This is a genomic window from Allofournierella massiliensis, from assembly GCF_964241245.1.
GTDB classification, from domain to species: domain Bacteria; phylum Bacillota; class Clostridia; order Oscillospirales; family Ruminococcaceae; genus Allofournierella; species Allofournierella massiliensis.
Genome location: NZ_CAXSWZ010000006.1, coordinates 1 through 57,671 on the forward strand (window position 1 = coordinate 1; position 57,671 = coordinate 57,671).

Consider the following 57,671-nt stretch of genomic DNA (forward strand, 5'->3'; position numbering starts at 1 on the left):
CTTGAAAAAGTCTCTTCCGATCCTGCTTTTCACAAAAAGTGGGGGCTGTTGCTCAACTTCCGTTTTGCAACAGCCCCTTTTATGTGTAATTCCCCAAAATCCAACAAAGACGAGGACAGAATAACTTATGAACACCCAAGCCAAAAAGCAGGGCCTGATGCGGCGCTTCTGGCCCTACCTGCGCAAGTACCGGCATATCCTTTTGCTGGATCTGTTCTGCGCGGCCCTTACCACTCTGTGCGACATGGTGCTGCCGCTGATCATGCGCTACCTGACCAACACCGCCACCACCGATCTGGCGGCGCTCACCGCTCAGGTGGTGCTGCAGCTGGGCGCCGTGTATCTGGTGCTGCGGCTCATCGACGGCGCGGCCAACTATTACATGGCGGACATGGGCCATGTGATGGGCGTGTATGTGGAAACCGACATGCGCCGGGATGCCTTTGCCCATCTGCAGAAGCTGGGCCATACCTATTATTCCAACACCAAGGTGGGCCAGATCATGGGCCGCATCACCAACGACCTGTTCGATGTGACCGAGTTCGCCCACCACTGCCCCGAGGAATTCTTCATCGCGGCCATCAAGATCACCGCCTCCTTCGTGATTCTGTGCCAGTCCAGCGTGGCGTTGACCCTGATCCTCTTTGCCTGCGTGCCCCTGATGGGGGTGGTGTCCACCTTCATCAACCTGAAGGTGCGGGCGGCCTTCCGCCGCCAGCGGGTGCAGATCGGTGAGCTGAACGCCCGCATTGAGGACAGCCTGCTGGGCGAGCGGGTGGTGAAGGCCTTCGCCAACGAGGAAGTGGAGAAGGAAAAATTTGAGAAGGACAACGCCGCCTTTCAGGCCATCAAGAAGCAGAGCTACCGCTACATGGCCGCCTTCCAGACCAGCACCCGCCTGTTCGACGGTCTGATGTATCTGGTGGTGATCGTGGCCGGCGGCCTGTTTCTGGTATACGGCAAGATCGATCCGGGCGACATGGTGGCCTATATGCTGTATGTGACCACCCTCATCGCCACCATCCGCCGCATTGTGGAATTTGCCGAGCAGTTCCAGCGGGGCATGACCGGCATCGAGCGCTTCTGCGAGATCATGGACGCGGACGTGGAAATCTTCGATGAACCGGACGCCAGACCCCTGACGGTGACCGAGGGCGCCATCCGGCTGGAGGATGTGAGCTTTGAATACCCGGACGACCACAATCAGGTGCTGCGGAATGTGAACCTGTCCATCCGGCCAGGCGAAAAGGTGGCGCTGGTGGGCCCCTCCGGCGGCGGCAAGACCACCCTGTGCAACCTGATTCCCCGGTTCTACGATGTGACCAGCGGCCGCATCCTGATCGACGATCAGGACGTGCGCAGCGTGACCCTGAAGAGCCTGCGCGGGGCCATCGGCGTGGTGCAGCAGGATGTGTATCTGTTCAGCGGCACCGTGTACGAGAACATTGCCTACGGCAAGGTGGGCGCCAGCCGGGAAGAGGTGATCGCCGCCGCAAAGCTGGCGGGCGCCCATGAGTTCATCACCCAGCTGAAAAACGGCTACGATACCTATGTGGGCGAGCGGGGCGTGAAGCTGTCCGGCGGGCAGAAGCAGCGCATCTCCATTGCCCGGGTATTTTTGAAGAACCCGCCCATCCTGATTCTGGACGAGGCCACCAGCGCGCTGGACAACGAGAGCGAGGTGCTGGTGGGCAAGAGCCTGGAGAAGCTGGCCAGGGGCCGTACCACCCTGACCATCGCCCACCGGCTGACCACCATCCAGCATGCGGACCGCATTCTGGTGCTGGGGGCCGAGGGCATCGAGGAAGAGGGCACCCACGAACAGCTGCTGGCAAAGCAGGGCGTGTACTACCGGCTGTGGAACGGCATGGTAGGCGCGGAATAAATAACGTTTTGAGCAGAGCCCCCGGGCGGCAGTTCGCCGCCCGGGGGCTTTTTTCGCTTGCGGGTGCATAAACTGGAAATTCTGGCAGATACTACGAATTACAATACCAATCCAAAAAGGAGTCTGCCATGAAAGCAACAGGAATCGTGAGACGCATCGACGATCTTGGCCGGGTGGTGATCCCCAAGGAGATCCGCCGCACCCAGCGCATCCGGGAGGGCGACCCGCTGGAGATCTTCACCACCGGCGCCGGGGAGGTCATCTTTAAAAAGTATTCCCCCATGGGCGAGCTGGCGGGCTTTGCCGCCCAGTACGCCGAGGCCCTGCACAAAATACTGGGCCTGACCGCGCTGGTCTGCGACCGGGACAGCATCATCGCCGCCGCCGGCGCAGCAAAGCGGGAGTATCAGGAGCGGGGCGTGAGCATCCCGCTGGAGCGCATCATGGACCGGCGCAAGCCCTTCTGGCACAGCGGCAAGGCCGAGGAGTGCGTGTTCCCCTGCGAGGGGGCCGACCGGCACATTCTTGCCGCCTGCCCGCTGCTGGCCGGGGGCGATGTGGCCGGCGCGGTGCTGCTGCTCTCGGCTGACAAGAGCGCCCGCCCCGGCGAGCCGGAGCAGGCCGCATTGCAGATTGCGGCGGCCTTTCTGGCAAAGCAGGTGGAGGCCTGAAGCGCCAGTTTTTCGGCTCCCACGCCCCTGCGGGGCGGCGGGAGCCTTTGTTTTGCCCTGCCCAAGCAGGGGAATTATGGCAGATTGTGAACAAAGCATGAAACTTTTAAAATTTTTGCGCACCCCCTTGACAGCCGTATAAAATGGAGTAAAATAGACTTAGCACTCGGGAACATAGAGTGCTAAACAAAGAACAAAAAGAGGTGAGGACCTGTGCCGATGGATGATCGAAAGCAGCGCGTGCTGGAAGCGATTGTTGCCCTGTATACCCAGGGCGGCGAACCGGTAGGCTCGGGTCTTTTGAGCCAGTATCTGGACATGGCGGTCTCCAGCGCAACGCTGCGCAACGAGATGGCCGCCCTCACCAAGCTGGGCCTGCTGGAGCAGCCCCACACCAGCGCGGGCCGGGTGCCCAGCGCCAAGGGCTACCGGTATTATCTGGATCATCTGATGCAGCCCAAGGCGGGGCTGAGCGCCCGCCAGAAGGCCCAGATCGATCAGGTGTTCGCCCGGCTGGACTACGAGCCGGATAAGCTGGCGGAGGGCGCGGCCAAGGCGCTGGCGGAGCAGACCGGTTACACGGTGGCCGCCACCACCCCCCGGTCGGACGATCTGCGCATCGCCCATTTCGAGGTGGTGCAGGTGGGCCGGTATTCCGCCGCGGTGCTGGGCGTGACCAGTGCTGGCGGGGTACGCACCCGGGTGGCCCGGCTGGAAACCGGTTTTTCCCGGCAGGACGCCCAGCTGGTTGCCATGGCCCTGAACCGGGGGCTGGCCTTTGTGGCCCCGGCGGATCTGAGCGCCCAGCGGCTGGCGGCTGTGACCGCCAGCATGGGCGAAAAGGGCCCGGCGCTGTATCCGGTGGTGCAGGCCGCCGCGGCGCTGCTGTGTGAGGCCGCCAAGGCCCGCACCTATCTGGAGGGCCAGCAGTATCTGCTGCGCTGGCCCCAGCTGGAGGGCTGTTTGCCCGGTGTGCTGGAGCTGTTCGCCGATCAGGAAAAGGCGGGCCGGTTCATCACCCCGCCCACCGGCCGCACCTCGGTGCTGCTGGGGGAGGACATGGAAAACCCCATGCCCGGCCTCTGTGTGATGGGCAAGCGGTATCTGGCAGGCGGCGGGCTCACGGGAGCCATCGCGCTGCTGGGCCCGGTACGGATGCCCTTTGAACAGCTGATCCCCATTCTGGAATATTATGCCTTGAAGCTCGGCGAATGTATGGCCGGCAAGGCGCAGGAGGACAATACATGAGCGAAGAGATGAAAAACCCCGCGCAGCAGCCCGAAGAGCAGCCCGCGGAGGAAACCAAAGCCGCTGAAACCGGCACCCCGGAAGAAAACGCCGGGCAGGAGCCGAAAAAGCACGGCAAGGAAAAGAAAAAGGATCTGGCCGCCGAGCTGGAGGCCGCAAAGGCAGCAGCCGCTGCCGCCGAGGCCGCGCTGAGCGCCGCCAAGGATCAGCTGCTGCGCACCGCCGCCGAGTACGAAAACTTCCGCAAGCGGTCCGCCCGCGAGCAGGACGCCGCCTTCAACAACGGCGTGGGCTTCGCGGTGAGCCAGATTCTGGCCATTCTGGATACGCTGGACATGGCGGCCAACGCCCCCACCACCGACGAGAACTACAAAAAAGGCGTGATGATGACGCTGGACAAAGCGGCCGCTGCCTTCAAGGTGCTCAAGGTGGAGGAGATCCCCGCACTGGGCCTTCCCTTTGACCCGGAGGTGCACAGCGCCGTGATGCAGCAGCCCGCTGCCGAAGGGCAGGAGAGCGGCACCGTGGTGCAGGTGTTCCAGAAGGGCTATAAACTGGGCGACAAGGTCGTCCGCCATGCTACCGTTGTGGTGGCTGAATAAGCAGAAAAGCCAACCGGCTTTTTGATAAAAACAATCAACTTCATTCTGATACGATTCGAGAAGGAGAGGAATAGATTATGAGCAAGATTATTGGTATTGACCTGGGTACTACCAACAGCTGTGTATCCGTTATCGAGGGCGGCGAGCCCGTTGTGATCGCCAACGCCGAGGGTGCCCGCACCACCCCCAGTGTGGTGGGCTTCACCAAGACCGGCGAGCGTCTGGTCGGCCAGGTGGCCAAGCGCCAGGCCATCACCAACCCCGAGCGCACCGTGAGCTCCATCAAGCGTCACATGGGCACCGACTACAAGGTTTCCATCGACGGCAAGGACTACAACCCCCAGCAGATCAGCGCCATGATTCTGGCCAAGCTGAAGGCGGACGCCGAGGCCTACCTGGGCGAGACCGTTTCCGAGGCCGTGATCACCGTGCCCGCTTACTTTAACGACAGCCAGCGTCAGGCCACCAAGGACGCCGGCACCATCGCCGGCCTGAACGTGCGCCGTATCATCAACGAGCCCACCGCTGCGGCTCTGGCTTACGGCGCCGACAAGGACAACGACCAGAAGATCATGGTTTACGACCTGGGCGGCGGCACCTTCGATGTGTCCATCATCGAGATGGGCGACGGCGTGACCGAGGTTCTGGCCACCAACGGTGATACCCACCTGGGCGGCGACGACTTCGACCAGCGCATCATCGACTGGATGGCCGACGAGTTCCAGAAGGAGAACGGCATCGACCTGCGGGGCGACAAGATGGCTGCTCAGCGCCTGAAGGAAGCCGCCGAGAAGGCCAAGATCGAGCTGTCCGGCGTGCCCAGCACCGCCATCAACCTGCCCTTCATCACCGCCGACGCTACCGGCCCCAAGCATCTGGATATGACCCTGACCCGCGCCCAGTTCGACAAGATGACCGCCGATCTGGTGGAGCGCACCATGGTTCCCGTACGCAAGGCTCTGCAGGACGCCGGCCTGCGCCCCAGCGATCTGGGCAAGGTTCTGCTGGTGGGCGGTTCCACCCGTATCCCCGCCGTGCAGGAAGCCGTTAAGAAGGAGATGGGCTGCGAGCCCTTCAAGGGCATCAACCCCGACGAGTGCGTTGCCATCGGCGCTGCCATTCAGGGCGGCGTGCTGAACAAGGAGGTCGGCGGCATCCTGCTGCTGGACGTTACTCCTCTGAGCCTGGGCATCGAGACCCTGGGCGGCGTCTGCACCAAGATCATCGAGCGCAACACCACCATCCCCACCAAGAAGAGCCAGATCTTCTCCACCGCCGCCGACAACCAGCCCAGCGTTGAAGTCAACGTGCTGCAGGGCGAGCGTGAGATGGCTGCCGACAACAAGAGCCTGGGCATGTTCAAGCTGGACGGCATCCCCGCCGCTCCCCGTGGCGTGCCTCAGATCGAGGTTACCTTCGACATCGACGCCAACGGCATCGTGCATGTAAGCGCCAAGGATCTGGGCAGCGGCAAGGAGCAGAGCATCACCATCACCGCTTCCACCAACATGAGCAAGGACGACATCGACAAGGCCGTTCGTGAGGCCGAGCAGTTTGCCGCCGAGGACAAGAAGAAGCGCGAGGAGATCGACACCCGCAACGGCGCCGATCAGCTGGTGTTCCAGACCGAAAAGACCCTGAACGAGCTGGGCGACAAGGTGGACGCCTCCAAGAAGGCCGAAGTGGAAAGCAAGCTGGCTGAGCTGAAGGAAGCTCTGAAGGGCACCGACATCGAGGCCATCAAGGCAAAGCAGGAGGCTGTGCAGAAGGCCTTCTACGCCATCAGCGAGGAGCTGTACAAGAACGCGCAGGCTGCTCAGGGCGCACAGCCCGGTGCGGACGCGGGCGCTGCCAACGGCGGCAAGCCCGACGACGGCGTGGTTGACGCGGACTTCAAAGAGGTATAAAATAATACTCTCAGCCGCCCCGGCCCAGGCTGGGGCGGCAATTTCTGGTTGTGCGATTCAGGCAACACCACACCATTCACGGCGAACGCCTCATACGGCGTATCGCCCCGGTGATTTTACATGAGGGGCCCGCCCGGCGGGCTTTTAGGTGAGAAATTTATGGCAGACAAACGCGATTATTACGAGGTCCTTGGCGTTGCGAAGAACGCCAGCGACGATGAATTGAAAAAAGCGTACCGCAAGCAGGCCAAAAAGTATCACCCGGACCTGAACCCGGGCGACAAGGAGGCCGAGGCCAGGTTCAAGGAAGTGAACGAGGCCTACGAGGTTCTGGGCGACAAGGAAAAGCGCGCCCGGTACGACCAGTTCGGCTTTGCGGGCGTGGATCCCAGCTACGGCGCAGGCGCCGGCGGCGCGGGCGGCTTTGGTGGCGGCTTCGGCGGCTTTGGCGGCGGCTTCGGCGGCGTGGATCTGGGCGACATCTTCGGTGATATCTTCGGCGGCGGCTTTGGCGGCGGCTTCGGCGGCGCCCGGGCCAACCCCAACGCCCCCCGCAAGGGCGCGGATGTGCGGGTGAGCCTGGTGCTCAGCTTCATGGAGGCCGTGCACGGCTGCACCAAGACCATCACCATCAACAAGCAGGATACCTGCCCCGAATGCGGCGGCAGCGGCGCGGCCAAGGGCACCAGCCCCGAGACCTGCCCGGACTGCCACGGCACCGGCTATGTGAACCGGAACATCCGCATGGGCGGTATGGTCATGCAGCAGCGCCAGCCCTGCTCCCGCTGCGGCGGCAAGGGCAAGATCGTGAGCACCCCCTGCGGCCACTGCCACGGCACCGGCAAGGTGGGCGCGAAAAAGACGCTGGAGGTCAAGATCCCGGCCGGCATCAACGACGACCAGAGCATCGCGCTGCGCGGCCAGGGCGACGCCGGTGTGAACGGCGGCCCCGCCGGTGACGTGATCGTGATCGTGACCGTGCGGCCCGACCCCATGTTCGAGCGGGACGGCTACGACGTATGGGTCAACGTGCCCATCACCTTCAGTCAGGCGGTGCTGGGCGCCTCCGTGGTGGTTCCCACCGTGGACGGCAAGGTGGAATACACCGTGCCCGAAGGCACCCAGAGCGGCACCACCTTCCGGCTGCGCGGCAAGGGCATCCAGTATCTGGGCGGCCGCGGCCGTGGCGACCAGTATGTGAAGGTGAACGTGGAGATTCCCAAAAAGCTGAACAAGGCCCAGCGCGAGGCGCTGAAAGCCTTTGAGGAGACCCTCAGGGACGAAAACTACGAGCAGCGCAAGGGCTTCTTCAAGAACCTGAAGGATCTGTTCGACAAGAACAAGTAAACAAATGCAAAGCACCCGTTCCGGAAATGCTCCGGAACGGGTGCTTTTTTGTTGGGAAAAGGGGATTTTATCCGTTTTGTTGCTCTTTGGAACGAGCGTTCGTTCTTTGGCTTCTGTATGCGGGCAGGCTGTCAATTTATACTATCTTTAGAACAAAATTCCGTTCTGAAGGAGGGGGCAAAGCGTGGACGCAAAGGCAGTGGGCCAGCGGATCCGGGCCGCGAGAGAACGAAAGCATCTGACGCAGGAAGAGCTTGCCGCCCTTGTGGATATCAGCCCCACCCATGTGAGCGTGATCGAGCGGGGAACGAAAATTCCCAGGATGGACACCTTTGTGGCCATTGCCAATGTGCTGCAGGTCTCGGCGGACAGCCTGCTGGTGGATGTGGTGGATCGGGCGGCCAGCGGGGTGGCCTGTGAGCTTTCGGATGCCATTGATACCCTGCCGCGGGAGGAAAAGCAGAGGGTGCTGAATGCGGTGAGTGCGTTGTTTTTTTCCTTTCGTCGACAGGGTAATCGAAATTCTGATGTCTGAAAAATATATACTTATTCCAGAGAACCGGTCGAAATTGAAAAAAGCGGAGGAAGAAACGATGGCAAATTTTCAGAAAATGCTGAAAGAGATCGCACGGCGCAACGGCACCACCCCGGAGCATGTAAGGCAGGAGATGCAGCGGGCCATTGACCGGGCATGGGAACAGAACGGCGGAATGCCCGGCTCGGTGTGGGCGGGCATGACCTTCCGGGGCGAGCGCCCCACCCCGGAGGAGCTGATCCCCCAGCTGGCCGCGCTGATGCAGAAAAACGGCACCCTTGCCGGATGAACAGAAAAATGCCCCCCGTACCCGGAAACCCCGGGCGCGGGGGGCATTTTGCGTCAGTGGGTCAGGAAAAACAGGGAAGGGGCCGTCAGCCCTGATCCTTTGCCTCGAACCAGAAGCAGGAGCCCTCGCCCAGCGTGCTGTTCACGCCGAAGCGGAAGCCGTGGCTTTGCAGAATCGCCTTGGTGATGGAAAGCCCCAGACCGGTGCCCACCTTGCCCGCGTCGCTGCGGCTGCGGTAGTAGCGGTCGAAGATATAGGGCAGATCCTCCTTGGCGATGCCCGCGCCGTGGTCGGCCACCTCCACCCGCACGGTGCCCTTTTCCGGGGCGTTCACCCGCAGGATGAAGATGTTGTCCGGCCCGATGTGGTGCATGGCGTTGCCCAGCAGATTGTGCAGCACCCGCTCCATCATGGCCGGGCCCGCCGAGATGGTGCAGTCGGTTTCCGGATCCGGCAGCTCCAGCTTCAGGGTGTAGCCGTTCTGGGCGCACACCGCCTCGTACCGCTGGGCCACCTCTTCGCACAGCTGGGAAAGGTCGAACCGCACCTTTTCCGGCTTGTCGGTGCCGCTGCTCATCTTGGAAAGCTCCATCACGCTGTTCACCAGCCCGCTCAGCCGGTCGGTCTCGTCCACAATCACGTCCAGCTGGGCGGTGCGCTTCTCCGGATTGTCGCCGGTCAGGTCACGCACCGTCTCCGCATAGCCCTTGATCAGGGTGAGCGGAGTGCGCAGATCGTGGCTCACGTTGGCCAGCAGATCCCGCTGCAGCTGTGCGGCGCGGGATACCTCGCCCGCCATGTGGTTGAAGTCCGCCGCCAGCAGGCCGATCTCATCGGTTTCGGGCACGTTCACCCGCACCGAGTAGTCGCCCTCCGCCAGCTGCCGTGTGGCGTGGGAGAGCTTGGTCAGCGGTTTGGTGAACCAGCGGCTGAACAGCCAGGACGCCACAATGGAGAAGGCCATCAGGCACAAAAAAATCCAGGGCATCAGCTGGCCCAGCACCACGCCCGCCTCGTCGATGCGGGCCAGGCTGGTGCAGAAGATCACCGAGTAGGTTTCGTCGCCGTTTTTGGCCACGCGGCCCACCGCCATCTGCCGGGTGGAGGCGTTCTTGTCCACCACCAGCTCCTTTTTCACAAAGCCCTGGCTGAGCACCGTGGCCCGCAGGCTTTCCACCACGCTGCCGTTCCACACCGAGGTCTTGCCGTTGATGGAGGTGGTGAAGGAGGCCTCGTGCAAAAGGCAGGGATACAGGTTTTCAAAGCCGGTCACATGCTGGAGGGTGGAGTCCGCCAGATCGAAGCAGGTGTTGGAGGCGTCCAGCTTGCGGCTCTGGATGGCCGAAAGCAGCGAGGCCTCGAAGCTGCTGCTCACCTGCGCGTCCAGAATGGGCAGGCTGCGGGTGCTGATGGGCTCGGTGGAGGACTCGATGATGGACACCACCGTGTTCACCTGATTCAGAAGATGCTTGTAGATGTAGTGGTTGTACAGCGGCTGCATGAAGTGGGTCACAAAGACCCATACCAGAATCAGCACAAAGGCGCTGGCCAGGCACAGAAACATCATCAGCCGGTAGCGCAGGCTGAAAAAATGGGGTTTGGTTTTTGCCATAAACGGCGCTCCTTACTTGACCGCTTCCGGGTCGAATTTGTAGCCGATGCCCCAGACGGTGACGATGGCGTCCCGATAGCGGCCCAGATGGCTGCGCAGCATCTTGATGTGGGTGTCCACGGTGCGATCCTCGCCGTAGTAGTCGTAGTTCCACACCTTCTGCAGAATCTTCTCGCGGGAGAGGGCGATGCCCCGGTTGGTGGCCAGGAACACCAGCAGATCGAACTCCTTCGGAGTGAGGGACGCCTCCTGCCCGTCGATCTTCACGCTGTGGCTCACCGAGTCCACCGTGAGGCCACCGAAGGTGTAAACGCCGCCCTCGGCCTCGGTCTTGGGCAGGGTGCGGTTCAGCACCACCTTCACCCGGGCCACCAGCTCCCGGGGGCTGAAGGGCTTGACCACATAATCGTCCGCGCCGCCCTCCAGACCGGCCAGCTTGTCGTATTCCTCGCCCCGGGCGGTGAGCATGATGACGGGTGTGTCGATCTTGCGGCTGCGCATCTGGCGCAGGCAGGTCATGCCGTCCACAAAGGGCATCATCACGTCCAGAATCACCAGGTCGATGCCGCCCAGCGAAAGAGCGGCCAGCGCCGCGCCGCCGTCGCTGGCTTCCTCACAGGTGAAGTTCTCGTGCTCCAGATGGGCGCGGATCAGGTCCCGGATGCGGGGTTCGTCGTCTACGATCAGGATTTTCGGCATAAAAGATTACCTCCTGTTAATTTCTGCAAAAGCGGCCGGGGAAGCCCGGAGCCGCAGTTCTGTCTCCCGGTAACACCGCACAATTCACGCCTGCCGGCTCAGGCGGCGTATCGCGCCAAAATTTTCCGTGCTGTTTTCCAAAAATGCTCGCCAGGCCACAAAGGATTGGCTGTGCTTTTTGGTTCACATCACAAAAAATTTTCCGGCGCGCTCCACCATCTGGAATTGCGCGGTATTACCTTTATATTACCATAATAGGGGAGCGGTGTGGACAAAATGTGAAAGCCGAGCAAAAAATTCGTGGCGCTTGATTGACGGAGCCTTTCAGGGGGCGTACAATGTGGGGGAATGAACGCCCCACCCACCGAAAAGAGGTGGCCGGAGCGGGAAGAAAAAGGAAAAAAGATCCAGATGGTTCGCCCGGTGAACAGGGCGGAGGAGGGACGAGGAATGAGTCAGGATATGACGCGGGGCAACCCGGCACGGCTGATCCTTTTGTTTGCGCTGCCGCTGTTTGTGGGCAACCTGTTTCAGCAGCTTTACAACATGGCGGATACCCTGATCGTGGGGCGGGCGCTGGGAGCCCAGGCACTGGCGGCGGTGGGCTGCACCGGCAGCCTGAGCTTTCTGATTCTGGGCTTTGCCCAGGGGCTGACCAGCGGCTTTTCGGTGGTGCTGGCCCAGCGCACCGGCGCACGGGATGCCGAGGGCGTGCGCCGCAGCTACGGGTGCGCCATTCTGCTCACCGGGCTGGCCACCCTGCTGATCACCCCGGCGGCGGTGGCGCTGTGCGGCCCGCTGCTGGAGCTGCTGCGCACCCCAGCGGATATTCTGCCCCAGGCGCAGGCGTATATCTCCATCATCTTCGGGGGCATGTTCGCCTCGCTGCTGTTCAACCTGCTGGGCAACACCCTGCGGGCCCTGGGCGACAGCCGCACCCCGCTTTATTTTCTGGTGGCGGCCAGCGTGGTGAACATCGTGCTGGACATTCTGCTCATCACCCGGTTTTCCATGGGGGTGCAGGGGGCGGCGCTGGCCACGGTGGCGGCCCAGCTGGTGAGCGGCGGGCTGTGCCTGTGGTACATCGGCCGCCGGTTCCCCCAGCTGAAGCTGAGCCCCCGGCATTTCCTGCCCGGCCCGGCGGAGGTGTGGGCGCATCTGCGCATCGGCCTGCCCATGGCCTTTCAGACCTGCCTGATCTCCATCGGCACCCTGATTCTGCAGGCGGCGGTGAACGGCCTTGGAGCGGATGCGGTGGCCGCTTTCACCGCAGGCAACCGGCTGGAGGGTGTGTTCACCATGCCGCTGGTGTCCTTCGGCACCACCATGGCCACCTACACCGCCCAGAACTACGGCGCACAGGATTACCGGCGCATTGCACTGGGCCTGCGCCAGTGCCTGACCATGGCGCTGGGATACAGCGTGGCCGCGGCCGCGGTGAGCATCGGTCTGGGGCGGCAGCTGGCCGGCCTGTTCCTGCCCGGGCAGGCCGAGGTGGCCCGGCTGGCCCATATCTACCTGATCATGGTGGGCATCGGCTACTGCTCGCTGGCGGTGCTGTATATCTGCCGGTTCAGCCTGCAGGGCCTTGGCCGGGGCGCGGTGCCCACCGCCGCGGGCGTGGTGGAAATGGCCATGCGCATGGTGGCGGCGCTGCTGCTCACCGCCCCGTTCGGCATGGCCGGTGCCTGCTCGGCCGCACCCCTTGCCTGGACGGCCAGCGCCATTCCGCTGGCGGTGGCGCTGTGGCGGGAGGTGCGCATCCTGCTGGGGCGGGCGCAAACCCGGCCGCAGACTGCCGCCCGTTGAACCGGTCGCCCCGTGGGCACATATTTTAAGGATCCGGCACATATCTATGAACCAGTGCTTCGCATGACCGAAGAGCAGTTCATGGAGGAGGGATCCAGACAATGTTTGTGTTGACGTTGGGCAAAAAGAGCCTGCGCAGGCTGGGCGCCGCCGCGGTGTGCGGCATTGCGCTGGCGGGGGCGGTGCTGGCGGTGAGCGGCTTCATCCACGCGGGGGACGGCGCGCTGGAGGCCAGCGCTTCGGCCGCGGTGAGCGGGGCCGCCGTGCCCGGGCAGATCACCGGCTCGGAGGACATCGCCGCCTTTTTCAAGTGCTTCGGGCTGGAGGTGGATCTGACCACCGCCACGGTGGATAAGGTGAAGATCCCCAAAAAGTGGGACGAAAGCTTTTCCGCCTTCAACACGGTGGTGAAGGAGAGCGGCTTCGATCTGGCGGACAGCAAGGGAAAAACGGTGGAAAAATGGCTGGTGGAGTGCCCGGCCCGGTCGGGCGGCGACACCACCTGCCAGTGTGTGCTGCTGGTGTATAAGGAAAAGCCGGTGGGAGCCTACCTGCTGAACGAGCCCTCCGGCGAGGTGCTGGGGCTGGCAAACGCCGCGGCCACCCCCGCGCCCCTGACCGATGAACAGGCGGCCCAGACCGCCGCGGGCTTCGGGGAAGGAGCCGCCCAGGCCTCGGCGGACGGCGAGGTGCAGACCCAGCCCCCGACGGATAGCGCCGCCCAGCAGGCCAGCGGCGACGAAATTGTGGAGTTTGATCTGGCGCAGGTGGGGGCGGAGCCGGTGGAATGAGAACTGCCCGGCCCCATGCGGCAGAAAAGAGCGGATTAAAAAAAATAAAAAAACAGGCTTGACAACCCCGATTCCGTATGCTATTATATATAAGCACTCAGCAAGAGGGCAAACAAAATAGCGCGGAGTGGAGCAGCCTGGTAGCTCGTCGGGCTCATAACCCGAAGGTCGTTGGTTCAAATCCAGCCTCCGCAACCACATTGTGCGACCAAAAAAGATATCGCACCGAAAAAGCCCGGAACCATGCGGTTTCCGGGCTTTTTTCGTGTCCAAATTTTACTGCACAAGAAAAAGATATCATCCGGCCTTTCCCCTATGGGGTGAGGACTTGAACTAAATCCCGGCGCTTTTCAGCCCGCTTTCGAGGTGAAAATACGGAAATAATTCGTGTTCTCCAAAAAATATTTTGTTAATTTTTTGTGAACGAAGTGGATTGTACCAAAATGTAGTACAATCCACTTCGTTCTGAAGTTCTGTGGCCGTCACCTATATTCAGGTGGCGGCTTTTTTTATTTGCGCGGGCGTATAAATTGAAATGACTGGAGGTCTTTCTGATGGAGCATCACAACAAGATGGATAGAGAACAATTTTACCGAGAACTTTGCACGGTGCTTGGCCGGGAAGGCTTCACCACGCAGCCGGAGCAGGATGATCTTCTCCCGGTGGAATGGGATGGTCTCCCCCTCTGCCGGATCACAGAGGGCGGAGGGGTTCGCTACTGGCAGGAGGATGTGGCAACGGCGGAACGGGAACGAGCCTGTGAGCGAGTCACTGATCTGGCCTGCACAGTGCGGGAGTACATGACGCTGCTGGAACAGGCTCCGCCCCTGCAGGCCCAAAGCCTGACCGGCGACTACCGCCTGCTGGCCGACTTCAACGGCACAGTGCTGGCTGCCCACCCCACCCGGCTTGGCGTCCATTTCGTCACATGGGACTGGAGCTGTGACCGCACAGGTCTCAACCAAGGCCATTACTTTCAGGATAACTATACGGGAGCCAAGCAGGACTTCGCCATCCGTGCCGGTCTCGTCTCCAAACAGCTGATTTTTAACGAAGCACAGCTCACCGAAATCTATCGATGCTGCACCGACACACTGGATGCCGGAGTTGATTTGACTGTCGACCAGGAACAATGCATTAAAAGTGTTCAGGAACAGATCCTACGTGGAATGCCCAACATCCTGGAGCGCATGCGAGAGCAGGAGCAGCACTCCTTGGATTCTCAAAGCCAGGAACTGACCATGTAATACACCGAGCGCCGGAGTTTTAGAAATAAGACTCCGGCGCTTTTTTATTTCACCGAAAGGAGCACACCACCCATGACGCGCTACTTCATGAGAGATACCCCCTTATACCAGATGGAGCAGATGATGATGACCCCGCCCCATTTCAAGCCCAGAGGTCACGGCCTACGCCGACCTACATTTCACTATCAGTCTGAAGATGTCGATTGCCAGTACTGCACAAACTACTCAAAGGAAAATCCCTGCCCGCTGTGTGAATGCACTTGCCTGGGGGAACGAATCGAGACCGGGTCGCTCAGCCTTGCGAAAGTAATTGAGGACTGCCTCCGTGGCAAGCTGAGAATGAGGCTTTGGAAACGGTTGGCACAGGAGATCTACCCATATCCTCTGCAAGCCTTCCATTCTGACGAACACCGTAGCCGTTGGATGCACTGGCGAACACGTTGCCGCCGATTGTCGCAGCGCAACCAGGCCGCACTGTTTCTCCTGACAGCCTACGACGATATCTGGCGCAGGATGATCTGGAAGTTTGATGCCTGCGGATTTGATTTCCAGTCCCTCCGGCTGGCCGGCATCCAGCCGGAGCTTTACAGCGTTTATCAGGCGGCCAAAGCCATTTCCACCGGCAGCCAAAACATTACCATTGCCGATCTCGCATCCCCCGAATTGGTCACAGATGAGGCGTTCCACCTGATTATCTGCGCTCTGCTTCTGGCCAAGTACGGTGATGCGATTTTGAATTTTGAGAAAAAGAAAGGTGATGCAAATTGATCATGAAAGCAGTTCTGAGCAACGCCGACCACCCGGAATATGGTGTTGCGACGATCCCCCTGCCCATTCCCAGAAATCAATACGACCACTGCGTTGCGCTGTTGGAGTCACTGGAAATCGGCCATGTATCGGATGCCGACTGCCATGTGGACGCACTCGACAGCGCCTGGCCTGTGCTGTATCGGCTGGAAGGTGCCAGGGTCAATCTGGACGAGCTGGACTATCTGGCTAAGCGGCTGGACAGCTTTGATGTGGGCGAGTTTTCGCAATTTCAGGCCATGGCCGAAAAACTGCAGCTCACCAGCATGAAGGATCTCATCAACCTGACCTTTTGCTGCCAGCAGGCAACGGTGATCACGGACTTCACAAATTTGAAAGAGGTTGGCCGTGATCACTACATGAACATCCATGGCGGGTGTGCCAGCATGGAGGAACTGGAGCAGTTGGACGGAGAGGAAACCGCCATCTTGCTGATTGAGGGCAACGAGGGAACCATCACCCGCTACGGTGTGGTCTATGACAACGGTATGCAGCTCTCGCAGCTCTACGATGGAAAGCACCTGCCCTGCTATCACTATGAGGCCGATCTGACCGCTATCGGAATATCTTCCCGACAGGAACCGGAGAACACCCAAAATGTCACCTGGATATACCTCCCTGCCTCCAAAGGCCAGATTGAACGCGCCATGCAGCGCAGCGGCATTGCGCCTGAGAATAGGTGTCTTTGGATGAGTGAAAGCTCATTTCCCGAGGAAGTGGATGTGGTACTGGACTTCCGGTGCGAAAACATACACGAGCTCAATGAGCTGGCGCTGGTCATGGACAAGCTTTCATATGACGCCCGTGAGAAGCTGGGGGCCGCAGTCAGCATGGCCAAGCCGGAGTGCGCCGGTCAGATCCGGCATCTGGCGGAAAACCTGGATCTCTTTGCATTTGCCCCCGGCGCACATACCCCTGCGGAATACGGAAAATACATGATCCAGAAATCCGGTCATTTTGAGTATGACCCCAATCTGGACGAGTTCTATGACTACGAGCGGTATGGCCTGCAGCACATGGATCAGGAGTCCGGCGTGTTTACTGACCGCGGCTATATCGCCTACCAGGGTGCGCTGAGTCTGGAGGAACTGATGGCGGATGACCCGGCAGAAGCCTATCAGCGGGAACAGGACTTTCAGATAGGGGGAATGGCATGATCCAACTCTTCATGAAACGAAGCGGCAGTCCGGCCATTGTCCCGCTCCATTTTCCCGCATCGCATGACGCTATGACAGAAGCGGTCAGCCGGCTTGATGAGGCCAGCAGAACGGGCAAAACAGAGATCGTCGAGATCAAAAGCGTGATCGCTAATCTGCCGTCGTACCTCAGCGGGCTTGACCCCGATTCCAGAACGCAGCTTGCACAGCTGAATCAGCTTTCCAGCATCATTGCCAAAATGGACTCCCGTGAACGGAACATCTATGCCGGCGCATTGGATGGCAGCAGCATCAATGACCTGAGTGATATGATTCGTGTGGCGGAACAGGTGCCGGACTACATCCTCATTCCCAATGTCAATTCAGATGTGACACTTGGCCGTTATGTCGCTGTTGCAGGCCAGATTCAGGGCGATCCCAGATTCCCTGAAGCCGCCTGGCCCTACCTGGACTTTGCGAAGATCGGCGCAGAATACTATGCCGACCATGGCGGCGCCTATACCCATGCAGGCTATGTGCTCCGCAAGCAGGATGATGCGCTTGTCAGAGAGAAAAAGTCGAAGGTCCAGCTCGACCTCTCCTCCGCTAAGGCGCAAGCGATCGTCTGCCTTCCGGCAACGAAAGAGGAATTGGAGCGAGTAAAAAGAACACTGGGCATCGATTGTTTTGCCGAGGCAGCAATCACCAGAGTGTCGTTTTCTGTTCCCTATATGGACGAGCATATTCCCACTACAGGGGTCTGCGTGGAAGACGCAAACGAATTGGCCTGGGCCATTGAGGGGATGCAGTGTGACGATGGTGAGCTGCTGAAATATCTGTCGGTTCTTTCTGTGGAACAGCCAGGGACCATGCAGGAGGCGCTCCGCTATGCCATGAATCTGGACGACTACGAGCGCATCCCGGAGGACGCCTATGAATACGGGCAAACGGTCCTTCGGCGCATCGGTGCCGATGATGAACTGATCGATACCATCGACGGGTATATGGATTTCGAGAAGCTGGGCGAGGACGCCATGGTGGAGGACGGAGTCCGGCGCACGGAATTTGGCCTGATTCGCCGGTGCAGCAGCCCCTTTGCTGAGGAAACGCAGGCGATGGAGATGGAAGGGCTTTCCTGATGCCCCACGAAACCGAACTGCTCTGCGTAAAGCTGGCGGCGTATTCTCTCCTCGATATGCAGGTGACCTGAACAACACGATCCAATGATTGGGAGGAATGTGAATGAAGAAGAAAATAATGATCACAATAGCATCTATGGCGGCACTGGGAGCCGCTGTCGCCGGGTATCTCCACTTTTCCGGCAAGATGCCTTTTGGCCATAGCCATTTCCGCTGAGCTGTGGTATGTTGTGTAGCTATACCAAGGGGAAAGAGGTGAAATAATGAGCGTCAATGCGATGACTGAGGAGTATGAGCATATCGAGCTGTTTGGGAAGCCTGCCCTGTTCACCAATGCGCGAGTAGACACCCACACTGTGCCGGACGGTTGGCATGTATATGATCTGCGAGGCAGTGACAATGATCCGGGCTCACCCTGTACGCTGGAAATTCTGGTTGTGGTTAATCACGCTGGTTCTATCGTTGTGCCGGAACCGATTTCCTTTCCGGATAATCAGGACTACCGTGAGATTGGTGATGCGCTGGATTTTCTCGGCGATGAGATCACACTCACGGAATTTTGCAAACAGTATGGGTTGAAGACTCCACCCAAATATAAACTCAGGCCCGCTTCCCGTGAGGAGGCGGGCCTGTTCTATTCTCAGGTGGAAGAAGAACGGGACCTTCAGGCCGGTACAGTGGGCCATGTGCGGATGGATTTCGGTTCTTCCGGAAAAGGATTTCACCATTCCTGGTGGCCCCATAACGAAGACCAATTCAACACCGGGGAATTTAAGGATGACCTTCAGGAAGTGGTGGACACCCTTCGTGCCGATGGCCCGTTGAAGGACCTGGCATCGATGAGAGCCTACTGCTATCGGAACGGCGGGGCCATCACCGAGGACGGCCGGAGTTATGGCTACATCGCAGAAACGGAGCATTACCGCTACTGCCTGCGCTGCACCCCGTTTCCCGGCGACTACCAGGGGTATCTCTACTGCTATGACCTGCGTCAGCAGCAGATGGCCCAGCAGAACAGGGCCGTGGGGCGTGCGACCTTTGCCAATGGGGAACAGCGGGAGTATCACGATCCCCAAACCTATCTGGCTGCCATCCGGCAGGAACTGCCGTATCGGGATGTGACGGGTTTCCGGTATGAGACTCTGACGGATGACCCGGCTGTCCGCAAACAGGTGGATGACATCCTCTTCGACCTTTATGGCGAAGAAAATCCCCATTCTCTTGCGGACTATGAAAACAATCCCGGCCAAAATATGAATATGGGAGGAATGTAAATGTCAGCACCAAAAGAATGGCTGGACTTCCTGCGGGAACAGTTCCCCGCAGGTTCGAGGATCAAGCTCAGAGAGATGAAAGACCCGTATGCCCCGCTGGAGCCGGGCAGCACAGGGACTCTGGACTACATCGACGATGCTGGGCAGTTCCACATGAAGTGGGACAACGGCAGAACCCTGGCGCTGATCATCGGTGAGGACAGCTTCACCGTTCTGCCGCCCGAGCCCACCACCCTGAAGCTGTATATGCCCCTGACCGCCGATCTCTACACCCGCAACGAGTATGGGGAGATGGAGGACGACAGCACCCCGCTGGACGGAAGGCTGCTGCGGTGCTATGAGGGCGAGATCCTCAGAGCCCTGATCAACAACCGGATGCCGGAAGAAGCCGAGAGCGGCATCATGCACTGGTATGGCAAGGATGACAGCGTCAACCAGAAGGTCAAATCCGCCGTGTTCACCGTCGAGGAGCGGAACGGCCGGCTATGGGGCGTGGCTGAGTGCCGGGTGGTCGGCGCCCTCACCCCGGAAGATCTGACCACCCTGAAGGAGTACGTCTCCGGCCAGGCCTCGGATGGCTGGGGCGAGGGTTTCGAACAGCGGGAGATCTGCGTCGGCGACGACGAGCTGTATGTCCACCTGTGGAGCATGGAGGACAATTGGGACATCCGAACCGAGGCGGAGCAGTTCGCGCCCAGAGTGGCAGACGGCCTGCCGGAGATGTGCTTCTCCACCCTCAGGTCCACCGGCGATCTCATCTGCATCCGCCGGGGCGAGACCGGCTACTACCCCTCCGATTGGGACACCGGCGACAAGGAGAAAAATGTGGAGCTGGCGGACGAGCTGAACGAAAAACTGGGAGTCAGCCCCATTCAGCGGCAGGCCATGGAGGTGGGCAGTATGTGCGGCTGGGATGCCCCCGGCGCTGACCCCGCCAAGTACCAGGAAGACTATGTACAAACCGGGGCCCCCGCCGAAGCCCGGCACAGCGGGTTCGGTGGGGAGAGGAGTTCCGGCAAAATGAGTGAGCCTTGTCCCCCGGACGAGGCGAATGATATGGAGCATGGAACGACGATGGGAGGGATGACCCTTGGATAAAGTGTTTCGTGTGGAGCTGTTCGGGGAGAAGACGAACCGGTGGTGCGAGCTGGAGCTTCCGGCTACCTACTACGGCCTTCTGGATGCGCTGGACAAGCTTCAGATGACGCTGGGCGAAAAGCCGAGATGGGAATTCCTCGAACACCATGGCTTTGTCTTCCTGCAAGACCATTTGGCCCATGAATGCGATCTCTATCAGCTTAACGCTTTGGCAACCTGTCTGGGACAGATGAACGGCAGAGAAAAGACTGCCTTTGAAGGGCTGTTCAACATGGAGGTGGCCAAAAAGTACGGCCCCATCAGTGTTGCCACCATGATCGATCTGGCCTACAGCACAGACTGCTGCCACGTGGTCAACGCCTCAACGGATGAGCAGCTGGGCAGATTCTACGCCGAGAATGATTTCATCCCCGCACTTGACAAAGTCCCCGACCCCATCTTCGAGTACCTGGACTTTGAGAAGCTCGGCAGAAACGCCCGATTTGAGGAGGGCGGCGTCTTTGCAAACGGTGGTTATGTCACGCAGCACAACGAGCTGAAGCAGGTATATGACAGCCTGGCCTTGATCCCCGAAGCGCCGGAATATGGCATCCGCCTGACGGTCGGCAAGTGTCCCTCCCACTCCGATGAGCAGCCGGACAACAGGATGTGCCTGGATCTGCCCGCTACGCAGGAACGGCTGGACGCTGTTCTGGAGGCTTACGGAGGCGCCTCATGGTCGGAAATGTCTGTCCAGGTGGAGGACAGCGCGATGCCCGCGCTTCTGGAAAGCATGGACTGCAATGATGTTCACGAACTGAACGAGTTGGCCAAATGCTTCAAGGAGATGGTCGCGCAAGGAGACCTCTCCACATACAAGGCGGTTATCCTTGCGGCGGATTGTCACGATATCGCTGCCGCTGTCCGAATTGCGGAAAATCTGGATGACTACCTGATCGAGCCGGATCAGCGGACCCCCGAGGAGGTGGCCGTAGAGGAGCTTCGCTTCATTGTGGATGAGCATTCCCGGTCTATTTTGCAAAAGCACATTGTCCTCTACAGCTACGGCAAGGATGTCATGGCGTCAAACAACGCACTGCTGACCCCCTATGGGCTGGTCCAGCGCAGGGATGGCGAGCCGATCCGCAGCGAAGAAATGCAGGCAGAGAAGGCCGGAATGGAGATGATGTGATGGCAAATCGGCAAACCAGGCGGCTCCTTGATCTCCTGGACGGCTTTGAAATGACCAAGTCCCAGCACGACTGGCTGGAGCGGCGGTTCGAGAACATGACGGTCAAAGAAAGTCTCCTGTTCCGAGGGGCCATGCAGATCGAGCAGCCGAGGATGACCTGCGATGTGATGCTGATTGCCAGTCAATTGGATCACTACGACCTGTTCTACGGCGCCGGGGACGATGCCCGACTTGGCAAATTTATCATGGAACAGATCCAGCGCCCTGCCTCCCAGGCACGTGCATTTCTTGACCCGGAGAAAGTGGGGGCAGCTTACCGCCAGAAAGGTGGGAACACCTTCTGCGACGGGCACTTCATCAGGGTCACCTCCCTGATCGATCCGTTTCTGGATGGCGCCCCGACGCTGAATCCCGACAAAGGCGACTACGGTATCCGAGTCAGGCTGGCAAGCCGCTTCAATACGGACGGCGTGTGGGTGGGATTCCCGGACACCGGCGAGTATATGGATGCCGCACACCCGGACGAGCTTCTCCTGGCGCTGGACGCACTGGAGGTGGAGTCTTTGAGCGAGTGCATTGCTGTGGATGTGGGCTGCTGCCTCCCGCAGCTGAAGGACATCCTCTCTCAGTACGGCTCCGCAGCGGAACTCGTCCGTCACGCCATCGACTTCGGCTATGTCTGGGCGGAACAGGGGCAGGGAGGACCCCAGTGGCTGGATAAATGGCAGGCTGTGATGGAGCTGGAGGATTGCCACCGTCTGGATTACGCCCTGGATCTGGCACAGAACCTCCACTGCTATCACTTCATGCCCCGTGACATGGAACTCGCCGATTTCGGAAAAGAGCTGGCGAAACGGGACGGCGTATACCCCAGGGACGAGCTGCTTGCCTCCTGCTTTGATGCGGAGGGGTATGCCAACCAGAGGATGAAGAACATGGGTCTGTCCGCCGCTGCGCATGGCTTCGTATCCTGGAACGGCACAGAGCTGGTCTATGAGTACAGTCAGCCGGATATGGAGCCGACCATGTCCATGTGAAAAGCCACCCACAGACCAGCCGCCGCAACGGAGGTGATGAAATAAGAAATGAAATAGCCTGAACACCACAGGGGCCGTTACCCGAAAGGGACAAACGGCCCCTGATTTTTTGCGCTCTTTTCGGGTGACAGCCCCGGAAAGGAGCCCGCATGACCACGACAAACCCCATCGCTGCGTACCTGAAGACCTATCACAAGGGAGCGGAAAGGGTCGTATCCAGCCGGGAGCTGGAGGCAGCTTTCCAGATCCGCGGCCCCGACCTGCGCCGGTTGATCAACAGCCTGCGTGGGGATGACGTCCCCATCTGCAGCTCGGCTTCCGGCTATTATTACGCCGGTACTGAGGAAGAACTGCGCAGAACGATCCGGCAGCTCCGGAGCCGGATCAAGAAGATCGCCCACGCGGAACGCGGTCTCACCAAGGCGCTGGAGCAATCCATCGACAGCGGACAGATATCCCTTCCGCTGGAGGGCGGTGATACCGCTTGAAAAGCTTCATCCCCTGGGTGGGCGGTAAAAGCAAGCTGCTGTGGCTGATCCGAAAGCTGTCTCCCTCGCGGTATTCCCGGTTTATTGATGTGTTCGGCGGCAGCGGCACAGTGACCCTGAGCCGCCCCATCCAGCCGGGATGTATGGAGGTCTACAACGACTTCAACAGTGACCTGACCAACCTGTTCTGCTGTGTCAAAAACAGGACCATGGCGCTTCTGCTGGAGTTGGGTTTTCTGCCGCTGAATACACGCGACGATTTCAATGTGCTGTATAAGTTCTTCTCCAAAGAGGAATTCACCGATGACTATCTGGACGAGGAGATGGAGCTGACGGAGCGGTATCTGGAGCCGCCGGATGCCGAGACCATCCGAAGGATGATGCTGGAACGGGCGCCTCGCGGCGATGTGCGGCGGGCCGCCGACTTTTTCAAGCTGATCCGATACAGCTTCAGCGGCGGTGCCAAGTCCTTTGCCGGAAAATCCTGCGACATCCGCCGTTTCTTCTACCTGATTTGGGAGTGCTCCCGCAGGCTGGCAAATGTCGTCATCGAAAACAAGGACTGTGTGGAGGTCGCCCGTCAGTACGACCGGCCAGACGCATTTCTGTATTTTGATCCGCCCTATTACGATGCGGAGGACTGTTATGCGGCGGTGTTTCCCAAGGAAGATCATCAGCGCCTCCACGACGCCCTTCTGGAGTGCCAGGGGTATGTGATGGTGTCCTACAACTACTGCCCCTTCATCGTGGAGCTGTACAAGGAGTTTTACATCTTCCACACCACTCGCCCCAACAGCATGTCGCAGAAGGCCGGAAGCGAGTATGAGGAGATCGTCATCACCAATTACGACCCCCGCCGCCACAATTCCGCAAGGCATTGGCAGCTCAACCTTTTCAACCTGTCTGCCGCGGATGAGGAGGAGGGAAAATACACCCTGATCCATGAACCCACAAAAGAACTCAAACAGGAGGAATGAACATGACATTTATCAAGTACACAAGCGACGGCAAGGCCGTCATCCAGCCCGCCGCCCTGACCTTAAGCGGGCTGGACAGGGAGGAAACGCTGGAGCTGCACACCCTGGAAAACGCCATCGTCCTGCTCAAGCAGGAGATGGAGCCTGCGGAGAAGGCTGCCGCCACGACAACTCTGCTGCGACTGGCCCACAGCCTGATGGAGGATATGCTGGCCGACTGGGAGGCCCAGGAGGACGATGGGGATATGTGCGACGGCTGCCACGGCTGCGATGAAGATATGCTCCCCATCCCCGCCGAAGCCTTTGCGGATGCCGGCATCCTGTACGATAACCTCTGTGTGTTCAGCGTGGACGGCGCTGTTCTGGTGGTATCCGATGACCACAAGACCACATGGAGCGATGCGCTGACCAAGGCGATCCTTGAAAGTGGGAAAGCCAATGACTAAAGACCACGCCTACCTCTATCTCAGTTCCTTCGCCGAGGCCAAACGGCAAAACGAGGTGGCCCTCTGGCGGGCAAGCCACTTGGAGAACATCGCCTGTAAGCAGGCCATCGAGGAGGCCATCCGCAGGGGCTTTGATGGGATGCATCTGAGTCACGACTGCGCCAGGGGCGTCATCGAGGACTTTGGCTTCAAGCGTGTGGGATGGGTGCTGGCCGCCACGCTTCAGCAAAAGCAGTACGATGGACGATTCAGCCCTCAAAATAAAACATGGGCGGCATCCACCTTCATCCCTCCCAGCGACCGCAATTACGAGTTTTCGGTGGAGAGTCACCCCGCTGTGCTGGACGGTTTTGTCAGCGCCTTCCGGGAAGCACAGGCAGAGTTGAACCTGTTTAACAGTTCTCACTGCGACGATATGACCGGGCAGGAGCTGGAGGGCAAGGTGCTGGTTATGAGTCCTATGACTTTGAGGGAGTCCTATTGGGCGCCAGAGAATCAGCTCTGGCTGGCGACCGGCGGCTTTGGCTGTGCCCCCAGCGCCGCGGGCAGAGCGGTATACGCCACCTGCCTCGGTGACGGGGAGCGAACCCGGTGGAACCGGAGTGATTTCATCGGCATTCTCAAGGAAGAACATCTGCCCGACTGGGCAAGAGAAAGCCTGGAACAGATCCGGCAGGAAGATCCTGCCGAATCTGCCGGCATGACAACCCCATCCATGTGAGTGAAAGGAGCTTGATAACCATGGCAGCGACCAAAAAGAAACAGCAGGAAACCACCACGCCCCAGGTGGAGGCGCGGATCGACCGTCTGGTGGACGGAGATTTCAAGACCAAAGCTTTCGCCAGCGCCACCATCGGTGGGGCCTTTGCCGTCCACGGCATCCGGGTCATCGAGTCCGACAAGGGCCGTTTCATCTCCATGCCCCAGGACTCCTACAAGAAAAATGGTGAAACCAAGTACAACGACACCTTCCATGCCATCACCGCCGAGGCCCGGAACGCCCTGGTGGACGCCGTCAATGACGCCTACGAGCAGAGGCTCCAGGAGCAGCAGGAGCAGAAAGGCGACGCTCCCGACCAGGCCATGAGCCAGCAGATGTGAGCCGCTGGCCCTGAAGGGAGGTGATGTGATTTTGGTCCGCTTCACAATTGATAATCGCAACCGCCTGATCTTCTACGGTAACACGGTGGGCTATGTGAAGGACGATGCCGCTGTTGTGGATGAGATGTTCCAGACGGATGAGCTGTCCCGCTACCTGGCCCGGTTGAATCTGACGCCTCAGTGGAAGGAAGGCGTATTTGACCGTCTTGCGGCCGGAGATGTGCCCGGCGAGGAGCTGGGGCAGCCGCAAAAAGGCTGCCGCATCTGGCAGCTCCGGAAAGGCGTGGATGTCACCATGCGCTTTATCGGATATGAGGATCTGATAAAGCGGTTCGGAGAACCGGACGCAGACAACTACACACAGGTATTCGAAGGCGACCTGGGAACCAATGATCTGGAGCAGATCTACGCCATCTGCCGGGACAGCCCGCCTCCCGAGTATCAGGGCTACCGGATGGCTCTGTCCGATGTGGTGGAGCTGTACGATGATTCCGGCAGCGAGTTCTTCTACTGCGACCGCGTGGGATTCCGTCCCATCCAGTTCAACCAGCATCAGGAGCAGAACGAATGCCACGAAATGACTATGTAGTCCGGGAGGATGGAAACCGCCCGGACTTTCCTTTGCCCAGCCGAGGCCGGGGGCCTCCTCCAAGCACGACTCATGATCTCTTTCCAGTCAACAAACTACCTAAAAAATATTTTTACTTACAGGAGGAATGTACCTTATGAAGAAGCTGTTCAAGAATATCGCCAAGACTGCCAAGACTGCCGCCATCAACTGCCAGACCTCCCTCGCCGCCTTCCACCGCCGCGCCGTCTGCGGCAATGCCGGCGAGGGCTATATCGATACCGCCGTCAAAGTGCTGATCGCCGTCGTTCTGGGCGCCCTGGTGCTGGCCGGCCTGTACGCTGTGCTGGACGACACCGTCATGCCCACCGTCACCCAGCGGATTCAGGAGATGTTCAACTACGCGGGCTGATGCTCTGGGTACAGGCACTGGTCTTCTGCGGCGGTCTCATCTATGCCGCCGTGGATGACCTGAAAACCAGAACGGTCTGCGACATCGTCTGTATCATCATTGCTGCGGCGGGGCTGATCACCATCAGCCCCGCCTCCCTTTTGGGGGCGCTGCTGGCAATGGCCCCATTTTACCTCTGTGCAGGTCTCGGCCTGATGGGGGGCGGCGATTGGCGGTTAGCCGCCGCCGTTGGATTTGTTCTGGGAGTTGACCGGGTAATCACCGGCTTGTGTCTTATGGCCGCTGCGCTCCTTTTCGTTTCCTTTGCCATGCGGGTGATCCCGGCACTGCGGGAGGGCGCATCGGCAAAGCAGCCGCTGGTTCCGTATTTCGCGGTGGCTTTCATCCCCGCATATTTCTTATAAGGAGGCTCATATGAAAATCTTTCGCAACCGCACCGTGGTCGGTGTGCTGTGTATCCTTCTTGCGCTCCTCATCTGCTTTGGGGTGACGCCCCTGTTCAGCCGCAGCGCCAGCGAGAAGACTGAAATCGTCCGCGTCACCGCCGACATCAAGGAGGGCGACGAGATCACCGCCGAGATGGTGCAGACCGTGGAGGTGGGCGCTTATAACCTGCCCTCCGGCATTATGACAGACAAGGATGACGTCATTGGCAAGTATGCCACCGCCGACCTGAAGATGGGCGACTACATTCTGGACAGCAAGCTCTCCTATGAGCCCGCCGCTGAGAACGCCTATCTGTACAGTCTGGACGGCACCAAACAGGCCATCTCTGTCACCATCAAGAGCTTTGCCACCGGCCTTTCCGGCAAACTGGAGAGCGGCGACATCGTCTCCGTCCTTGTGGCCGACTACAAGGGTATGGGCGAAACCGTGATCCCGCCTGAGCTGCAGTATGTAGAGGTCATCTCCGTCACCGCTTCCTCCGGTTACGACGCCAACACCGGCGAGGCTGTTGAGGATGAAAAAGAGCTTCCCTCTACCGTAACGCTTCTGGTGACCACCGAGCAGGCCAAGGTGCTGGCCGGACTGGAACAGGAAAGCGAGCTGCATCTGGCCCTGGTCTACCGCGGCGCACCTGAGAATGCCGATGAATTTATCGCGGCGCAGGACGCTCTGATCGAGGAACTGTACGCCGAGCCGGAGGCTGAGGCGGCGGAGGGCGCTGAAAATGCGGAAAGCGCTGAAACCGAGGAAAGCGAGGGCGCTGATCCTGCCGCAGAGAGCGAGGCGGCTGGAGAATGAACTTCATCAAAGGAAGCCTGTTTCGTCGAAACACGGAGCCGGAGGAACTGGAACCTGTTGTGGAGTCCGGCGGTGGCGTTCTCGCCGTGTGGGGAAGCCCCGGCTGCGGTAAAACGGTTACCGCGGTGAAGATCGCAAAGCATCTGGCCTCCCAGAAGAAAAATGTGGCGCTGCTGCTCTGTGACATGACCGCCCCCATGATGCCCTGCATCTGCCCGCCCTCCGAGCTGGAGTGCGATAAATCCCTGGGCAGCATCTTTGCGGCCCAGCGCATCTCCGTCAACCTCATCAAGCACAACCTGACCACCCACAAAAAGCTGTCCTATCTGACCATACTGGGGCTGCGAAAGGGCGAGAACGAGTATACCTACGCGGCCTGCACCAAGCAGCAGGCCGAGGAACTCATCCGCGGTCTGCGTGAGATCGCCCCCTATGTGGTCATCGACTGCTCCAGCTATATCGCCAATGACATCCTCTCCGCCGTGGCGCTCATGGAGGCCGACAGCGTCCTCCGGCTGGCCAACTGCGATCTGAAGTCCATCGGGTACCTGTCCAGCCAGCTCCCGCTCCTCCGGGAACTGCACTGGGACGAGGACAAGCAGTATAAAGCTGCGTCCAATATCAAGCCTCTGCAGGCTGCCGACCGTATCGGTCAAGTGCTGGGCAGCGTTGCTTTCAAGCTGCCGTACTCTCAGGAACTGGAGGAGCAGTATCTGGAGGGGACGCTCCTGAATGACCTCTCCATGAAGGACAGCAAGGCGTTTCGCCGGGAGATCGAGAAAATCTGCAAGGAGGTGTTCTGATGCTTGGCGACAAGAGAAGCAATTCCATATTTGCTGCGCACCCGGTCGCCGCCCCGGTGGAAGCCAGGCCAGAACCGGCCGAGGTGCATGATATCGCCTTTGAGGAGGATACCGGACGGTCCATCTTTGCGGAAGCCAAGGTCGCCCCCAAGGCAAGCGAAGTCTTCTTCGCTCCCCAGGCCGAGGGGATGCCCTTCGGGGAGGTACTCAGTCAGGTGCAGTCCTACCTCTCCGGCGCCTATGCCACCCTGATTACCGACAGCGGGGATGAGGCCAAGGAGCAGATGAAGCGCCGCATCGCCCGGTATCTGCAGGACAACCGAATGGCTGTGGACGGCATGACGCAGGGCGAGCTGGTGGACGCTCTGTACACGGAAATGGCCGAATACGGTTTCCTCACCAAGTACATCTTTGCAGACGGCATCGAGGAGATCGACATCAATTCCTGGCGGGACATCGAGATCCAATATTCCGACGGCCGCACCGTCAAGCTGGAGGAACACTTTGACTCGCCGGACCATGCGGCCAATGTCATCCGCCGTATGCTGCAGAACTCCGGCAAGGTGCTGGACAACGCCAGTCCCATCATCACCTCCCGTCTGGCCAAAAACATCCGTGTTTCGGTCATTAAGACCCCCGTGCTGGACGAGGACGCAGGTGTTGCGGCCTCCATCCGAATCGTCAATCCCAAGAATCTGACCAAGGAGGACTTTGTGGGCAGCGGAACCGCTACGGAGGAAATGCTGGACTTTCTGTCCGCCTGCCTGCGCTATGGCGTGTCCATCTGTGTGGCTGGCGCCACCAGCTCCGGCAAAACCACCGTGGCGGGCTGGCTCATGTCCACCATTCCCGACCGCAAGCGGATCTTCACCATTGAGGACGGCTCCCGTGAGCTTCAGCTCATCCGGGAGCAGAACGGCAGGGTGGTCAATTCCGTCGTCCATACCCAGACCCGTGACAGCGAGAATGAGCGGCAGCGCATCGACCAGATCGCACTGCTGGACATTGCCCTTCGTTTCAACCCCGACATCATCGCAGTTGGTGAGATGCGCGGCCCGGAGGCCAATGCTGCCCAGGAAGCCGCCCGTGTGGGTGTGGCCGTTCTCACCACCATCCACTCCAGCTCCAGTGAGGGTACCTATCGGCGCATGGTGTCCCTGTGCAAGCGGGCCGTGGACACCCCCGACGATACGCTCATGGGCTATGTCACCGAGGCTTATCCCATCGTGGTCTATTGCCGCCAGCTGGAGAACAAGCAGCGCCGCATCACCAACATCTCCGAGTGCGAGATCCTGCCAGACGGAAGCCGCAGGCTTCATAAGCTCTATGAGTACAACATCACGGAAAACCGTCTGGAGGGCGACCGTTTTATCATCGAGGGACATCACCAGAAGTGTGAGGAGATGTCCGGGAGCCTGCAGCGCCGGTTCATCGAAAACGGCATGCCCCACGGTGAGCTGGAGCAGTTTATCCAGAGGAAGGAGGAAACTGCATGACAACGATCCAACTGATCGCCTGCGTGGGCATGATCGCCGGGCTTTTTATGGTGCTGGGGATTTCCCCCGCAGAAATGAGCGACAGCATCTTTTCCCGGCTGACTGCCGCCCCCGGCAGCATCCGGGCGGACATCAATGAGACGACCAAGCGCAAAAAGGCCGGTTTCTTTCGCCGGGAGATCACAGAAGCCCAGGCGGTATTGGCCGCATCCGGGCGGGAGGGAAAATTCCCCATGGTGTGCATGGCATCTCTGGTGCTGTTTGCCCTGGGCGCCTGCATCGCCATTCTTGCCGGGAACGCCTTCCTCGTCCCCGTACTGGCCGTCGGCTTTATGCTGATGCCGTTCTGGTATGTCAAGCTGACGGCCGGAGGCTTCAAAAAGGATGTGGCCGCCGAGCTGGAAACGGCGCTGTCGGTCATCACCACCGCCTATCTGCGCACGGAAAACTTCCAGCAGGCGGTGGAGGAAAATGTCCGGTACCTGCACCACCCGGTGCAGGAGGTGTTCCAGCGGTTTCTCACCCGCATCAAGCACATTGACCCGGACATGGACGCCGCGCTTCATGACCTGAAATATGCCATCGACAACGAGGTATGGCAGGAGTGGTGCGAGGCGGTATCCGCCTGCCAGACAGACCGCAGCCTGAAAAGCACCCTGACTCCCATCGTCAGCAAGCTGTCGGATATGCGGGTAGTCAACGGAGAACTGGAAAATCTGGTCTTCGGCCCCCGCAAGGAATTCGTCACCATGGCGATCCTGGTGCTGATCAATATCCCGCTGGTGCGGTTTATCAACACGGACTGGTATCACACTCTGGTGGACACCATCCCCGGCCAGATGGTCATCGCCGTCTGCATCGCAGCTGTATTCGTGTCCTTTGCCTTTGTGGTGAAGCTGACGCAGCCCATCGAGTATCGGAGGTGAGGAAATGGGCGCACTTTTATTTCTGTTCGGCGCCGCACTGGCCGCCGGACTGTATTTTGTCCTTGCCGACCTGCTGAAAATTCCCCGGCTGGCTGCGGAACGGGCGCTCATCTCTGCTGGGCGGCGGGAACGCAGTCTGGTCAAATCTCTGGAGGCGCTGATCCTCGGCTGGGCATTGAAGCTGGCTCCGCTGATCCGAATGGACGAATACAAATACCGCCGTCTGGAGAGCAAGCTCACGGCGGCAGGGTTGGATATGACGCCCCAGGTCTACTCGGCTTATTCAATTCTGAAGCCCTGCCTCATCCTGCTCGGCATCATCCCGTGCCTGCTGATCCTGCCCATCCTGAGCCCCCTCATCGTGGTGCTGGCCGTTCTGACCTGGTTCAAGGAGAGCCGCCGTGCTGACGAGCTGGTCAAGGCCAGAATGGAACTGATCGAAGGCGAGCTGCCCCGGTTCGTCGCCACCATCCATCAGGAGCTGGCTGCCAGCCGGGATGTGCTGCGGATTCTGGAAAACTACAAGAAACACGCCGGGCCTGACTTTGGTCGTGAGCTGGATGTGCTGACTGCGGATATGCGGTCCTCCTCTTACGAGGCGGCGCTCATCCGCTTTGAGGCCAGAATGGGCTCAGCCATCATTTCAGACATCGTCCGCGGCCTCATCGGCATCCTCCGGGGCGACGATGGCAGGATGTATTTTCAGATGCTCTCCCATGATCTGAAAGCACAGGAGCTGCAGCGGCTCAAAGCCAAGGCCGCCAAGATCCCGCCCAAGATCCGGGTATTCAGCTTTATCATGCTCCTGTGCTTTATGATGACCTATATCGTCATCATCGTGTACCAGATCGTCAACTCCCTGGGGAGCCTGTTCTAAAGGAGGTCGCCATGAGAAAATTACTGAAACGGCGCTCCGGCGAAGGCTATATCGATGTTTGCGTCCTGGTGGTATGCGCCATGCTGGTGCTGGCGCTGGTGGTCCGTGTGCTGCCGGTCTATATCACCAAACAGCAGCTGGACACCTATGCCGTGGAGCTGGTGCGTGAGGCGGAAATTGCCGGCCGGGTCGGTACGGAAACCACTCGCCGTGCGGCGGCGCTTACCGACAGCACCGGGCTTGACCCTGACATCCGGTGGTCCGCCACCGGACGCATCCAACTCAACGATGAGGTCACTGTGACCCTGACGCTGGAAACGGATATCGGCCTCTTCGGGGGGCTGGGCTCATTCCCTATTACGCTGACTGCGGAGGCCACAGGAAAGTCGGAGGTGTACTGGAAGTGAGAAAGGCTATTTTTCGCCGTCGCTCCGGCGAGGGCGCCCCCATGATCCTGGCCATTGTGCTGGTCTTGCTGATGCTGTTCTGTGCCGTGGCGGAATTCTGCCGGTTATGGATCATCGCCCAGGGCGTGAAGGAAGCCGCACAGCAGGCAGTGATCTCCACCGTCAATGACAACTATGACGATGTGTACCACGCCGTGCGGGAGGGCTATGCCGCCGGATGGTATCCGGACGGCACAGGCCGCTGGGATGAGAGCATCGACACCGGCGATGTATACGGTCAGCTTTCCGAAACCCTGGGCCTGGAAAATACGGCACAGGGGTACCAGAAGCGTTCAGGCGGAGAGATCGAGTACATAATCTCCGGTTTGTCTGTGGAGTTGGAGAACAACGGCCTCAGTTCCGGTCAGAGCGAGGGTTACACCGCTGTGGTGGAGATTCACTTGGAGGTTCCGGTACGCTTTCTCGGAAACCTTCTGCCCTCTGCCAACATGACTTTGCACACGGAAGCGAAGTATATCCCGCTCTTCTAAAAAGGTTTCTCCTTTGCAATAGACTTCCGCGAAAAGATGTGGTATTGTCCACTTAACAAGAAAAATGTTCAAGGGAGGTATGCGCTATGACAGAAAAGACGAAGAAAATGATCCTCATCTCCATCGGCTGCCTGCTCTGTGCGGCCGTTGCGATTGGAATCGCCGCCCGGTTTGGCGGCAAAGCCGAGATTCCTTCCGGTGTGGTATCCGATGAGCCGGCGCAAAGTGGCGACCCGGATGTGAGTATCAACAGCGACGGGCAGACGGATGTGGACATCCAGGTGGAGGTGCCGGACGCATCCGAAACCGATCCCGCCCAGGGCGCCGACTCCAGCGGTTTGGAGCAGACCATCCAGGCCGACCCGGTCAAACCGGAGCAGCCTGAAAAGCCGGAAGCCCCAGATGGAACCTCGACACTGCCGGAGAACCACGACGCAGAAGATGTGCCGGAGGAGGAACGCAGGACCGAGGACGAGGAGCCGCCCACCTATGAGGAGCCGCCCACAGTCACCCCCACCGAAACAGAGCCTGCTGCCGGAAGCACCAACAGCGCCGGTCAGGTCTATGTGCCCGGCTTCGGTTATGTGGAGAACAGCGGCGAGAACACCGTCATCGAAGGAAATGATATATACGAAAACGGTAATAAAATCGGCACAATGGGTGGCGGAAACTAACCAATTATTGTAAAGAAGGCGCAGTCAATCCCGACTGCGCCTTCTCTTTTGCCCAAAAATCCGAAAGGAGGTCCTCTATGAAGCGAATTCTTGCGCTTATTCTTTCCGTCGTCCTGATGCTGGGAATCGCTGTGCCTGCTTACGCCATTGGCGATGAGAATATTGATAGCGGCGGAGGCAATCTGGGCAACGGAACATCCACCAGCTATTGGAACCCCGGCATGGACGGCGTCCGCATTTCTGTTGTTGAAACAAGTAGCCATGCGGTCATAGGAAACACGATAGATTGGAGCAACAAAATGCCGGGTACCAATGTGATCCACTTTGGAAAGATAAGCAAGCTATCTTATAACAGCGGTGCATCTCTACGGCCAATTGTAGGCGGATATACTTGCATACGTCCAGCCCAAAGCCTTCCCCGCATTATCTCCTCCGGCAGCTATCCGGCCAGCATTGATGCCATCCGCAGTTATTTTACGGATGAACAGGTCATTCGGGCCATTGCCGGGTATGTTGGGATGGATTTTGACACCCTGATTTGCGGTGATTATAAAATCGTCATTGAGCCGATTGCATACCTGGTTTACGGCGGCGCCAACTACGCTATGACCGCAACCGAAGCTGCCCTTTATGATAAGACAGTTGACGGTGATCTTCGATACTGGATGGGCTCGCTGACCCATCAGAACCTGCCGCTGGCCATCTTTCTGGAGGAAGCAGACCTGGGGTATCCCGCCTGGTCGGGCAGCACCACCAGCAAGGTGAGCAACGACCAGATCATCTCCTCTCTGGGCATTGGCATTGTCCGGTTCAACGACGAGCTGGAGCCGCCGGAGATCGACGAGTTTGACTACGAATACCGGGTGGACACAGATGTGATCACCTCCGTGGAGGTGTCCGGCGGTCAGTCTGACCCGGACAACCCGGTCACCGTGCAGTTTGTGATCGAAGGCAGCACCTATACGGTCAGCAATGTCTATTACCCGGAGGGAGACAGCCAGCTGGTCTGGGTGAAATGGCATACGCCGGAGGAACCCTGTGTCTGCACCATCCGGGTCCGAGTCCAGGGCGGCGGCACGGCCCAAAGCACCATCACTGCCAATATCGTTGATCTGGACGGGAACGATCCCCCCAATCCCGTGGCCGATGACCGAAACGATGACTTTACCCTGGTGAGCATCCCGGAGAAAGAGGAAGTGACCTCTGCCTCCTGGGGCATCTGGTCTCCCTGGTGGCAGGAGAATTGGGTGTGGGTTGAAAACTGGGAGAAGTGCTGGCACACGGACCGGTGGACGGACAGCGAGGGCAAATCCCACACGGACCGCTGGTACCACTGGGTGGACAACGGCTGGTGGGAGGATCAAGGCTGGTGGGAGTTTGATTATAGCGGCTACTCCGCCAGCCTGTCGGCTTCCATGGCCATTACGCCGGATAGCATGTCCCCCACAGCAAGCGCCACGACCGCCAAAAGCGGTTACGGCATCCAGCAGACTGTGACTGCCAATGTCAGCACGACCCAGAGCTCTGCCGTGACTGCGGCGCAAAATGCCGTGACCTATTTCCCGGAGTTCAACTACGAAGGATTCTGGCGGCTTCTGGATCGAAGCGTCAGCGGCAAACGCTCCGCCTTCGCCTTCAAGAATAATCCCTACAGCACATATAACAGGCCGACCCATTTCACCCCCATCTGGTATCCCGATGGAAGCTATACGCCGTACACCTGGCTCCTGGACTGCTGGACGCCGGCAGGCATGCTGTCCATGAACCTAACGGATTCCATTCGGATTTCGGGCGACCTATGGGAAGACTGGCATATCGCCCCCGCAAATTAACAAACTCACAATGGAGGTTCATCTATGCGTAAATATAACTGCAAACGCCTGATTGTTATGATGATCGTGGTGCTGGCTATGGTCTGCCTGACGGCAACCACGGCCTTTGCCGCAGGGACCGGGGATGTGGCCGGCGCCGTGGAGAGTACCTGGACCACCGCATCCGCTCAGATCAAGACTGTGGTCAACAACGTGGTGTTTCCCGCCATTGACCTGATCCTGGCGGTGTTCTTCTTTGCCAAGCTGGGTACCGCTTATTTCGAGTATCGGAAGTCCGGTCAGTTTGAGTGGGCGGCTCCGGCCATCCTCTTTGCCTGCCTGGTGTTTACTCTGACGGCTCCCATGTATCTCTGGGACATCGTGGGCATCTGAGGAGGGCATATGAACTTTTTTGAGCAAGAGCTTCACAGGATCGTTGCCCCGAAGTACCCTGATGCCACTTATGTAGGCCGGGCCTGCTATGTGCGTCTGAATGAGCTGAACCGGGCAAAGATCCAGTTCGTCACTGGAATTGTGGCAAATCAATACCATGCCCTTCGCATCTCCATTCTGAACCGGAACGAAGGCCAGGTGGATGCGCTGCTCCTGAACCTTTCCGACATCCTCGGGAAAAAGCAGACCAACAACCCGAACTTCAAAAACGGGATCACCCCCTACATCTGGGATGACTACGGGAAAGCGGACTGGTATGTCTACCATCCCAACAGCCGGGACTACCGGCAGCTCACGGAGGCGGTTTCCGACTACCTGGAGGTATTTCAGGAGCAGACCCAGACGGCTGACCCTCAGTGGCAGCAGACCATGTAAGTAAGTGACCCAGGGGCCGTACCAGCTGTGCGGCCCCCGGCCCTTTATCCCAGGCAGTTGGTGCGGCCTCGCCCCGAAAAGAGGTGAGCGAACCATTGTTTATTTGGGATTTTGTTGCCGACACCATCCTCGGACAGATCGTTGACTGGATCTATGGCCAGGTCATGGGCTTCCTCGGGAACTTCTTTGCCGAGATGGGGAACATGGGCGTTGAGCTGTTCGAGATGAGCTGGGTGCAGAGCGTGGTACTGTTTTTCTCCTATCTGGCCTGGGCGCTCTACGGCACCGGCCTGGTGGTGGCCTGCTTTGAATGCGGCATTGAATACTCCTCCGGCAGAGGAAATGTCAAGGAGATCGCCCTCAACGCCATCAAGGGCTTTATGGCGGTAAGCCTGTTTACCGTGGTGCCGGTTCGGCTCTATGAACTCTCTGTCACGCTGCAGGCCAGCCTCACCGCCGGAATTACCGGATATGGGACCTCCATTGGCGAGGTGGCGACCGAGATTGTCGATACGCTCAGCGGAGTGGATTCCCTGACAGGCATGACATCCGGCTCATACTTTGGGTTTGCATCCATCACCAGCCCGATCATGCTGCTGTTCTGTATTATCCTGATGGCCTATGCGGTGATCAAGGTATTCTTTGCAAACCTGAAGCGCGGCGGTATCCTTCTGATTCAAATTGCGGTAGGCAGTCTCTATATGTTCAGCGTGCCCCGCGGCTATACCGACGGCTTCATCCAGTGGTGCAAGCAGATCATCGGCCTGTGCCTGACCGCTTTCCTGCAATCCACCATATTGATAGCCGGATTGATGGTGTTTAAAGATAATGCGCTTCTGGGCCTTGGCCTGATGCTGTCCGCCGGTGAGATCCCCCGTATCGCCGGAGCCTTTGGCCTGGATACCACCACAAGAGCCAACATCATGTCTGCGGTCTACACCGCCCAGGCCGCAGTCTCCACCACAAGAACCATCGTTCAGGCGGTAGCCAAATGAGAACAAACAGCATGGGGCCCCCGCACAAGCCCGATACCGCGGCTTGTGTGGGGAGAGGAGGCGCAGCGGAGCGAGTGAATTTTCGTGTCCGCACGGAAATGAACGATGCGAAACTTGCGCCGACGATGGGCAGCCTGTTTGACGGGATCGGGGGATTCCCGCTGGCCGCCATTCACAACGGCATCGTTCCTGTGTGGGCCAGCGAGATCGAAGCATTCCCGATAGAGGTGACCCGGCTTCGATTTCCCGATATGGTCCATGTAGGCGATATCACAAAGCTTGACGGTGCGGAGCTGCCGCCGGTGGACATCATCTGCGGCGGCTCTCCCTGTCAGGACTTGTCTGTGGCCGGAAACCGCGCCGGTCTCTCCGGCGCGCGCTCCGGCTTGTTCATGGAACAGGTCAGACTTGTAAAGGAGATGAGAAATGCAGAACGATTACGAAACAGAACAGCTCTCTATATACGACCTCGATTTATGGTGTGGGAGAATGTTCCCGGAGCCTTCTCCAGCGGAACTCCCAAAGGAGAGGACTTCCGGATCGTCCTCGAGGAGATCGTCCGAATTAAAGTCGGTGGTGTTTCAGTCCCTCGACCTGACACCGGGCGCTGGGAATCTGCTGGGCGAATCGTATTGGGAACTGATTTCTCCCTGGCGTGGCGATGCCTTGACGCTCAATACTGGGGTGTCCCCCAGAGAAGAAAAAGAATCTTCCTTGTCGCAGATTTTGCAGGACGATCCGCCGGACAAATACTATTTGACCCCGAAAGCCTGCCTGGGTATCCTGCGCCGGGCCCTTGAGCGAGGAAAAGAGCTCCCCAAGAAGCTCAAACGGGCGCTGGAAATCCAATCTGGAGTCGCTCCACCGGACGGCGACGCCACCAAGTTGGAAGCGTACCATATCAACCAGAGGGATGAAGGTATCAACCTGCACGGAGTGTCCGGCGCCCTAATGGCCACTAACAATATGCAAATGCAGACCTTTGTCACACAGCCAGACAAGGATGATGTGGAAGGCTTTGATGGGTACAATGGCGATTTGACCGGCGATGTTGCGGCAACGCTTGGCGTAAACTGCGGGATGTCCACAGGCCGAAACGGTCTGCTCCAGCCGATTGCCTTTGCGGCAAATCAGAGAGATGAAGTCCGGGATCTGCACGATGTGGCCGGAGCCTTGGGCGCCCAACCGGGAATGAAGCAGCAAACCTTCATTGCGGAAGGTGTAGTGGCCAAGGGCAACGGCGATTGTTTCCTGACGCCGGAGCGCCATACATCCCTGAGTGCAGGGGGCGGTCAGGCCGGACAGGGCTACCCTTGCGTCCTGACTGCCGGTTTCTCTGCCGGTGCAGGAGCATCCGCCGGAGGCATCGGCTATGGCGAAGAACTCGCCCCCACGCTGAAGGGCAGCGCTGGCGGGAACTGCATGCCATCGGTTTTGTGCCTCAACGACCAGGGCGGCAGCGTCATGGAATGCAGTGAAAATGTGACAGGGACTCTCCGAGCCCAGGAACACGGACACCAGCCGCTGGTCTATGAGAACCACGGCATCGACTCCCGCTACACCGGTCCGCATCGGGTCGCTCCCACCATGTCCGCACGGTACGGTACCGGCGGCAACAATGTGCCGTTGGTAGAGCAGGAACCGGTATTCTGCATCACCGGCAACGCCATCGACAGGCAACCCAAAAACGGTGGGAACGGCATCGGCTATCAGCAGGACATCGCCTATACCTTGACCGCAACCGACCACCATGCGGTATTCAGCAGGCAGCGGGTGGATGTGTTCAAGGACGGCGAGGTGGTCAGCACCCAGAGTGCCCGTCAGCATAAGGATGCCACAGATCTTGTGCTGCAAGGGACAGGCCGGCCAAAGCTGATTCGCAGGCTGACCCCACTGGAGTGTGAGCGCCTTCAGGGCTTCCCGGACAATTGGACAGCCATCCCCGGCGCCTCGGACTCAGCCCGCTACAAAGCACTGGGCAATTCCGTTGCCATTCCGTGCGTGGACTATGTTCTCCATGGCATTTCGCTGGTGCTTCTGGCAAGCTGAATGTGCCTTGTTGCTTCTGCTTCGTTTACGCTTGCTTCTTTGTTGGGTTGTGTGAATAGCTATTTGTCCTTGGGTGCAGTATGCTTTGCCTGCAAAATACAGAAAGGAGAACGCTCCATGAATGCGAAAAAGAATCTCTGTGCAATGATTCCCGCAGACCTCCACGCCAAGGTCATTGCGGAGAAAGAGCAGCTGGCGCTGAGCACCTTGGGAGAATATGTGGAACTGGTACTCAAAGAACACTTCGAAGGAGGAAAAACGATCATGGCAGCAACCAAAACCTTGGCATTCCAAATCTCTGAGGAACTGGATCAGCGGCTGAAGAACTTCATCGCCGCCGAAAAGAAGCGCGGCCGGAAGATCAGCCAGAAGGAGTTCGTCATCGGACTCATCGAACAGGCGCTGGCCGAATATGAGGCGCAGAACCAGACCGAGGAAACGACCAACGAATGAGATACCGCATGGACGCCGGGGAATGAACCCCGGCGGCTTTTTTCTTGGAGGTGAACTATCCTGTACATCTATCCCGATAACCTGACCGCCAAAGCAATGCTGTGGCTTTGGGAACTCAAGGATGTGGGCGTCATCGGCGTAGGGCTTTTGCTCTCCGTCCTGGCGCTGACCCAGACCGGAATTTTTATTCCGCTGGTGCTGACGGCGGTCTACGCCTTCCTCAGCATCCGGTTTGACGGCACCAGCATTCTGGACTTTATCCGGTATGCGGTGGCCTTCCTGATCACCAGACAGCAATTTTATGAATGGAGAATGTGATATGAGCTATGACGAAACCATGTTCGGTACGGCGCCTCCTTTCTCTTTTGAGGAAACCGAAGGATACGAAGAAAAAGATCTGTCTGCTTCGCTGACCCTTCGGTGGAGCCGGAAACGCAGACGCTGGGAGTGTGACAATGCGTATTTCTGGCACGAGTCCCAAAACAAGTGGTGCTGCCGCAGTGAGGACGGCAGATATTATCACGGCTTCCGCAGTCTGCGGGCCCTTCTGAAAAGCTATGTGGGCGGACGCCTGTGTGAAAGCTCCCGCTGCGATGGTGCGAGAAATGTCCGGGCAAAATACTGGTTCCGCCAGCACCCCAAGACGGTGACCTGCCGCGTCACCATCCGCTGCACCGGCCTGTTTCCGGCGCTCTTTTCCAAAGGAGGGATCACAGTATGAGCAGAAAGAAAAAAGATAAGTCGGCCCAGTCTACCCGGCAGCTCATGGGGATCGACAGCGTCAAAGACTACTGCATCGCCACCCGCATGGGCGACCTGGTATTCTTCATCATCAAGCCCACCAACATCAGCGTCCTGCCGGACTCCAGCATCAGCGCCAGAATCTACGCTCTGCTGAATGTGGTCAAGGGACAGGCCGAGATCGAGATGCTGGCGCTCAACTCCAAGGAGTCCTTTGAACGGAACAAGACCTTCTATCAGGAACGGCAGACCTGCGAGGAGCTCCCTGCCATACGCAGGCTTCTGGAGCAGGACAGCACACACCTGGACCGCATTCAGGTGCTGATGGCCTCCAGCCGGGAGTTTTATATCATCATCCGGCTGCGGAAGGAAAAGGATACGGATGTGTTTCCGTACCTCAGCCGCATCGAGCAGAGCATCAATGACAACGGATTCACCACCCGCCGGGCCGCCGAGCAGGATCTCAAACGGATGCTGGGCGTCTACTTCGAGCAGAATGTGACCACCGAGCAGTACGAGGACTACGACGGTGACCGCTGGGTCATTGTGGGCGAATAAAGGGAGGAATTCCATGGCAAAGAAACGAGTAAACCCCGCACCTCAGGGCCGTGAGGAGGCGAACATCAAGTCCTTCCTGGACATGATCGCTCCCTCAGTGGTCAGCTTCATGCCGGACCACTTCATCTGCGGCAACACCTACCGCTGCGTCTGGGCCCTTCGGGAATACCCCACCAGCACGGACGAGCAGGCCATCCTCCGCCACCTGGGAGAAAAGGACGGCATCACCCTGCGGATCTACACCCGGCAGGTCACGCCCGCAGAGGAAAAGCGAATCATCCAGAACGCAGCCAACAAAAACCGCATGAACAGTTCCAACACCAATGACCTGCAGCAGACGGTCACCGCCGAGAGCAACCTGCAGGATGTGGCGACCCTGGTGGCCGCCATGCACCGCAACCGTGAGCCGCTGCTCCACTGTGCGGTCTATATCGAGCTGACCGCCTCGGACTACAACACCCTCAAGCTGCTCCAGACCGATGTGCTGACGGAGCTGGTACGGAGCAAGCTGAATGTCGACAAGCTCCTGCTCCGCCAGCAGCAGGGCTTCCGCTGTGTCAATCCCAGCGGTCACAATGCCTTCGGCGTCCAGTTTGAACGGGTGCTGCCCGCCTCCAGCGTGGCAAATCTCTATCCCTTCAACTACTCCGGCAAACTGGACCCCAAGGGCTTCTACATTGGCAAAGACAAATACGGCAGCAACATTCTGGTGGACTTCGACCAGCGGGACGAGGATAAGACCTCCGCCAACATCCTGATCCTGGGCAACTCCGGTCAGGGCAAATCCTACCTCATGAAGCTGCTTATCCTGAACCTGTTGGAGTCCGGCAAGTCCATCATTTCCCTGGACGCCGAACACGAACAGCAGGAGATGTGCGAGGCGGTGGGCGGCTGCTTCGCCGACCTCATGGCCGGACAGTACATCATCAATGTGCTGGAACCCAAGTGCTGGGATGACGGCGGCGATCCCAATGCCACCGACGCGCCGGAGGCCTTTCGCAAAAGCACCCTGCTGGCCCAGCACATCTCCTTCCTGAAGGACTTCTTCCGGGCCTATAAGGATTTCAGCGACGCGCATATCGATACCATTGAGATCATGCTGTCCAAGCTGTATCAGAAGTTTGGCATCACCGAGCGCACCAACTTCAGCCGGATGCGTCCGGAGGACTATCCCATTCTCTCCGATCTGTACGACCTCATCGAGCAGGAATTCAAAAACTACGATGCCGGTCAGCACCAGCTCTATACTGAAAAGCTCCTGCAGGAGGTGCTGCTTGGCCTGCACTCCATGTGCAAGGGGGCCGACGCCCAGTTCTTCAACGGACACACCATCATCACCTCCAGCCGCTTTCTGGTGTTCGGCGTGAAAAGGATGCTCAGTGCCGCCAAGAATGTCCGCAACGCCATGCTCTTCAATGTGCTGTCCTTCATGTCCGACAAGCTTCTGACCGTGGGCAATACCGTGGCGGCTCTGGACGAGCTGTATATCTGGCTGTCCAACCCCACTGCTATCGAGTACATCCGCAACTGCCTGAAGCGTGTGCGAAAGAAAGAATCCGCCATGCTTCTGGCCAGTCAGAATCTGGAGGACTTTGACCAGGAAGGCGTCCGTGAGATGACAAAGCCCCTGTTCAGCATCCCGCCCCACCAGTTCCTGTTCAACGCCGGCTCCATCGACAAGCGATCCTACATGGATATGCTTCAGCTGGAGGAGTCGGAATACAACCTCATCAAGTTTCCTCAGAGGGGCGTCTGCCTGTATAAGTGCGGCAATGAGCGATACCTGCTGGAGGTTCATGCTCCGTCCTACAAGGAGAAACTCTTCGGATCGGCAGGTGGTCGCTGATGGCTGTGCCTGCGGCAATCGCAAAAGCCGCCGCCATGCTCCTCACCAATGAAAAGACCCGAAAAGGTGTGGGCTGGATTCTGGTGGCAGTCTTTTCACCGGTCATTCTTTTGATCGCCCTGCTCTGCGCCATTGGTTCCGGCGGTTCAGAACACAACAACTATTCGGTGGAGGCGTGCTTCTATGGAGGCGAGTTCTCCGCCGAAGTCCCTGCGGAGTTCCGGTATCACATTGAGGAGATGCGCTCGGCCTTTTCTCTTCTGGACTCGGCGGTGTCCTCTGCCAATGGGCAGATGGACAGCGGCAACAGCCTTGACCCCATCCGTGTCAAGGCTGTTTTTTATGCCCTCTGCTTTGGGGAGGACGCCCCGTCCACACGGGCGGCGAACAGCTTCGTGGGGTGCTTCTACACCACCGAAACCCGAACCCGAACCGTGGAAGTGACTCTGGAGGACGGGACTACCAGTACAGAGGAAGAAGAATATACCGTCGCGGTGCCGATCTCGCTGTACCAGGCATACGCCAATCTGGAAGCCCATCTGGGCAGAGCAATCACGGAGGATGACAAAAGCAACATCGACCACATCTATACCATGATAGCCGGTGCCGTGGGTGGCGGCAGCTACAGCGGCGAGTATCTCCGAGGGGATGGGAGCAGCATTGAGCTGGACATCTCCACCTTCACCGATCCCACCACCAAGAATGCCGCTGACCTTGTGACCTACGCCATCCATGCCTGGGAGTCCGGCTGGGGTTATGTCTGGGGAACCTACGGCAGTGTCCTCACCGATTCGCTCTTCGCCTATAAGTTGGAGCAGTATCCGGATGGCGTTGGTACCTACGCAGACTTCATCCGGGCCAACTGGCTGGGAGGACGGACAACGGACTGCGTCGGTCTCATCAAAGGCTATGGCTGGCTGAATCCCGAAACCCTCACCATTGACTATGCCACCAACGGCATGCCCGACCTGGGAGCAAACCAGATGTACTACTCCGCATCGGTGTCCGGTCCCATTGATACCATGCCGGATACTCCCGGCCTTGCCGTCTGGCACGACGGACACATCGGCGTCTACATCGGAAACGGCGAGGTCATCGAGGCCATGGGCACCAAGTACGGTGTGGTCAAGACCAAGCTGGAAGGCCGCGGCTGGACCCACTGGCTGGAGATCGAATACATCAACTACAACTGAGAAAGGAAGTGCCAATGAAACAAGTGAACCTGACCATCACCTTCGATGAGGAGAAGCTCTCGGCGCTCAAACGCTACATGGGCAAGAAGGAGCTTGACCTGGACCGTGAGATGACGGATGCGCTGGTGAAACTCTATGAAAAATATGTGCCCGCTCCGGTGCGTGAATACATCGACGAGAGCGATGTAAACGCCGCTGCTCCGAACAAGTCCCGCCGCAGCCCGAAGCCTGTCACGCCCAAACCCGCAGAAGAAGTGGAGGCGTCGCAGTGAACAGCAAAGACATCACCCTCTGGATTGACGAGCGTTGGTACGACGCCCTCAGCAAGCATCTGAAAGATGAAACGCTGGAGGAGCATCTGGAGAATGTCCTTGATGAAATGTGCAACCAGCTTCCTCAGCGGGAGTACGAGCGCATCAGCCACGAGCTCTGGGCAGAGCAGCAGGCGGAGAAGGAGGCTCGGGAGGCCACACGGCGCTTCGCCGTTTTCCATGTCACGGAGGGCGGCAGTGCCGACTACTTCCTGACGGAAGAACATATGGAGTTCCTGCAAACTGCCCGACGCCTTCGCAGCTATATCCGCAAGGCAGACGGCGACGCCCCCGCACACTTCACTGAAATGTTTCCCCGTGGAGAGAAACTGTCCCGTGAGCAGTTCGAAACATATGTGTCGGAGCGGCTGGATAACACCGGCAGAGTGGTCGGTGCATTCGACATTGACCTGGACAGCGGCTACCTCGATGCCCTCAACATCATGGACGGCTGGAAGCGATTCCGCATTCAGGATGTCAGCACCGCCGTCTACTTCGCCACGAAGAAAAGCGCCGCGTCACCGGACGAACAGTGGCGCACCTTCCTGGATCGTCTGCAGGGAAAAGAGATCACATACGAAACGGAGCCCCAGTATCTCACCGGTATCCGGACGCTCCACGCAGAGGACATCTCCTTTGCGGAGGATATTATTCAGAACGACAACCTGCTGGAGTTCTACATGGAAGTATCGTTCCATGCGGACGAGGTGTTCGGAACCAACGTCTGTACCACCGAGAACGATGACTGGCTGAACATCTATGCCAACTACGATCTGGATGCCCGCCGTGTCTGTGACACGCTGGAGGTGTATCTGCAGCGGGGCAACGGCGATGAGGAGGCGTTCAAGTATCGCCTCAGCGCCGAGGAACAGGCCCTGCTCCTCCCCAGGATGAACACCTACTGTCAGGAGTACTGGGGCCAAAGTCTGGAGGAGTGCAGTGCGAACTATCTGTCGGAGCAGAGTCCGGCATCCCCGGAGATGCAGATGTAGCGCCGTGTTGCCCCCTGTGGGCCGCTGTGTGCGGCTTTCAGCGGCTGACCGACCGAGTACCCCGCCCTGGGGAAACAGGCGGGGTTTGTGCCGCTTTTCGAGGGAGGTGGAGGCCGACGAAAGGCAAGCAGGAGAAAGGCCCGACGCTCCTTGTGCGCCGAGCCATTCACAACTGCCCGCAGTGCGGGCAGTTTCAGGCTTTTGGATAGGCCGTTCCTTTTGAGCCTAAACAGCAGCAGGAACGCTCCATTTTACGAGAACGCCGCTGTACCAAGGGTTTTACAGCGGTTCCAACAAACAAGGAGGTACTATGGTAAAAGGAAAACAGAAGGTAACTGTATGGATGACCCCATCTGTGAAGGAGCAGATTGAGGACACCTATCGGTCAGATAACTGTAGAACCCAAAGTGAGTTCATCGAAAAAGCAGTGGAATTCTATCTTGGCTATCTGCATACCAAGAACGCCGGCGCCTTTCTGCCCGAAGCACTCTCTGCCATGATGACCGGCACACTGGATTACTATACCGGGCGCATGGGCTCGCTCCTGTTCAAGCAGGGCGTGGATCTCCATGTGCTGGGACAGATCATCGCTTACGACACCGACATCGACGAAGGCGAATACCAGCGCCTGCGCGGAAAAGCCATCCGGGATATGAAGCGCACCAACGGGCGCATCTCCTTCAAGGACGCACTGGACTTCCAGAAGTCGGTGTAACCCATGGCAAAGCTCGTACAGAAAAGCGGCTATATCCAATCGGACAAGGCCGGCGGGTACATGAAGTACATCGCCACCCGTGAAGGCGTGGAGAAGCTGTCCGGAAACGGTCCGGTTACCAAAGGCCAGCGGGAGCTGATCCAAAAGCTGCTCCATGACTTTCCCGATGCTGCGGAGCTGTTCGAGTACGAGGACTACTGCAAGACCCCAACGCTTGGAACTGCCTCCGCATTCATCACCATGGCGCTGGATGCAAACCTTCATGAGATGAACTCAGAGAGCGGATACATGTCCTACATTGCCACCCGTCCTCGTGTGGAGCGTCACGGCGCACACGGCCTGTTCAGCTCCGCTCCGGCAGTTGACCTGAATGCAGCCATGTCCGAGCTGGAGGCCCATGAAGGAAATGTGTGGACCATCATCTACTCCCTGCGCCGGGAAGATGCCGCCCGCCTGGAATACGACAACGCGGATGCGTGGCGCACTCTGCTCATGATGCACACACAGGATCTGGCCAGGGCTATGCGGATACCGGTGGATCACTTCCGCTGGTACGCAGCCTTCCACAATGAGGGACATCACCCCCATATCCACATGATGGTCTGGTCGGACAATCCCAAGGAGGGCTTCCTGACCAGAGAAGGCATTGCGGCCATGCGCTCCAAGCTGACCAACACTATCTTCCGGGATGAGATGAATCAGATCTACGAGCGGAAGGATGTAGCCTACAAAGATCTGGTCGAGACAGCCCAGGACACCATGCGGGAGCTGATCCACAGGATGAATCACCAGCTCTGCGACAACCCCGTCATCGAGGAGCAGATGCGCCAGCTGGTGCAGGCTCTGGAAACCACCACCGGGAAAAAGCAGTATGGCTATTTGAAAAAGCCACTGAAAGCGTTGGTGGACACCATCGTGGATGAGCTGTCCCGACAGCCGGAAGTAGCGCAGTGCTACGAAATCTGGAATCAGATCCGGGACGAGCTGAACGAGTGCTACGGCAGCCGCACACCACGGGAGCATCTCCCGCTCTCCCAGCAGAGGGAGTTTCGCAGAATCAAGAACGACATCATCCGGGAGGCCGAGAACATCCGTCTCGGCCTCCCAACTTTTGAAGATGAAGCACTGCAGGACGAGCCTGAGCCGGAGGAAGCACAGGAGGAACATCGATCCACCAGCGTATACGATCAGGCACAGCGCTACCGTGCCGCCAAATCCGTGCTGCAGGATGTCTATGCGCTGGATGAGGAACACGCGGAAGCGGTTCGGGAGCTGGAGCAGCTCTGGGCAGAGGGATATACGGTGGCAGCCCACCAGCTGGGTAAGTTCTACCGGGACGACCTCTCCACCATGCGGGATCATGAAAAAGCCGAGCGGTGGTTTCGATTGTCCGCAGAGGCCGGAAATGACTTCTCGGAATACGCCCTTGGGAAACTGCTCCTTTCTCAGAAACGCACAGCGGAGGCATTGCGCTGGCTGGATAAGGCTGCCGGGCATGGAAACCAGTTTGCCCAATATCGTTTGGGAAAGCTCTACCTCGCCGGCGAGTCTGTAAAGAAGGATGTGAGAAAAGCTCTGGAGTACCTGACCGCTGCCGCCGAACAGGGAAATTCCTTTGCCCAATATACCCTGGGCAAGCTGTATCTCCTGGGCCGGGATGTGGAGCAGGATCGGGAGCAGGCCAGGGAGTGGTTCACACGCTCAGCCGCCCAGGGCAACCAGTACGCTCAATTCTTCCTCGACCGCTTCGACCAGTTCCGTGATCCGTCCGTGATGCTGGCGGCAACCAAGCTGCTCCATCACATGAGCCGGATCTTCCGGGATAATTCTGTACCGCCTCATAACCCGGCCGGAATCCGCATTGACTCCAAACGGCGCACACGCCTGATGGAGAAACGTATGGCCATAGGCCACAAGGCAGACGATCACGAGGAGCAGGTGTCGTATCAGCAGACCATGTAACAGGAGGGAACCATGTCAACCTATATTCACTTTACAGAAGAGCAAAGGCAGCGTGCCGCCGCTGTGGACTTGGAGGAGTTCCTCCGGTTCCGTGGCGAGAAGCTGATTCCGTCCGGCAGAGAGAAACGGCTGGCCAAGGACCACAGCGTCACCGTCCGCGGAAACGAGTGGTACGACCATGCCGAGGAGAGGGGCGGTCACGCCGTCAGCTTTGTGCAGCGCTTCTACAACCTCAGCTATCCCGAAGCGGTGACCATGCTGCTGGGCGGAGAAGTGGGTACCATCTACCCCTCTGCCGCAGAGCGGGTGGTGGAGCCGCCAAAGCCCTTTGTCCTGCCGCCGGTCCACTCCGATATGCGCAGGGTCTATGCCTATCTGGTGAAGCATCGGAACATTGACCGAAGTGTGGTAGCCCACTTCGCCAGGGAAAGGCTCCTGTACGAAGATGCGAAATACCACAATGCAGTATTTGTGGGCACAGATGAGGAAGGCGTCCCGCGTCACGCCCACAAACGGAGTACCAACAGCTACGGAAAAGCCTTCCGGCTCAATGTGGAGGGCTGCAATCCCCGCTACAGTTTTCACCATATGGGAACAGACGAAAGCCTCTATGTGTTCGAGGCGCCCATCGATATGCTCTCCTACATCACGCTCCATCCGGAGGACTGGCAGCGCCACAGCTATGTGGCCTGCTGCGGCACCTCCATCCAGCCGGTGGCGAAGATGCTGGAGCGGATGCCCCAGATTCACACCGTGCTGCTTTGTCTGGACAACGACGAGGCTGGCCACCTGGCCAACCAGCGCATGATGGCCCAGCTGGAAGCGGACTACACCGTGGAACGGCTCGTTCCGGAGAACAAGGACTGGAACGATGACTTGACTACAGTCAGAGAACAGAAATGCGAGGTGAACACATTATGCCAGAGTTTTGGATAACTCTGTTGGAGCAGCTCAAGGAGTCAAAGGTGGCTCTCCTGATTCTGGCCGGCGCCGGAATGTTTCTTGTCATCGGAGGACTTGCTGCGCTGTCCCACTGCTACACCCTGAGCGGCATCAAGTCCAGGACGGTGGGCGACGGACAGCACGGTACCGCGAGGTGGGCCACCGCAAAGGAGATCAAAAAGATCTATGCCCATGTCCCGTTCCGGGTCAGGGACTGGCGCAGCGGCCACAACCGCCCCGCGGAGCAGGGGCTGGTGCTGGGGTGCAAGGGCAAGAAGGGCGAGCTTACCGCTCTGGTGGACAGCGACGATATCCACTGCCTCATGATCGGCGCTTCCGGCATCGGCAAGACAGCCTATTTCCTCTATCCCAATCTGGAATATGCCTGTGCCAGCGGCATGAGCTGGCTGGCGCTGGACAGCAAGGGCGACCTTGCCCGGAATTACGGAACCATCGCCAAGGAGTGCTATGGGTACAATATCTCTGTTATCGACCTGCGTAATCCCACCCGCTCGGATGGCAACAATCTGCTGACGCTGGTCAACCGGTACATGGATATCGCCCGAAAGGAGCCGGGGAATCTGGCGGCCCGCGCAAAAGCAGAAAAATACGCCAAGATCCTGTCCAAGACCATTGTCAACCCGGACGGCGATGACAGCAACCGTGGGCAAAACGCCTTCTTCTACGATGCCGCCGAAGGTCTGCTCACCTCTGTCATCCTGATGCTGGCTGAGTTCCTGCCGCCCGACGAAGACCATCCCCAGGAGCGCCGACACATCGTCTCCGTGTTCAAGCTGGTGCAGGATCTTCTGGAACCCAGTGGCGTCAAGGGCAAGAGCCACTTCCAGCTTCTGATGGGCAAGCTGCCTCCGGACCACAAGGCGCGGTGGTTCGCCGGAGCCGCCCTCAACAGCGCCGAGCAGGCCATGGCCTCCGTCATGTCCACGGTCCTGTCCCGGCTGAATGCCTTCTTGGACAGCGAACTGGAGCAGATCCTGTGCTTTGACAGCGCCATCGACGCCGAGAAGTTTGCGTCGGAGAGGTCCGCCATCTTCCTGATCCTGCCGGAGGAGGACACCACCAAGAACTTTATGGCCGGTCTGATGATTCAGAATCTCAGCCGGGAGCTGTTTGCCGTGGCCGATGAGAACGGCGGCAAGCTGAAAAACCGGGTGGTGCTGTTCTGCGACGAGTTTGGAACCATGCCGCCCTTTGATATTCTGCCCCTGTTCTCCGCCGGTCGATCTCGCCGGCTGACGCTGGTACCCATCATCCAGTCGTTGGCGCAGCTGGAGAAAAACTACGGCAAGGAAGGCTGCGAAATCATTCAGGACAACTGCCAGGACACCATCTTCGGCGGTTTCGCCCCCAACAGCCAGACTGCGGAAGTCCTGTCCAAAGCCCTGGGCAGCCGCACCGTCCTCTCCGGCTCGGTGAGCCGAGGGAAGAACGATCCCAGCCAGAGCCTGCAGATGATGGAACGGGCACTACTCACCCCTGACGAGCTGAAATCCATCCCCAAGGGCAGCTTCATTGTCATGAAAACCGGTACCCATCCCATGCGGACCCGGCTCCAGCTCTTCCTGAACTGGGGCATCACCTTCGGGGAGCCGTACACTGTGCCGGAGCGGGCAAACCGAGCGGTGGCCTATGCCAATCGTGTGGATCTGGAACGGAATCTTCCGAAGTCTGCCAAGGCAGAGGAAGCAGCGGAACACCGGGGCTATGCGGTGTCCGGACACGGCGGTATGGCGCATGAACCAGTACAGGAGAGAACCCGAAAGCGGGGTAAAAGTATCAAATCCATGGAGGAAGAAAACACATGAGCTACTTTGGAACCATCTACGCCGACACCGAACTGCCCTCCAGAGCAAGGGCAGTTTATATGTACCTGCGGGATCGGTCAGACGCTGAGGGCAAGTGCTGGCCCGGCATCAAGACCATCGCCTCGGACATGAAGCTGTCCCGCTCCACGGTCAAGCGGGCTGTATCCGATTTGGAAAAAGCCGGATATCTGGTCAAAGCCCCCCGATACCGTCCCAACGGCAGCAGTACCTCCAATCTCTATACTGTAAAATAAAGAGAAAGTGGTTTGTACCAAAAAGTTGTACAAACCACTTTTGAAGGAATCGAATTTTTAAAACCTTCCACCAAGGGGAGGCTGCGCTCATGTGCTGGACCCAGGGGCGGTTCATTGTGAACCGCCCAGAAGGACTCACTCTAACTGAGATTTAATGCAGAGAAAGAAACTAACGGAAGAACGGCGGGGACTTGTCGGCAATGCGCTCCCGGCAAGTCCCTGCTTTTCTTCTGCCGGAGAGATTGTGCGTTCGCATAAAATTGCGATACGCTCTTGAAGATAATAGAGATTAGCGGTAAAATATAAGTCAAGTGTGCATTAAGGCCCGTTCTTTGAGAATCACCTTACAAAATATCTGTATTATCTGGAAGAAGGAGAGAGTACATGGCGCTTTCTTATAACCGTATGTGGAAGTTACTTGTAGATAAGAAAATGAGCAAAGCGGATTTGAGAAAAGCCGCAGATATTGCGCCGAATACAATGACAAAGCTACGGCGAGATGAAACGGTAAATCTCGCTATTTTGGGCCGTATATGTGAGACCCTCGACTGTGATTTCGGCGATATTATGGAATATGTAAAAGAATCAAAAAATAGTTCAAACACGCAAACATCTTCAAAGGAGTAGTTGTATATGGCAGAGAGGCAACCGTCCTGGGATAAATATGAAGCCGCTATCCTGTTAGAAGGGATCCTTGCCTCTATGAAAGGCGAGCTCACACGCTCAGACGCAGTTAAGGCAGTATCTCACGATTTAAGAGCAATGGCAGTTCATCGGGGCATAGAAATTGATGCGGTGTATCGTAATACAAACGGAATCTCATTTCAAATGAAAAGCATGGAGTCAGCATATTTGGGACGCACAGTTTTCAAACCGGCTACCAGACTTTTTACAGGGGTTGCAAGTTTGTATCATGACTCCCATGACGAGTATCAAAAATTACTGAAGGAGGCAAGAGCAATGATAATCGATGGAAAAACCGTTAAAGATGATTTCATGCGGTATCTTGCCGAACAAGTGTCTCCTGCCCAGCTTTCTGACTTTTATATTTGTTATTCTGAAATCGAAACCTTTTGCTTGAAAATAAAAGTCCTGCAAAAACCGTTGTTCCAGACAACAGACATCGAAACCATAAAGAAAGTTCAGCGCACAATTGAACAAAATAAATTCTTCAGAATAACCCGCAGAAAGCAGATCAATAAAATTGTTGCTGCAGGGCGATATTACTACAACTACATAAAAGAAGGGCTCTATTCTCGTATTGGCATTGAGGAAACAGCAGTTGAGGAATCCAACACCGCCACTCAGACATTTCAGCCACAACACACACATAATATCGCAAACGATACAATGTCAAAATCTGTTGCGAGTGAACAGTCGGATGAGATAAACAGCAGAAGTTTTTCTCGATACCTGTCGGAAACACTGAAAATGGCCGATGCTACCAGTCGGAGTTATTCTTCGGCAATAAATAATTGTGAGGTGTTTGCAAGAGAACACCAACTGCCTTCTTGGCAACTTTACACTTCTGATCGGCAAGCTGCGCAGGAAACGATTCGCTTACTCTTAAACGATGCGGATTTTTTGAGTTACAATGCGAGGCAGCATAATCGCTTCCGAGCGGCTTTGCAGAAGTTTCTTATGTTCATTGGGGCTGAGCCGCAACAGACTGTTCCTACAAAAGCGGACATAGATTCTGCGAGTCCTTACAGGAATGAAGGTTATGAGCAAGTGCTCAGAGAATATTTCATGAAGGGATTCCGTATGGATTCGCCTCTTGAGATACGCAAATTTAAGAGGTATTACACAGCAACCCATGCCACAGAGCTGACTGACTCTGATGATGACATCAGCAACAAAATCAAGCAACTATGCATTCTTTACGAGGGGAAAGCCTTTCTCCCAGATGTCATGTTGAGCGAAGATCGAAAGGAAGAACTGCTGGATTACATCGAGAGCGCCTTTGCAGACGGGAAAGCAGCTATTTATTATCAAGCGATTTTTGCCGAATTTTCTGATGTGTTCTTGGACTACCATATTCACGATGCCGATATGCTGAAAGCGTACTTGACCTCTATCGGAAACGGAAGATTTTTCATCAACAGAAGTTTTATATCGAAAACGCCCGATGTCAGCATGGACCCGCTATCGGAAGTTCGCTCTTGCTTGCAAAACTTTGGAAGACCGGCGACTTATGATGAGCTTTTTGCTGCACTGCCGCATCTTCCACAGAGTAAAATAAAGTTGATCCTTGCCAGCAATGTTGAATTCGTCAACAATGGCCGCAGCGAATACTTCCACGAAAGTATTGTCCATTTGTCTGATGAAGAATTGGATGGAATTGCTGAAATCATCCAGAGGACCATTGACGAAAGGGATTTCATTGGTGGTAATGAGCTTTATGATGCAATCCGGGCAAAATATCCCTATATCATAGAGGAAAATCACACCCTCTCCGTGTATGGGTTCCGGGATGCACTAAAGGCAAAATTAGGTGATAAATTTTCGTTCAAAGGAAATATCATCAGCCGCTCGGGTCAGGAAATCTCGATGGTGGATGTGTTTGCAAAATATGCAAGAAGTCATGATAGTTTCACGCTGTCTGAGCTTCAGGGATTGGCGGATAGCCTCGCTACGACCATATACTTTGATACCGTTTACGAAAACAGCCTGAGAATCAGCCGGGATCAATTTGTATCGAAAGCAGCGGCCCAGTTCCCCGTTGCTGACATAGATGAGGTGCTGGACCGAATCTGTACGGAAAAGTATATTCCCTTGCCGGAAGTAACGAACTTTGGCGCACTCCCCTATGTGGGATTTCCCTGGAACAGCTTCTTGTTGGAACATTATGTGGCAAGTTACAGTCAGAAATATCTGCTCCTACATAGCAGCTTTAATGGAACTGAATGCGCCGGTGCAATTGTGAAGCGTTCCGCAGGCATCGGCAGCTTTGATGACTTGATCATTGACCTGCTGGCCAACAACAATCAAATAGAGATGAAAAAAGCCCCCGTGCTTCAATATCTGAGTGACAATGGATATCTTGCCCGCCGTAGATACTCAGAAATAGAATCGCTCATTATCAGAGCAAAAGCACAGAGGCAAAGGAAGGACACCGACTAATATGTACTCATATACCTGGGATGCCGAGACGGGCGGACTGCTGCTGAACAGCTCACCGCTTTCCTTCAGTAAGGAACCTCGTCCGGTGTATTACAAAGAACTGGATATTCTTGGATTTGACCGGTATTGGAATTATGCAAAGAATGACTCCTACCCCTATATGTGGGCGGAAGCCAACAATTATTTCTACCGGGGACGGCAGGTTGCCAAGACCAAAGGCGGCAGTCTTTATACCCCACCTGAAATTGTGATTATGGACGAGCCAGAGCCCGATGGACAACCTCTCCGCTTTGTTGATATTCCCGCTATGGTCGAAAAGAACCGGGATTTGTTGGAGAAACTGGCCGCAGAAACAATAAAGAAAATATACAACATTTATGTTGAATACATGGATCGGGTCGATGTCTTCTATGTGGCGTTCAGTGGCGGCAAGGATAGTGTAGTAGCCCTCGATCTGGTGCAGCGTGCTTTGCCGCACAATAAATTCAAAGTGCTATTTGGCGATACGGGAATGGAATTCCCGGATACATATAAAATAGTCGAAGAGATTGAACAGCACTGTAAAGACGCAAAGATTGAATTTTTAAGAGCAAAGTCTGACTTCGACCCGAAAGTCACATGGAGGGAATTTGGACCGCCAGCGCAGACGATGCGATGGTGTTGTAGTGTGCATAAAACTGCGCCTCAAATCATCTTACTGAGAGAGTATACCAATAATCCTCATTTTAGGGGAATGGCCTTCACAGGAATCCGAGGAGATGAAAGTGCTTCTCGAAGTGAATACGAAGGTATTAGTCACGGAGAGAAAGTTCGTGGACAATATAGCTGCCACCCAATCCTTGAATGGAACTCCGCCGAATTGTTTTCCTATATCTATGAGAGACAACTCTTGATAAATGATGCCTATAAAAAAGGAAATAGCCGTGCAGGATGTCTTGTGTGCCCGTTAGCCACATCGAAAAATATGTATTTTAAGGAACAAGCATACAGCTTTAGTGATGAGGGATATCGGACAACCACAACATTCAATAACATTATTCTGGAAACAACCTCCAAAGAGTTGTCTAATCCGAGCGCCGTCAAGGAGTTTATGGACATTGGTGGATGGAAAGCACGAAGAAGTGGAAAAGAATTATCATTCGCCAAAAGTTATACAAATGAATCATTTGAACAAGGTGTACTTACAATTCAAGTATCCCGTATAGAAACTGATTGGAAGCAGTGGATTAAAACAATTGGCAATGTAACCTTTCTGGAGAATGGTAATGTCGAAGTGCTTTGCAGAGATAAGTTGTATCACATTGAGATTGCCGAAAATACCAACGGACTAACTGCTACAGTTGTGATAGGGAAAAATACCCAGAAAGACATTTATTTTATGTCAGAATTGAAGACTGTGTTCAGAAAAACCGCATATTGCATTGGCTGTAGAGTATGCGAGGCGAATTGTCCGCATGGGTTTATTTCTATGAAGGATGGCCATGTAACAATCGATGACCGATGCGTAAAATGCAAAAAATGTCACGATGTATTCCATGGTTGCTTAGTAGCCAACTCGTTGCGATTGCCGAAAGGAGAAAAGAAAATGGGGAGCATTGACAGGTATGGAAATATGGGCATTGAACTCGATTGGGTTAGATCGTATTTCAAATTAAAGGATGAATTTTGGACTTCTCCTCACAGCCTTGGAACCAACATGGTTAAAAATCTCAAGAGCTTCTTGAACGATGCCGAAGTTACTGCTAAATCTAAATTTGCACCCTTTGGTAAAGTTATTGATAATATTGGAATAGAGAATTCCGACGCTTGGGCATTGATTCTTTGCAATTTGACATACACATCGGAGTTTAATTGGTGGGTCAAAAACATTGATTTTTCCACAACGCACACCCCTGATACCATTTATGCAATGCTGGATGACTCAATGAGTAAAAATTCTCGTTCACACATTGTCTCCGCATATAAAAACATCCTGATTTCTATTCCTCAATTAAGCAATGAAATCGGCCTGGGTGTCTGTGACTACACGCTAAAAAACGGAAAGCGTTTTTGGAATAGCGTGGTTCGCATCCCCTGGGAAAATCCGAATCCGCTTGTCATTCTTTACAGCTTATATAAATTTGCAGAGGCTTGCGGGGATTACCACCAGTTTACATTGTCCCGCCTCTTAAACCATGACCTCGAAAGTGACGGTGTTAGTCCTACTGAGATTTTTGGTCTTGACCGCAATCAGATGGAAAAGATTTTGAATGGTTTGACTATCAACTATCCAGATTTCCTCAACGCCAGCTTTACACTGGACCTGGATAATATCACTCTCAACAGCGAAAAGACATCTCAGGATGTGCTGAATCTGTTCTAAGGAGGAAGATGCTATGCCGATGTTGGAAAAATACCGTCATTATTTCAATATTGATCCGGATTATTTCCCCGCCGTGAACGAGGCGGTCATCACGAAGAACCCGGAAGTGTGGAAAAAATTCTTCCCCCACGAGACCTTCGTGAAACTTCTGAAGAACACGGTCAGCGTCCTGGAGCGCAAGCAGAAGCTCTGTCTATGGGTGGAAGGTGCCTACGGAACCGGTAAATCCCATGCCGTTCACACGCTCAAAAAGCTGCTGGATTCCAGCGAAGAAGAAACCCGTGAATACTTCCAGAGACATAAAATGGACAACGACCTGTACAACCGCTTCCAGGCCGTGAAGTCCAGCGGTCGTATCTTGACCGTTCACCGCTATGGTTCCGCTTCTATCCGCAGCGACCATAATCTTGTCTTTGCCATCCAGGAAAGCATTGAAAAGGCGCTTGTTGATGCCGGAATTGAAAACAAGGGCGGGAATGCGCTGAAGGATGCTACCATTGCATGGCTCTCTGACAAGGATAACAAAAACTACTTCAACGGACTGATCACTGGCACTTACTCTGACCTCTTTGGCGGAGATGACGCCGATACGGTGATTGAGAAGTTGCGCACCTTCTCCGGCGAGGCGCTGGCAAGGATTATGGACAATATCTTCAAGGTAGCCGATGAGCGTCAGGTAAAAGCTCTGTCGCTGAGCGTGACCGATTTGGGCAACTGGATTCGTGAGGTCATCCGGGCAAACAGTTTGAAGGCGATTGTCTTTATGTGGGACGAGTTTACCGAATATTTCTACAACAACGCCCGCAATCTCACCGGATTTCAGGAGCTTTGTGAAATCAGCGAAACCGATCCCTTCTATTTTGTGCTGGTGACCCATGTGACCCAGGGCCTGTTCCATGAGCGCGACCAGGACTTCATCAAGCTGAACGGACGCTTTGTCAGTCCGCACAGTTTAATCAGCCTGCCTGAAAATATTGCATTCCAACTCATGGGTGCAGCCATGGAGAAGAATAAGGACGAAGTTGTTTTGGCAGATTGGGAGGTAGCCCTTGGCGACCTGACTGATAGAACACAGGCATCCCGTAAGCTGGTGAAGTCGGTGGCTCGGATCACCGACAAAGAGATGATCGATATTCTCCCGATACATCCCTATGCCGCCCTGCTTCTCAAGCATATTTCCTCTGCGTTTGATTCCAACCAGCGCAGTATGTTTGACTTTATTAAAAATGACCGTGGCGATGAAATCAAGGGGTTCCAGTGGTTTATTGACAATTTCGGGCCAGAGGACGACAACCCGCTGCTTTCCGTCGATATGCTTTGGGAATTCTTCTATGATAAGGGAAAAGAATATCTATCGCATGATATTCGCTCTATTCTGGACTATTACAATCGTGCTGGGAATCAGCGCCTTGATTCTGACCAAAAACGTGTACTCAAAACGGTTCTTCTGTTGCAG

The 57,671-nt window shown here is 57.1% G+C and carries 57 protein-coding genes, 1 tRNA gene and 1 pseudogene (1 of these 59 running past the window's edge); 57 read left to right on the forward strand and 2 right to left on the reverse strand.

Annotation, left to right across the window (positions count from 1 at the left end):
• Positions 1-127: 127 nt before the first annotated feature.
• From ACESYO_RS04520 to ACESYO_RS04555, 8 genes are all read left to right on the forward strand, one after another.
• Positions 128-1,885, forward strand: a complete 1,758-nt coding sequence (locus tag ACESYO_RS04520) for an ABC transporter ATP-binding protein (protein ID WP_058962772.1) — start codon at positions 128-130, stop codon at positions 1,883-1,885.
• Between the two features lie 128 nt (positions 1,886-2,013).
• Positions 2,014-2,556, forward strand: a complete 543-nt coding sequence (locus ACESYO_RS04525; RefSeq protein ID WP_058962771.1) for a stage V sporulation T C-terminal domain-containing protein — start codon at positions 2,014-2,016, stop codon at positions 2,554-2,556.
• A 219-nt stretch (positions 2,557-2,775) separates the two neighbouring features.
• Complete coding sequence (gene hrcA, locus ACESYO_RS04530) at positions 2,776-3,804, forward strand: heat-inducible transcriptional repressor HrcA (RefSeq protein WP_276870007.1); 1,029 nt, start codon at positions 2,776-2,778, stop codon at positions 3,802-3,804.
• On the forward strand, positions 3,801-4,406 hold the full coding sequence (locus ACESYO_RS04535) for a nucleotide exchange factor GrpE (RefSeq protein ID WP_283128458.1): 606 nt from the start codon (positions 3,801-3,803) through the stop codon (positions 4,404-4,406). Before hrcA ends, ACESYO_RS04535 begins: the two co-directional genes overlap by 4 nt.
• A gap of 77 nt (positions 4,407-4,483) precedes the next feature.
• The gene (gene dnaK / locus ACESYO_RS04540) at positions 4,484-6,313 is read left to right on the forward strand and encodes a molecular chaperone DnaK (protein WP_058962768.1); all 1,830 of its coding nucleotides are present in this window, start codon (positions 4,484-4,486) and stop codon (positions 6,311-6,313) included.
• Between the two features lie 159 nt (positions 6,314-6,472).
• On the forward strand, positions 6,473-7,660 hold the full coding sequence (dnaJ, locus tag ACESYO_RS04545) for a molecular chaperone DnaJ (protein WP_058962767.1): 1,188 nt from the start codon (positions 6,473-6,475) through the stop codon (positions 7,658-7,660).
• A gap of 184 nt (positions 7,661-7,844) precedes the next feature.
• Entirely contained in the window at positions 7,845-8,195 is a 351-nt protein-coding gene (locus ACESYO_RS04550; protein WP_058962766.1) for a helix-turn-helix domain-containing protein, read from the forward strand.
• A 58-nt stretch (positions 8,196-8,253) separates the two neighbouring features.
• A complete protein-coding gene (locus ACESYO_RS04555; protein WP_058962765.1) occupies positions 8,254-8,484 on the forward strand; it encodes a sporulation initiation factor Spo0A C-terminal domain-containing protein in 231 nt (76 codons plus the stop codon).
• Between the two features lie 85 nt (positions 8,485-8,569).
• Here ACESYO_RS04555 and ACESYO_RS04560 read toward each other — a convergent pair whose 3' ends face one another.
• Together ACESYO_RS04560 and ACESYO_RS04565 are read right to left on the reverse strand one after the other, a co-directional pair.
• A complete protein-coding gene (locus ACESYO_RS04560) occupies positions 8,570-10,096 on the reverse strand; it encodes a sensor histidine kinase (RefSeq protein ID WP_058962764.1) in 1,527 nt (508 codons plus the stop codon).
• A gap of 12 nt (positions 10,097-10,108) precedes the next feature.
• Positions 10,109-10,795 carry a response regulator transcription factor gene (locus ACESYO_RS04565; RefSeq protein ID WP_058962763.1) on the reverse strand — a complete coding sequence of 229 codons (687 nt, stop codon included), beginning with the start codon at positions 10,793-10,795 and terminating at the stop codon, positions 10,109-10,111.
• Between the two features lie 450 nt (positions 10,796-11,245).
• Here ACESYO_RS04565 and ACESYO_RS04570 point away from each other — a divergent pair, with 450 nt between their 5' ends.
• The 49 genes and pseudogenes from ACESYO_RS04570 to ACESYO_RS04810 form a co-directional block, all read left to right on the forward strand.
• Positions 11,246-12,604, forward strand: coding sequence for an MATE family efflux transporter (locus ACESYO_RS04570; protein WP_373209458.1), 1,359 nt, complete (start codon positions 11,246-11,248; stop codon positions 12,602-12,604).
• 101 nt (positions 12,605-12,705) lie between these two features.
• Positions 12,706-13,395: a DUF4830 domain-containing protein gene (locus ACESYO_RS04575; RefSeq protein ID WP_373209457.1), complete on the forward strand. Its 690-nt coding sequence runs from the start codon at positions 12,706-12,708 to the stop codon at positions 13,393-13,395.
• 121 nt (positions 13,396-13,516) lie between these two features.
• Positions 13,517-13,593 (forward strand) — tRNA-Met (locus tag ACESYO_RS04580).
• Between the two features lie 356 nt (positions 13,594-13,949).
• Positions 13,950-14,642: a hypothetical protein gene (locus ACESYO_RS04585; RefSeq protein WP_087233670.1), complete on the forward strand. Its 693-nt coding sequence runs from the start codon at positions 13,950-13,952 to the stop codon at positions 14,640-14,642.
• Between the two features lie 72 nt (positions 14,643-14,714).
• Positions 14,715-15,410, forward strand: coding sequence for a hypothetical protein (locus ACESYO_RS04590; RefSeq protein ID WP_087327425.1), 696 nt, complete (start codon positions 14,715-14,717; stop codon positions 15,408-15,410).
• Between the two features lie 2 nt (positions 15,411-15,412).
• Complete coding sequence (locus tag ACESYO_RS04595; protein WP_071434940.1) at positions 15,413-16,606, forward strand: antirestriction protein ArdA; 1,194 nt, start codon at positions 15,413-15,415, stop codon at positions 16,604-16,606.
• Positions 16,603-17,724 carry a DUF6329 domain-containing protein gene (locus ACESYO_RS04600; protein ID WP_071430801.1) on the forward strand — a complete coding sequence of 374 codons (1,122 nt, stop codon included), beginning with the start codon at positions 16,603-16,605 and terminating at the stop codon, positions 17,722-17,724. Before ACESYO_RS04595 ends, ACESYO_RS04600 begins: the two co-directional genes overlap by 4 nt.
• A gap of 263 nt (positions 17,725-17,987) precedes the next feature.
• Positions 17,988-18,998 carry an LPD28 domain-containing protein gene (locus tag ACESYO_RS04605; protein ID WP_071430800.1) on the forward strand — a complete coding sequence of 337 codons (1,011 nt, stop codon included), beginning with the start codon at positions 17,988-17,990 and terminating at the stop codon, positions 18,996-18,998.
• Complete coding sequence (locus ACESYO_RS04610) at positions 18,999-20,096, forward strand: DUF4314 domain-containing protein (protein ID WP_139193380.1); 1,098 nt, start codon at positions 18,999-19,001, stop codon at positions 20,094-20,096.
• A gap of 1 nt (position 20,097) precedes the next feature.
• Positions 20,098-21,267, forward strand: coding sequence for an antirestriction protein ArdA (locus ACESYO_RS04615; RefSeq protein ID WP_328245464.1), 1,170 nt, complete (start codon positions 20,098-20,100; stop codon positions 21,265-21,267).
• 50 nt (positions 21,268-21,317) lie between these two features.
• On the forward strand, positions 21,318-22,304 hold the full coding sequence (locus ACESYO_RS04620; protein WP_373211208.1) for a hypothetical protein: 987 nt from the start codon (positions 21,318-21,320) through the stop codon (positions 22,302-22,304).
• 149 nt (positions 22,305-22,453) lie between these two features.
• Complete coding sequence (locus tag ACESYO_RS04625; protein WP_373209456.1) at positions 22,454-22,792, forward strand: hypothetical protein; 339 nt, start codon at positions 22,454-22,456, stop codon at positions 22,790-22,792.
• A complete protein-coding gene (locus tag ACESYO_RS04630) occupies positions 22,789-23,769 on the forward strand; it encodes a DNA adenine methylase (RefSeq protein WP_207738183.1) in 981 nt (326 codons plus the stop codon). The genes ACESYO_RS04625 and ACESYO_RS04630 overlap by 4 nt, the downstream gene beginning before the upstream one ends.
• A 2-nt stretch (positions 23,770-23,771) precedes the next feature.
• Positions 23,772-24,215 carry a hypothetical protein gene (locus tag ACESYO_RS04635; RefSeq protein WP_071430792.1) on the forward strand — a complete coding sequence of 148 codons (444 nt, stop codon included), beginning with the start codon at positions 23,772-23,774 and terminating at the stop codon, positions 24,213-24,215.
• A complete protein-coding gene (locus ACESYO_RS04640) occupies positions 24,208-24,936 on the forward strand; it encodes a DUF3849 domain-containing protein (RefSeq protein ID WP_373209455.1) in 729 nt (242 codons plus the stop codon). The genes ACESYO_RS04635 and ACESYO_RS04640 overlap by 8 nt, the downstream gene beginning before the upstream one ends.
• A 20-nt stretch (positions 24,937-24,956) precedes the next feature.
• Positions 24,957-25,316, forward strand: a complete 360-nt coding sequence (locus tag ACESYO_RS04645) for a SpoVG family protein (protein WP_373209454.1) — start codon at positions 24,957-24,959, stop codon at positions 25,314-25,316.
• 31 nt (positions 25,317-25,347) lie between these two features.
• Positions 25,348-25,905, forward strand: a complete 558-nt coding sequence (locus ACESYO_RS04650; RefSeq protein ID WP_373209453.1) for a YodL domain-containing protein — start codon at positions 25,348-25,350, stop codon at positions 25,903-25,905.
• Positions 25,906-26,041: 136 nt separating this feature from the next.
• Complete coding sequence (locus tag ACESYO_RS04655) at positions 26,042-26,296, forward strand: DUF6133 family protein (protein ID WP_373209452.1); 255 nt, start codon at positions 26,042-26,044, stop codon at positions 26,294-26,296.
• The gene (locus ACESYO_RS04660) at positions 26,296-26,700 is read left to right on the forward strand and encodes an A24 family peptidase (RefSeq protein WP_071430784.1); all 405 of its coding nucleotides are present in this window, start codon (positions 26,296-26,298) and stop codon (positions 26,698-26,700) included. Before ACESYO_RS04655 ends, ACESYO_RS04660 begins: the two co-directional genes overlap by 1 nt.
• Positions 26,701-26,710: 10 nt before the next feature.
• Positions 26,711-27,541, forward strand: coding sequence for a Flp pilus assembly protein CpaB (gene cpaB, locus ACESYO_RS04665; protein WP_373209450.1), 831 nt, complete (start codon positions 26,711-26,713; stop codon positions 27,539-27,541).
• Positions 27,538-28,344, forward strand: a complete 807-nt coding sequence (locus tag ACESYO_RS04670) for an AAA family ATPase (protein WP_071430780.1) — start codon at positions 27,538-27,540, stop codon at positions 28,342-28,344. The genes cpaB and ACESYO_RS04670 overlap by 4 nt, the downstream gene beginning before the upstream one ends.
• Positions 28,344-29,840, forward strand: a complete 1,497-nt coding sequence (locus ACESYO_RS04675) for a type II/IV secretion system ATPase subunit (RefSeq protein WP_071430778.1) — start codon at positions 28,344-28,346, stop codon at positions 29,838-29,840. The genes ACESYO_RS04670 and ACESYO_RS04675 overlap by 1 nt, the downstream gene beginning before the upstream one ends.
• The gene (locus ACESYO_RS04680) at positions 29,837-30,766 is read left to right on the forward strand and encodes a type II secretion system F family protein (protein WP_071430776.1); all 930 of its coding nucleotides are present in this window, start codon (positions 29,837-29,839) and stop codon (positions 30,764-30,766) included. Before ACESYO_RS04675 ends, ACESYO_RS04680 begins: the two co-directional genes overlap by 4 nt.
• 4 nt (positions 30,767-30,770) lie before the next feature.
• Entirely contained in the window at positions 30,771-31,643 is an 873-nt protein-coding gene (locus tag ACESYO_RS04685) for a secretion protein F (protein WP_071430774.1), read from the forward strand.
• A gap of 11 nt (positions 31,644-31,654) precedes the next feature.
• Positions 31,655-32,050, forward strand: a complete 396-nt coding sequence (locus tag ACESYO_RS04690) for a DUF4320 family protein (RefSeq protein ID WP_071430772.1) — start codon at positions 31,655-31,657, stop codon at positions 32,048-32,050.
• Positions 32,047-32,580 carry a hypothetical protein gene (locus ACESYO_RS04695; RefSeq protein ID WP_235396415.1) on the forward strand — a complete coding sequence of 178 codons (534 nt, stop codon included), beginning with the start codon at positions 32,047-32,049 and terminating at the stop codon, positions 32,578-32,580. Before ACESYO_RS04690 ends, ACESYO_RS04695 begins: the two co-directional genes overlap by 4 nt.
• A gap of 86 nt (positions 32,581-32,666) precedes the next feature.
• Positions 32,667-33,254: a DUF6550 family protein gene (locus ACESYO_RS04700; protein WP_071430768.1), complete on the forward strand. Its 588-nt coding sequence runs from the start codon at positions 32,667-32,669 to the stop codon at positions 33,252-33,254.
• Between the two features lie 77 nt (positions 33,255-33,331).
• Positions 33,332-35,086 carry a hypothetical protein gene (locus ACESYO_RS04705; protein WP_071430766.1) on the forward strand — a complete coding sequence of 585 codons (1,755 nt, stop codon included), beginning with the start codon at positions 33,332-33,334 and terminating at the stop codon, positions 35,084-35,086.
• A 24-nt stretch (positions 35,087-35,110) separates the two neighbouring features.
• A complete protein-coding gene (locus ACESYO_RS04710; protein ID WP_071430764.1) occupies positions 35,111-35,458 on the forward strand; it encodes a DUF3852 domain-containing protein in 348 nt (115 codons plus the stop codon).
• A gap of 9 nt (positions 35,459-35,467) precedes the next feature.
• Complete coding sequence (locus tag ACESYO_RS04715; RefSeq protein WP_071430762.1) at positions 35,468-35,893, forward strand: hypothetical protein; 426 nt, start codon at positions 35,468-35,470, stop codon at positions 35,891-35,893.
• A gap of 95 nt (positions 35,894-35,988) precedes the next feature.
• Positions 35,989-36,888 carry a conjugal transfer protein TrbL family protein gene (locus tag ACESYO_RS04720; RefSeq protein ID WP_071430760.1) on the forward strand — a complete coding sequence of 300 codons (900 nt, stop codon included), beginning with the start codon at positions 35,989-35,991 and terminating at the stop codon, positions 36,886-36,888.
• 98 nt (positions 36,889-36,986) lie between these two features.
• Positions 36,987-38,937, forward strand: a pseudogene (locus tag ACESYO_RS04725) (DNA cytosine methyltransferase).
• 117 nt (positions 38,938-39,054) lie between these two features.
• On the forward strand, positions 39,055-39,390 hold the full coding sequence (locus ACESYO_RS04730; protein WP_071430758.1) for a hypothetical protein: 336 nt from the start codon (positions 39,055-39,057) through the stop codon (positions 39,388-39,390).
• A 60-nt stretch (positions 39,391-39,450) separates the two neighbouring features.
• Positions 39,451-39,708: a hypothetical protein gene (locus ACESYO_RS04735; RefSeq protein WP_071430756.1), complete on the forward strand. Its 258-nt coding sequence runs from the start codon at positions 39,451-39,453 to the stop codon at positions 39,706-39,708.
• 1 nt (position 39,709) lies between these two features.
• Positions 39,710-40,111 (forward strand): hypothetical protein, encoded by a 402-nt coding sequence (locus tag ACESYO_RS04740; RefSeq protein ID WP_071430754.1) that lies wholly within the window; start codon positions 39,710-39,712, stop codon positions 40,109-40,111.
• Positions 40,108-40,689 (forward strand): hypothetical protein, encoded by a 582-nt coding sequence (locus ACESYO_RS04745; protein ID WP_071430752.1) that lies wholly within the window; start codon positions 40,108-40,110, stop codon positions 40,687-40,689. The genes ACESYO_RS04740 and ACESYO_RS04745 overlap by 4 nt, the downstream gene beginning before the upstream one ends.
• A gap of 13 nt (positions 40,690-40,702) precedes the next feature.
• Complete coding sequence (locus ACESYO_RS04750; RefSeq protein ID WP_373209449.1) at positions 40,703-42,535, forward strand: VirB4 family type IV secretion system protein; 1,833 nt, start codon at positions 40,703-40,705, stop codon at positions 42,533-42,535.
• Positions 42,535-43,728 carry a hypothetical protein gene (locus tag ACESYO_RS04755; protein WP_087233696.1) on the forward strand — a complete coding sequence of 398 codons (1,194 nt, stop codon included), beginning with the start codon at positions 42,535-42,537 and terminating at the stop codon, positions 43,726-43,728. The genes ACESYO_RS04750 and ACESYO_RS04755 overlap by 1 nt, the downstream gene beginning before the upstream one ends.
• A gap of 14 nt (positions 43,729-43,742) precedes the next feature.
• Positions 43,743-44,000 (forward strand): DUF6103 family protein, encoded by a 258-nt coding sequence (locus tag ACESYO_RS04760; RefSeq protein WP_071430746.1) that lies wholly within the window; start codon positions 43,743-43,745, stop codon positions 43,998-44,000.
• Positions 43,997-45,031 (forward strand): hypothetical protein, encoded by a 1,035-nt coding sequence (locus ACESYO_RS04765; RefSeq protein WP_071430744.1) that lies wholly within the window; start codon positions 43,997-43,999, stop codon positions 45,029-45,031. The genes ACESYO_RS04760 and ACESYO_RS04765 overlap by 4 nt, the downstream gene beginning before the upstream one ends.
• 310 nt (positions 45,032-45,341) lie before the next feature.
• On the forward strand, positions 45,342-45,746 hold the full coding sequence (locus tag ACESYO_RS04770; RefSeq protein WP_071430742.1) for a hypothetical protein: 405 nt from the start codon (positions 45,342-45,344) through the stop codon (positions 45,744-45,746).
• 3 nt (positions 45,747-45,749) lie between these two features.
• A complete protein-coding gene (gene mobP3, locus ACESYO_RS04775; protein ID WP_071430740.1) occupies positions 45,750-47,708 on the forward strand; it encodes a MobP3 family relaxase in 1,959 nt (652 codons plus the stop codon).
• A 12-nt stretch (positions 47,709-47,720) separates the two neighbouring features.
• The gene (locus ACESYO_RS04780) at positions 47,721-48,644 is read left to right on the forward strand and encodes a DUF3991 and toprim domain-containing protein (protein WP_071430738.1); all 924 of its coding nucleotides are present in this window, start codon (positions 47,721-47,723) and stop codon (positions 48,642-48,644) included.
• Positions 48,626-50,476: a type IV secretory system conjugative DNA transfer family protein gene (locus ACESYO_RS04785; RefSeq protein WP_071430737.1), complete on the forward strand. Its 1,851-nt coding sequence runs from the start codon at positions 48,626-48,628 to the stop codon at positions 50,474-50,476. The genes ACESYO_RS04780 and ACESYO_RS04785 overlap by 19 nt, the downstream gene beginning before the upstream one ends.
• Positions 50,473-50,730: a helix-turn-helix domain-containing protein gene (locus ACESYO_RS04790; RefSeq protein ID WP_071430735.1), complete on the forward strand. Its 258-nt coding sequence runs from the start codon at positions 50,473-50,475 to the stop codon at positions 50,728-50,730. Before ACESYO_RS04785 ends, ACESYO_RS04790 begins: the two co-directional genes overlap by 4 nt.
• A gap of 384 nt (positions 50,731-51,114) precedes the next feature.
• Complete coding sequence (locus ACESYO_RS04795; protein WP_071430733.1) at positions 51,115-51,357, forward strand: helix-turn-helix domain-containing protein; 243 nt, start codon at positions 51,115-51,117, stop codon at positions 51,355-51,357.
• A gap of 6 nt (positions 51,358-51,363) precedes the next feature.
• Positions 51,364-53,853, forward strand: coding sequence for a hypothetical protein (locus tag ACESYO_RS04800; RefSeq protein ID WP_087233699.1), 2,490 nt, complete (start codon positions 51,364-51,366; stop codon positions 53,851-53,853).
• Between the two features lies 1 nt (position 53,854).
• Positions 53,855-56,215 carry a phosphoadenosine phosphosulfate reductase domain-containing protein gene (locus ACESYO_RS04805; protein ID WP_071430729.1) on the forward strand — a complete coding sequence of 787 codons (2,361 nt, stop codon included), beginning with the start codon at positions 53,855-53,857 and terminating at the stop codon, positions 56,213-56,215.
• A gap of 13 nt (positions 56,216-56,228) precedes the next feature.
• Positions 56,229-57,671, forward strand: partial view of a hypothetical protein gene (locus ACESYO_RS04810; RefSeq protein ID WP_071430727.1) — the beginning only. Its footprint extends 2,763 nt past the window's final position; only the first 1,443 of its 4,206 coding nucleotides appear in the window; it begins with the start codon at positions 56,229-56,231; its stop codon lies beyond the right edge, outside the window.

Coding starts and splice junctions, on each gene's coding strand:
- ACESYO_RS04595 (WP_071434940.1), top strand. CDS start 15,413: ATGAAAGCAGTTCTGAGCAACGCCGACCACCCGGAATATGGTGTTGCG.
- ACESYO_RS04575 (WP_373209457.1), top strand. CDS start 12,706: ATGTTTGTGTTGACGTTGGGCAAAAAGAGCCTGCGCAGGCTGGGCGCC.
- ACESYO_RS04645 (WP_373209454.1), top strand. CDS start 24,957: ATGGCAGCGACCAAAAAGAAACAGCAGGAAACCACCACGCCCCAGGTG.
- ACESYO_RS04625 (WP_373209456.1), top strand. CDS start 22,454: ATGACCACGACAAACCCCATCGCTGCGTACCTGAAGACCTATCACAAG.
- ACESYO_RS04610 (WP_139193380.1), top strand. CDS start 18,999: ATGTCAGCACCAAAAGAATGGCTGGACTTCCTGCGGGAACAGTTCCCC.
- ACESYO_RS04745 (WP_071430752.1), top strand. CDS start 40,108: ATGAGCAGAAAGAAAAAAGATAAGTCGGCCCAGTCTACCCGGCAGCTC.
- ACESYO_RS04620 (WP_373211208.1), top strand. CDS start 21,318: ATGACCAAGTCCCAGCACGACTGGCTGGAGCGGCGGTTCGAGAACATG.
- ACESYO_RS04535 (WP_283128458.1), top strand. CDS start 3,801: ATGAGCGAAGAGATGAAAAACCCCGCGCAGCAGCCCGAAGAGCAGCCC.
- ACESYO_RS04555 (WP_058962765.1), top strand. CDS start 8,254: ATGGCAAATTTTCAGAAAATGCTGAAAGAGATCGCACGGCGCAACGGC.
- ACESYO_RS04590 (WP_087327425.1), top strand. CDS start 14,715: ATGACGCGCTACTTCATGAGAGATACCCCCTTATACCAGATGGAGCAG.
- ACESYO_RS04750 (WP_373209449.1), top strand. CDS start 40,703: ATGGCAAAGAAACGAGTAAACCCCGCACCTCAGGGCCGTGAGGAGGCG.
- mobP3 (WP_071430740.1), top strand. CDS start 45,750: ATGGCAAAGCTCGTACAGAAAAGCGGCTATATCCAATCGGACAAGGCC.
- ACESYO_RS04710 (WP_071430764.1), top strand. CDS start 35,111: ATGCGTAAATATAACTGCAAACGCCTGATTGTTATGATGATCGTGGTG.
- ACESYO_RS04585 (WP_087233670.1), top strand. CDS start 13,950: ATGGAGCATCACAACAAGATGGATAGAGAACAATTTTACCGAGAACTT.
- ACESYO_RS04570 (WP_373209458.1), top strand. CDS start 11,246: ATGAGTCAGGATATGACGCGGGGCAACCCGGCACGGCTGATCCTTTTG.
- ACESYO_RS04660 (WP_071430784.1), top strand. CDS start 26,296: ATGCTCTGGGTACAGGCACTGGTCTTCTGCGGCGGTCTCATCTATGCC.
- ACESYO_RS04795 (WP_071430733.1), top strand. CDS start 51,115: ATGGCGCTTTCTTATAACCGTATGTGGAAGTTACTTGTAGATAAGAAA.
- ACESYO_RS04700 (WP_071430768.1), top strand. CDS start 32,667: ATGACAGAAAAGACGAAGAAAATGATCCTCATCTCCATCGGCTGCCTG.
- ACESYO_RS04675 (WP_071430778.1), top strand. CDS start 28,344: ATGCTTGGCGACAAGAGAAGCAATTCCATATTTGCTGCGCACCCGGTC.
- hrcA (WP_276870007.1), top strand. CDS start 2,776: ATGGATGATCGAAAGCAGCGCGTGCTGGAAGCGATTGTTGCCCTGTAT.
- dnaK (WP_058962768.1), top strand. CDS start 4,484: ATGAGCAAGATTATTGGTATTGACCTGGGTACTACCAACAGCTGTGTA.
- ACESYO_RS04605 (WP_071430800.1), top strand. CDS start 17,988: ATGAGCGTCAATGCGATGACTGAGGAGTATGAGCATATCGAGCTGTTT.
- ACESYO_RS04785 (WP_071430737.1), top strand. CDS start 48,626: ATGCCAGAGTTTTGGATAACTCTGTTGGAGCAGCTCAAGGAGTCAAAG.
- ACESYO_RS04705 (WP_071430766.1), top strand. CDS start 33,332: ATGAAGCGAATTCTTGCGCTTATTCTTTCCGTCGTCCTGATGCTGGGA.
- ACESYO_RS04780 (WP_071430738.1), top strand. CDS start 47,721: ATGTCAACCTATATTCACTTTACAGAAGAGCAAAGGCAGCGTGCCGCC.
- ACESYO_RS04635 (WP_071430792.1), top strand. CDS start 23,772: ATGACATTTATCAAGTACACAAGCGACGGCAAGGCCGTCATCCAGCCC.
- ACESYO_RS04790 (WP_071430735.1), top strand. CDS start 50,473: ATGAGCTACTTTGGAACCATCTACGCCGACACCGAACTGCCCTCCAGA.
- ACESYO_RS04740 (WP_071430754.1), top strand. CDS start 39,710: ATGAGCTATGACGAAACCATGTTCGGTACGGCGCCTCCTTTCTCTTTT.
- ACESYO_RS04715 (WP_071430762.1), top strand. CDS start 35,468: ATGAACTTTTTTGAGCAAGAGCTTCACAGGATCGTTGCCCCGAAGTAC.
- ACESYO_RS04770 (WP_071430742.1), top strand. CDS start 45,342: ATGGTAAAAGGAAAACAGAAGGTAACTGTATGGATGACCCCATCTGTG.
- ACESYO_RS04565 (WP_058962763.1), bottom strand. CDS start 10,795: ATGCCGAAAATCCTGATCGTAGACGACGAACCCCGCATCCGGGACCTG.
- ACESYO_RS04800 (WP_087233699.1), top strand. CDS start 51,364: ATGGCAGAGAGGCAACCGTCCTGGGATAAATATGAAGCCGCTATCCTG.
- ACESYO_RS04680 (WP_071430776.1), top strand. CDS start 29,837: ATGACAACGATCCAACTGATCGCCTGCGTGGGCATGATCGCCGGGCTT.
- ACESYO_RS04690 (WP_071430772.1), top strand. CDS start 31,655: ATGAGAAAATTACTGAAACGGCGCTCCGGCGAAGGCTATATCGATGTT.
- ACESYO_RS04525 (WP_058962771.1), top strand. CDS start 2,014: ATGAAAGCAACAGGAATCGTGAGACGCATCGACGATCTTGGCCGGGTG.
- cpaB (WP_373209450.1), top strand. CDS start 26,711: ATGAAAATCTTTCGCAACCGCACCGTGGTCGGTGTGCTGTGTATCCTT.
- ACESYO_RS04655 (WP_373209452.1), top strand. CDS start 26,042: ATGAAGAAGCTGTTCAAGAATATCGCCAAGACTGCCAAGACTGCCGCC.
- ACESYO_RS04755 (WP_087233696.1), top strand. CDS start 42,535: ATGGCTGTGCCTGCGGCAATCGCAAAAGCCGCCGCCATGCTCCTCACC.
- dnaJ (WP_058962767.1), top strand. CDS start 6,473: ATGGCAGACAAACGCGATTATTACGAGGTCCTTGGCGTTGCGAAGAAC.
- ACESYO_RS04730 (WP_071430758.1), top strand. CDS start 39,055: ATGAATGCGAAAAAGAATCTCTGTGCAATGATTCCCGCAGACCTCCAC.
- ACESYO_RS04670 (WP_071430780.1), top strand. CDS start 27,538: ATGAACTTCATCAAAGGAAGCCTGTTTCGTCGAAACACGGAGCCGGAG.
- ACESYO_RS04520 (WP_058962772.1), top strand. CDS start 128: ATGAACACCCAAGCCAAAAAGCAGGGCCTGATGCGGCGCTTCTGGCCC.
- ACESYO_RS04805 (WP_071430729.1), top strand. CDS start 53,855: ATGTACTCATATACCTGGGATGCCGAGACGGGCGGACTGCTGCTGAAC.
- ACESYO_RS04640 (WP_373209455.1), top strand. CDS start 24,208: ATGACTAAAGACCACGCCTACCTCTATCTCAGTTCCTTCGCCGAGGCC.
- ACESYO_RS04560 (WP_058962764.1), bottom strand. CDS start 10,096: ATGGCAAAAACCAAACCCCATTTTTTCAGCCTGCGCTACCGGCTGATG.
- ACESYO_RS04760 (WP_071430746.1), top strand. CDS start 43,743: ATGAAACAAGTGAACCTGACCATCACCTTCGATGAGGAGAAGCTCTCG.
- ACESYO_RS04600 (WP_071430801.1), top strand. CDS start 16,603: ATGATCCAACTCTTCATGAAACGAAGCGGCAGTCCGGCCATTGTCCCG.
- ACESYO_RS04685 (WP_071430774.1), top strand. CDS start 30,771: ATGGGCGCACTTTTATTTCTGTTCGGCGCCGCACTGGCCGCCGGACTG.